49 protein-coding genes (1 of these 49 running past the window's edge) are annotated in these 57,671 nt (G+C 66.2%); 20 read left to right on the top strand and 29 right to left on the bottom strand.

What is annotated here, in order from left to right:
* Positions 1-2: 2 nt before the first annotated feature.
* Positions 3-2,621, bottom strand: a complete 2,619-nt coding sequence (locus Q1V78_RS03905; protein WP_300611830.1) for an ATP-dependent Clp protease ATP-binding subunit — start codon at positions 2,619-2,621, stop codon at positions 3-5.
* 398 nt (positions 2,622-3,019) lie between these two features.
* Here Q1V78_RS03905 and Q1V78_RS03910 point away from each other — a divergent pair, with 398 nt between their 5' ends.
* On the top strand, positions 3,020-4,795 hold the full coding sequence (locus tag Q1V78_RS03910) for an AMP-binding protein (RefSeq protein WP_300611832.1): 1,776 nt from the start codon (positions 3,020-3,022) through the stop codon (positions 4,793-4,795).
* A gap of 107 nt (positions 4,796-4,902) precedes the next feature.
* Here Q1V78_RS03910 and Q1V78_RS03915 read toward each other — a convergent pair whose 3' ends face one another.
* From Q1V78_RS03915 to dacB, 19 genes are all read right to left on the bottom strand, one after another.
* Entirely contained in the window at positions 4,903-6,510 is a 1,608-nt protein-coding gene (locus Q1V78_RS03915) for an inorganic phosphate transporter (protein ID WP_300611835.1), read from the bottom strand.
* 237 nt (positions 6,511-6,747) lie between these two features.
* Entirely contained in the window at positions 6,748-7,953 is a 1,206-nt protein-coding gene (locus Q1V78_RS03920; RefSeq protein ID WP_012360923.1) for an acyl-CoA dehydrogenase family protein, read from the bottom strand.
* Positions 7,954-8,018: 65 nt separating this feature from the next.
* On the bottom strand, positions 8,019-9,419 hold the full coding sequence (locus Q1V78_RS03925) for an acyl-CoA dehydrogenase family protein (RefSeq protein WP_300611843.1): 1,401 nt from the start codon (positions 9,417-9,419) through the stop codon (positions 8,019-8,021).
* 191 nt (positions 9,420-9,610) lie between these two features.
* Entirely contained in the window at positions 9,611-11,158 is a 1,548-nt protein-coding gene (lysS, locus tag Q1V78_RS03930) for a lysine--tRNA ligase (protein WP_300611989.1), read from the bottom strand.
* A 185-nt stretch (positions 11,159-11,343) separates the two neighbouring features.
* Positions 11,344-12,555: a globin domain-containing protein gene (locus Q1V78_RS03935; protein WP_300611845.1), complete on the bottom strand. Its 1,212-nt coding sequence runs from the start codon at positions 12,553-12,555 to the stop codon at positions 11,344-11,346.
* A 39-nt stretch (positions 12,556-12,594) separates the two neighbouring features.
* Positions 12,595-13,089 carry an Rrf2 family transcriptional regulator gene (locus Q1V78_RS03940; RefSeq protein ID WP_300611847.1) on the bottom strand — a complete coding sequence of 165 codons (495 nt, stop codon included), beginning with the start codon at positions 13,087-13,089 and terminating at the stop codon, positions 12,595-12,597.
* Positions 13,090-13,232: 143 nt separating this feature from the next.
* A complete protein-coding gene (gene panD, locus Q1V78_RS03945) occupies positions 13,233-13,652 on the bottom strand; it encodes an aspartate 1-decarboxylase (RefSeq protein ID WP_300611849.1) in 420 nt (139 codons plus the stop codon).
* A 19-nt stretch (positions 13,653-13,671) separates the two neighbouring features.
* Positions 13,672-14,586 (bottom strand): pantoate--beta-alanine ligase, encoded by a 915-nt coding sequence (gene panC, locus Q1V78_RS03950; protein WP_300611991.1) that lies wholly within the window; start codon positions 14,584-14,586, stop codon positions 13,672-13,674.
* An 83-nt stretch (positions 14,587-14,669) separates the two neighbouring features.
* Complete coding sequence (locus Q1V78_RS03955) at positions 14,670-15,617, bottom strand: DUF2520 domain-containing protein (RefSeq protein ID WP_300611851.1); 948 nt, start codon at positions 15,615-15,617, stop codon at positions 14,670-14,672.
* A 48-nt stretch (positions 15,618-15,665) separates the two neighbouring features.
* On the bottom strand, positions 15,666-16,847 hold the full coding sequence (locus Q1V78_RS03960) for a DUF6779 domain-containing protein (protein WP_300611854.1): 1,182 nt from the start codon (positions 16,845-16,847) through the stop codon (positions 15,666-15,668).
* A 26-nt stretch (positions 16,848-16,873) separates the two neighbouring features.
* Positions 16,874-17,350 (bottom strand): DUF3180 domain-containing protein, encoded by a 477-nt coding sequence (locus Q1V78_RS03965; protein WP_300611856.1) that lies wholly within the window; start codon positions 17,348-17,350, stop codon positions 16,874-16,876.
* Between the two features lie 63 nt (positions 17,351-17,413).
* Complete coding sequence (folK, locus tag Q1V78_RS03970; RefSeq protein WP_300611858.1) at positions 17,414-18,031, bottom strand: 2-amino-4-hydroxy-6-hydroxymethyldihydropteridine diphosphokinase; 618 nt, start codon at positions 18,029-18,031, stop codon at positions 17,414-17,416.
* 4 nt (positions 18,032-18,035) lie between these two features.
* Positions 18,036-18,413, bottom strand: coding sequence for a dihydroneopterin aldolase (gene folB, locus Q1V78_RS03975; RefSeq protein ID WP_300611861.1), 378 nt, complete (start codon positions 18,411-18,413; stop codon positions 18,036-18,038).
* A complete protein-coding gene (gene folP / locus Q1V78_RS03980; RefSeq protein WP_300611864.1) occupies positions 18,406-19,350 on the bottom strand; it encodes a dihydropteroate synthase in 945 nt (314 codons plus the stop codon). The genes folB and folP overlap by 8 nt, the downstream gene beginning before the upstream one ends.
* Before the next feature lie 50 nt (positions 19,351-19,400).
* Complete coding sequence (gene folE / locus Q1V78_RS03985) at positions 19,401-19,985, bottom strand: GTP cyclohydrolase I FolE (protein ID WP_300611867.1); 585 nt, start codon at positions 19,983-19,985, stop codon at positions 19,401-19,403.
* A 20-nt stretch (positions 19,986-20,005) separates the two neighbouring features.
* Positions 20,006-22,435, bottom strand: a complete 2,430-nt coding sequence (gene ftsH, locus Q1V78_RS03990) for an ATP-dependent zinc metalloprotease FtsH (RefSeq protein WP_300611870.1) — start codon at positions 22,433-22,435, stop codon at positions 20,006-20,008.
* Positions 22,436-22,539: 104 nt separating this feature from the next.
* Positions 22,540-23,142, bottom strand: coding sequence for a hypoxanthine phosphoribosyltransferase (gene hpt, locus Q1V78_RS03995; protein ID WP_300611873.1), 603 nt, complete (start codon positions 23,140-23,142; stop codon positions 22,540-22,542).
* The gene (locus Q1V78_RS04000; RefSeq protein ID WP_300611876.1) at positions 23,135-24,478 is read right to left on the bottom strand and encodes a tRNA lysidine(34) synthetase TilS; all 1,344 of its coding nucleotides are present in this window, start codon (positions 24,476-24,478) and stop codon (positions 23,135-23,137) included. Before Q1V78_RS04000 ends, hpt begins: the two co-directional genes overlap by 8 nt.
* 59 nt (positions 24,479-24,537) lie before the next feature.
* Complete coding sequence (dacB, locus tag Q1V78_RS04005; RefSeq protein ID WP_300611879.1) at positions 24,538-25,914, bottom strand: D-alanyl-D-alanine carboxypeptidase/D-alanyl-D-alanine-endopeptidase; 1,377 nt, start codon at positions 25,912-25,914, stop codon at positions 24,538-24,540.
* A gap of 145 nt (positions 25,915-26,059) precedes the next feature.
* On the opposite strand from dacB, the gene Q1V78_RS04010 reads away from it, so the two are divergent.
* The 4 genes from Q1V78_RS04010 (at position 26,060) to Q1V78_RS04025 (ending at position 28,776) form a co-directional block, all read left to right on the top strand.
* Entirely contained in the window at positions 26,060-26,542 is a 483-nt protein-coding gene (locus tag Q1V78_RS04010; protein ID WP_012360941.1) for an inorganic diphosphatase, read from the top strand.
* A gap of 166 nt (positions 26,543-26,708) precedes the next feature.
* Positions 26,709-27,035, top strand: coding sequence for a rhodanese-like domain-containing protein (locus Q1V78_RS04015; protein WP_300611885.1), 327 nt, complete (start codon positions 26,709-26,711; stop codon positions 27,033-27,035).
* A gap of 214 nt (positions 27,036-27,249) precedes the next feature.
* A complete protein-coding gene (locus tag Q1V78_RS04020; RefSeq protein ID WP_300611888.1) occupies positions 27,250-27,471 on the top strand; it encodes a hypothetical protein in 222 nt (73 codons plus the stop codon).
* 276 nt (positions 27,472-27,747) lie between these two features.
* Positions 27,748-28,776: a nitronate monooxygenase gene (locus tag Q1V78_RS04025; RefSeq protein WP_300611891.1), complete on the top strand. Its 1,029-nt coding sequence runs from the start codon at positions 27,748-27,750 to the stop codon at positions 28,774-28,776.
* 108 nt (positions 28,777-28,884) lie between these two features.
* Here the strand turns inward: Q1V78_RS04025 and ppk2 are convergent, their stop codons facing one another.
* Both ppk2 and groL read right to left on the bottom strand, forming a co-directional pair.
* Positions 28,885-29,784: a polyphosphate kinase 2 gene (gene ppk2, locus Q1V78_RS04030; RefSeq protein ID WP_300611894.1), complete on the bottom strand. Its 900-nt coding sequence runs from the start codon at positions 29,782-29,784 to the stop codon at positions 28,885-28,887.
* A 1,159-nt stretch (positions 29,785-30,943) separates the two neighbouring features.
* Positions 30,944-32,587 (bottom strand): chaperonin GroEL, encoded by a 1,644-nt coding sequence (gene groL / locus Q1V78_RS04035; RefSeq protein ID WP_300611897.1) that lies wholly within the window; start codon positions 32,585-32,587, stop codon positions 30,944-30,946.
* Positions 32,588-32,806: 219 nt separating this feature from the next.
* Between groL and Q1V78_RS04040 the strand changes: the two genes are divergently transcribed.
* The 3 genes from Q1V78_RS04040 (at position 32,807) to Q1V78_RS04050 (ending at position 37,104) form a co-directional block, all read left to right on the top strand.
* Positions 32,807-34,219 (top strand): dipeptidase, encoded by a 1,413-nt coding sequence (locus tag Q1V78_RS04040; protein ID WP_300611900.1) that lies wholly within the window; start codon positions 32,807-32,809, stop codon positions 34,217-34,219.
* Between the two features lie 4 nt (positions 34,220-34,223).
* Positions 34,224-36,131 (top strand): carboxylesterase family protein, encoded by a 1,908-nt coding sequence (locus tag Q1V78_RS04045; RefSeq protein WP_300611902.1) that lies wholly within the window; start codon positions 34,224-34,226, stop codon positions 36,129-36,131.
* Positions 36,132-36,504: 373 nt separating this feature from the next.
* A complete protein-coding gene (locus tag Q1V78_RS04050; RefSeq protein ID WP_300611905.1) occupies positions 36,505-37,104 on the top strand; it encodes a hypothetical protein in 600 nt (199 codons plus the stop codon).
* A 237-nt stretch (positions 37,105-37,341) separates the two neighbouring features.
* Here Q1V78_RS04050 and Q1V78_RS04055 read toward each other — a convergent pair whose 3' ends face one another.
* From Q1V78_RS04055 to Q1V78_RS04065, 3 genes are all read right to left on the bottom strand, one after another.
* Positions 37,342-38,526: a glutamate--cysteine ligase gene (locus tag Q1V78_RS04055; RefSeq protein WP_300611908.1), complete on the bottom strand. Its 1,185-nt coding sequence runs from the start codon at positions 38,524-38,526 to the stop codon at positions 37,342-37,344.
* Between the two features lie 128 nt (positions 38,527-38,654).
* Positions 38,655-39,740, bottom strand: coding sequence for a LytR C-terminal domain-containing protein (locus Q1V78_RS04060; protein WP_300611911.1), 1,086 nt, complete (start codon positions 39,738-39,740; stop codon positions 38,655-38,657).
* A 129-nt stretch (positions 39,741-39,869) separates the two neighbouring features.
* Positions 39,870-40,106, bottom strand: a complete 237-nt coding sequence (locus Q1V78_RS04065) for a DUF3263 domain-containing protein (RefSeq protein ID WP_041628622.1) — start codon at positions 40,104-40,106, stop codon at positions 39,870-39,872.
* Positions 40,107-40,163: 57 nt separating this feature from the next.
* On the opposite strand from Q1V78_RS04065, the gene Q1V78_RS04070 reads away from it, so the two are divergent.
* The 5 genes from Q1V78_RS04070 to Q1V78_RS04090 all read left to right on the top strand — a co-directional run bounded on the left by Q1V78_RS04070 (position 40,164) and on the right by Q1V78_RS04090 (position 45,118).
* The gene (locus Q1V78_RS04070; RefSeq protein ID WP_300611918.1) at positions 40,164-40,835 is read left to right on the top strand and encodes a peptide deformylase; all 672 of its coding nucleotides are present in this window, start codon (positions 40,164-40,166) and stop codon (positions 40,833-40,835) included.
* A gap of 18 nt (positions 40,836-40,853) precedes the next feature.
* Positions 40,854-42,020, top strand: a complete 1,167-nt coding sequence (locus Q1V78_RS04075) for a GNAT family N-acetyltransferase (protein WP_300611921.1) — start codon at positions 40,854-40,856, stop codon at positions 42,018-42,020.
* 91 nt (positions 42,021-42,111) lie between these two features.
* Positions 42,112-42,888, top strand: coding sequence for an exodeoxyribonuclease III (locus Q1V78_RS04080; RefSeq protein ID WP_300611924.1), 777 nt, complete (start codon positions 42,112-42,114; stop codon positions 42,886-42,888).
* A 21-nt stretch (positions 42,889-42,909) separates the two neighbouring features.
* Positions 42,910-44,421, top strand: coding sequence for a cardiolipin synthase (gene cls, locus Q1V78_RS04085; protein WP_300611927.1), 1,512 nt, complete (start codon positions 42,910-42,912; stop codon positions 44,419-44,421).
* Between the two features lie 151 nt (positions 44,422-44,572).
* On the top strand, positions 44,573-45,118 hold the full coding sequence (locus Q1V78_RS04090; RefSeq protein WP_300611930.1) for a MarR family winged helix-turn-helix transcriptional regulator: 546 nt from the start codon (positions 44,573-44,575) through the stop codon (positions 45,116-45,118).
* 115 nt (positions 45,119-45,233) lie between these two features.
* Here Q1V78_RS04090 and Q1V78_RS04095 read toward each other — a convergent pair whose 3' ends face one another.
* From Q1V78_RS04095 to Q1V78_RS04105, 3 genes are all read right to left on the bottom strand, one after another.
* Positions 45,234-46,442: a multidrug effflux MFS transporter gene (locus Q1V78_RS04095; RefSeq protein WP_300611933.1), complete on the bottom strand. Its 1,209-nt coding sequence runs from the start codon at positions 46,440-46,442 to the stop codon at positions 45,234-45,236.
* 84 nt (positions 46,443-46,526) lie between these two features.
* Complete coding sequence (locus tag Q1V78_RS04100) at positions 46,527-47,348, bottom strand: ABC transporter permease subunit (protein ID WP_300611936.1); 822 nt, start codon at positions 47,346-47,348, stop codon at positions 46,527-46,529.
* 7 nt (positions 47,349-47,355) lie between these two features.
* On the bottom strand, positions 47,356-48,366 hold the full coding sequence (locus tag Q1V78_RS04105) for an ABC transporter ATP-binding protein (RefSeq protein WP_300611938.1): 1,011 nt from the start codon (positions 48,364-48,366) through the stop codon (positions 47,356-47,358).
* Positions 48,367-48,561: 195 nt separating this feature from the next.
* Between Q1V78_RS04105 and Q1V78_RS04110 the strand changes: the two genes are divergently transcribed.
* The 7 genes from Q1V78_RS04110 to Q1V78_RS09390 all read left to right on the top strand — a co-directional run bounded on the left by Q1V78_RS04110 (position 48,562) and on the right by Q1V78_RS09390 (position 57,262).
* On the top strand, positions 48,562-49,983 hold the full coding sequence (locus Q1V78_RS04110) for a hypothetical protein (RefSeq protein WP_300611942.1): 1,422 nt from the start codon (positions 48,562-48,564) through the stop codon (positions 49,981-49,983).
* Positions 49,983-51,131 (top strand): transporter substrate-binding domain-containing protein, encoded by a 1,149-nt coding sequence (locus Q1V78_RS04115; RefSeq protein ID WP_300611945.1) that lies wholly within the window; start codon positions 49,983-49,985, stop codon positions 51,129-51,131. Before Q1V78_RS04110 ends, Q1V78_RS04115 begins: the two co-directional genes overlap by 1 nt.
* 3 nt (positions 51,132-51,134) lie before the next feature.
* Positions 51,135-53,723, top strand: a complete 2,589-nt coding sequence (locus Q1V78_RS04120) for a serine/threonine protein kinase (RefSeq protein ID WP_300611948.1) — start codon at positions 51,135-51,137, stop codon at positions 53,721-53,723.
* 46 nt (positions 53,724-53,769) lie between these two features.
* Positions 53,770-54,651, top strand: coding sequence for a molybdate ABC transporter substrate-binding protein (modA, locus tag Q1V78_RS04125; RefSeq protein WP_300611951.1), 882 nt, complete (start codon positions 53,770-53,772; stop codon positions 54,649-54,651).
* A complete protein-coding gene (locus tag Q1V78_RS04130) occupies positions 54,648-55,454 on the top strand; it encodes an ABC transporter permease (protein WP_300611954.1) in 807 nt (268 codons plus the stop codon). The genes modA and Q1V78_RS04130 overlap by 4 nt, the downstream gene beginning before the upstream one ends.
* 70 nt (positions 55,455-55,524) lie before the next feature.
* Complete coding sequence (moaC, locus tag Q1V78_RS04135; protein ID WP_300611957.1) at positions 55,525-56,037, top strand: cyclic pyranopterin monophosphate synthase MoaC; 513 nt, start codon at positions 55,525-55,527, stop codon at positions 56,035-56,037.
* A complete protein-coding gene (locus tag Q1V78_RS09390) occupies positions 56,030-57,262 on the top strand; it encodes a molybdenum cofactor biosynthesis protein MoaE (RefSeq protein WP_331551219.1) in 1,233 nt (410 codons plus the stop codon). The genes moaC and Q1V78_RS09390 overlap by 8 nt, the downstream gene beginning before the upstream one ends.
* 185 nt (positions 57,263-57,447) lie before the next feature.
* On the opposite strand, the gene Q1V78_RS04150 is transcribed toward Q1V78_RS09390, so the two are convergent.
* Positions 57,448-57,671, bottom strand: partial view of an acetate kinase gene (locus tag Q1V78_RS04150; protein ID WP_300611960.1) — the 3' end only. Its footprint extends 1,018 nt past the window's final position; only the last 224 of its 1,242 coding nucleotides appear in the window; its start codon lies beyond the right edge, outside the window; it ends in the stop codon at positions 57,448-57,450.

Genomic DNA, 57,671 nt, shown 5'->3' on the forward strand with positions numbered 1-57,671 from the left:
GGTCAGTCGGTGCCGGCGGACTTGGGAACGTCCGTGGGCCCCTCGGAGTCGTCGGGCCCCTCGGCCGGCGCCTCGCCCGATCCCACCTCGGCGGTCTCGAACGGCGGCAGGTCCGGCAGGACGCCGACCTTCTGGCCGAGGAAGGTGAACGTCTGGTTCGGAGCCTCGCCCTCGACGTCGACCAGCACGATCTGGCCCGGTCCGACCTCGCCGTAGAGCATCTTCTCGGCCAGGACGTCCTCGATCTCGCGCTGGACCGTCCGCCGCAGTGGTCGAGCGCCCAGCACCGGGTCGAATCCCCGCTCGGCGAGCAGGTTCTTGGCCGCCTGGGTGAGCTCCAGCGACATGTCGCGGTCCTTCAGCCGGGTCTCGACGAAGGCGATCATGTTGTCGACCATCGCCACGATCTGCTCCGGCGACAGCGGCGGGAACACCACGATCTCATCGACACGGTTGAGGAACTCGGGGCGGAAGTGCTGCTTGAGCTCCTCCGACACCTTGCTCTTCATCCGCTCGTAGGACCCGGCCTTGTCGCCGGTCTGCTGGAAGCCGAGGTTGAGGCCCTTGGAGATGTCGCGGGTGCCGAGGTTGGTGGTCATGATGATGACGGTGTTCTTGAAGTCCACGACCCGGCCCTGGGAGTCGGTCAGGCGACCTTCTTCCAGGATCTGCAACAGCGAGTTGAAGATGTCCGGGTGGGCCTTCTCGACCTCGTCGAACAGGACGACGGAGAACGGCTTGCGGCGGACCTTCTCGGTCAGCTGGCCGCCCTCGTCGTAGCCGACGTATCCCGGAGGGGCACCGAAGAGGCGGGAGGCGGTGAACTTGTCGTGGAACTCACCCATGTCCACCTGGATCAGGGCGTCGTCGTCGCCGAAGAGGAACTCGGCGAGTGCCTTGGACAGCTCCGTCTTACCCACACCGGACGGACCGGCGAAGATGAAGGAGCCGGACGGGCGGTTCGGATCCTTCAGGCCGGCACGGGTGCGGCGGATCGCGCGGGAGACGGCCTTGACGGCGTCGTCCTGGCCAATGATGCGCTTGTGCAGCTCGCCTTCCATGTCCAGCAGTCGGGAGGACTCCTCCTCCGTGAGCTTGAACACCGGGATGCCGGTCCAGTTGGCCAGCACCTCTGCGATCTGCTCCTCGTCGACCTCGGCGACCTCATCGAGCTCGCCTGCGCGCCAGGCCTTTTCCTTCTCGGCACGCTCCTCGGTCAGGGTGCGCTCGTCGTCGCGCAGTGCCGCTGCCTTCTCGAAGTCCTGCTCATCGATCGCGGCCTCCTTCTTGCGGCGGACCTCAGCGATCTTGTCGTCGACCTCCTGGACGGACTTCGGCGCGGTGAGGCGCTTGATGCGCATGCGCGCGCCTGCCTCGTCGAGCAGGTCAACAGCCTTATCCGGCAGGAAGCGGTCGTTGATGTAACGGTCGGCCAGGGTGGCTGCGGAACGCAGGGCACCGTCGGTGATGGACACGCGGTGGTGGGCTTCGTAGCGGTCGCGCAGACCCTTCAGGATCTCGATGGTGTCCGCGACGGACGGCTCCGGCACCTGCACCGGCTGGAAGCGGCGCTCCAGGGCGGCGTCCTTCTCGATGTGCTTGCGGTACTCCTCCAGCGTGGTGGCACCGATGGTCTGCAGCTCGCCGCGGGCCAGCTTCGGCTTCAGGATGGAGGCGGCGTCGATCGCGCCCTCCGCGGCACCGGCACCGACGAGGGTGTGGATCTCGTCGATGAACAGGATGATGTCGCCGCGCTGGTTGATCTCCTTGAGCACCTTCTTAAGGCGCTCCTCGAAGTCACCGCGGTAGCGGGAGCCCGCAACCAGGGAACCCAGGTCCAGGGAGTAGACCTGCTTATCGCGCAGGGTCTCCGGCACCTTGCCGTTGACGATGTCCAGGGCCAGGCCCTCGACGACAGCGGTCTTACCCACGCCCGGCTCGCCGATGAGCACCGGGTTGTTCTTGGTGCGTCGGGAGAGTACCTGCATGATGCGCTCGATCTCGCTCGCGCGGCCGACGACGGGGTCCAGCTTGCCGTCCTTGGCAGCCTGGGTGAGGTTGCGGCCGAACTGGTCCAGGACCAGGGAGTTGGACTTCTGGCCCGCCTTCGCTCCGCCCTGGCCCGATGGGGCGACACCGGCGACGGCCGGCTGGTCCGGGGCCTCCTCGTGCTCGCCGCCGCCCTCGTAGCCGGAGAGCAGCTGGATAACCTGCTGGCGTACGCGGGACAGGTCAGCACCCAGCTTCACCAGCACCTGGGCTGCAACGCCCTCGCCCTCCCGGATGAGGCCGAGCAGGATGTGCTCGGTGCCGATGTACTTGTGGCCGAGCTGCAGTGCCTCGCGCAAGGCCAGCTCCAGCACCTTTTTGGCGCGCGGAGTAAACGGAATGTAACCGCTCGGCGGGTTGCCGCCGGAGCCAATAATCTCCTTGACCTCGGTGCGCACCGCGTCGAGGGAAATCCCCATGGACTCGAGCGCCTTGGCGGCCACTCCCTCACCCTCTTGGATCAACCCCAGGAGGATGTGCTCGGTACCGATGTAATTGTGATTCAGCGCTCGCGCTTCCTCTTGTGCCAAGACGACAACGCGTCGTGCCCGGTCGGTAAACCTTTCGAACATTTATCTCCCTTTTCGCTCGTGCGCTTTGATGCCCCACCATAACTGGGCAAGCGCCTTCCTTAAATCGCATTCCGTGCAACGCCGGGAGCCCCGCGGACTATTCCGGCACCCACATCTGCCCACTCTTCATTAAAAGACCAGTTCACGGCACCTTTTTACCGGCAATAACTCGGATAATTCAGCCTGTACGCCCCTAGCGAACACCCGCCGAAACGCGCTGTTTTCGCCCTCCGGCACGCCCTCCCGAGCCGATATCGCCAAAGCCAAACGTGACCCACATCACTTAGATAGGGTGACTAACATAGCTATTAGGTGAGTAAAGCTACTCACCTATCGCTGCAATACAGGCGCGGGGGAACGCCCGTGCAGACACATCCGATTCGACAGGGGTAATCGAAATGACCGACACGTTCTCGCCCACAGGTCCGACAGGCATCAAGGAAAAGCTCAGCCACACACTCGGCTCGGTGGGCACGCTCGCGCTCGGCACTCTCCCCCTGATGCGTTCCGGCGTGCTGGGGTCGATGACGCCCGTCGCCGCCGCGAAGGCCCTGGGTTCCATGTACCAGTGGGAGTTCCAGCCCGCCTCCCTGCTGGCGATCGGTGCTGCCCGCGACCCGTTCCACACCGCAATCATCGACGACCGCGGCTCCATGACCTACCAGGAACTGCACAACCAGGTGAACCAGCTCGCCAAGGCGCTGTTCCGCATTGGCATCCGGGAGCGCGACCACATCGGCGTGCTGACCCGCAACCACCGTGGCTTCATCATGGCGCTGTGCGCCCACGGTCGCCTGGGCACCGACCTCGTCCTGTTCAACACCGGGGCCTCGGCGGAACAGACCCGCGCGGTCGCTCGCGAGAACAAGCTGGACGTCCTGTTCATCGACGAGGAGTTCATCCCGCTGCTGCCGAAGGACTTCGACGACTGCCCCGTCATCGTGGCCCACGAGTTCGGCGACACCATCGGGCTCACCCGCGAGGCTGAGGAGGCACTGCCCCAAGACTCGAATATCCGCGACGCCCTGGCGATGGAGGACCACGCGACCCGCAGCGAGGACTGGCCGTCGCTGAGCCTGGTGCTGCGCACCACCCCGGCCGAGCAGACCATCCCGTCCCGCCCCCGCCGCGGCCGCACCATCATCCTGACCTCCGGAACCACCGGCACCCCGCGCGGCACCCGCCGCCCGGAGCCGCCGAGCTACCTGCCGGCATCCTCGATCATGAGCCGGATCCCGCTGAAGGCGCGCCGCCCGTTCTACCTGGCAGCACCGATGTTTCACACCTGGGGCTTTGCGAATATTCAGCTCGCGCTCGCGCTGCGCTCGACGATGGTGATGCAGCGCAAGTTCCGCCCGGAGGATGCGGTGCAGCTCATCGAGGCCAACCGCCCGTACGCGATCGCCATCGTGCCGACGATGCTGCGTCGCCTGCTGGAGGCCGTGCCGGAGGGCATGGACCCGGGCACCAAGGTCATCGCCGCCTCCGGCGAGCCGATCCCGCCGCAGATCGTGGAAAAGACCTTCGAGAAGTTCGGCCCCGCGCTCTACAACCTCTACGGCTCCACAGAGGTCAGCTGGGCCACGATCGCCAACCCGGACGACCTGCAGCGCCACCCGAACACCGCGGGCAAGCCGCCGATGGCCACGGTGGTCAAGGTTCTGGACGAGGACTTCCGCGAGTGCCCGGACGGCGAAATTGGCCGCATCTTCGTCGCCAACAACATGATGTTCGAGGGCTACACCCGACCGGGCAAGGACAAGGAGACCCACGAGGGCATGATCGCCACCGGCGACCTGGGGTACTGGGAGGACGGCCTGCTGTTCGTCTCCGGTCGCTCCGATGACATGGTCGTCTCCGGAGGTGAGAACGTCTACCCCACCGACACCGAGCACATCATCGGCACCCTGCCGGAGATCCTCGAGGTCTGCGTCCAGGGCGTTCCGGACGACGAGTTCGGTCAGGCGCTGTGCGCGTGGATCGTCACGAAGGAGGAGCTGAGCGCAGCCGATAAGCAGAAGCTGCAGGAGGAGATCCAGGCGACCGTCTCCAAGCAGCTCGCCCGCTTCGCCGTGCCGCGCCACTTCGTGTACGTGGACTCCCTGCCCCGCAACGCGGTGGGCAAGGTCGTGCGTCGCGAGCTGCCGCAGCCGGAGACCGCAGCCGCTGCTTAAGCCGGTGGGCTGAGCGCGCCTCAGGCGCTCCTCGGCCACCAGCACAGCACAGCGCCCCGGGTGGTGAAACACCCGGGGCGCTGTGCTGTGCTTAGACTTCTCGGCTCTTAGAAGATCCAGCCGATCACGAGGACGCCCACCGCACCGATCAGCGCGGCGGCCGGGATCGTGATGATCCACGCCAGGGCGATCGGCTTCATCAGGCGCCAGTTCGCAGCGCGGTTGACGATACCCACGCCCAGCACCGCACCGATCAGGATGTGCGTGGAGGACACCGGCAGGCCGGAGATGGATGCGGCCATCACCACGCCCGCAGCGGCGAGCTCAGCAGCGAAGCCGGAGGCCGGGTGAATGTGGGTCAGCCCCGTGCCAACCGTCTCGATCACCTTGCGGCCAATGAACCACAGACCGGAGATCAGAGCCACACCGGCGGCAAGCATCAGCGCCATCGGCACCGGAGCGGTCGCGTTAATGGAGTCGGTCTTCAGCACATCGAAGATCGCAGCAAAGGGACCCACCGCATTCGCGATGTCGTTGGAGCCATGGGAGAAGGCGAAGGCGGATGCGGTGAAGACCTGCATCCAGCTGAACATCATGAAGGTTGCGCGGTCCACGGTGTAGCGCCGCAGCCCGGTGGTGAAGGAGCGCAGGGTGAGGAACACCGCGATACCCACGATCGCGACGATCCCGAAGACCATGGCGCTCGTCATGTTCGGCATGATGTTGCTCAGGCTCTTCAGCAGGAGCATGCCGGTGATGATCATCGCGCCGATAGCGGCCAGCGACGGGCCCCAGGTCTCCAGGGCGCGGTGCGCCTCGATCTCCCGCTCGTCCGTCTCGATGACGACGAGCTCGCGGTAGTAGTCGGACTCCAGGTTCTGCGGCTCCGCACGCCCGGTGATGTAGACGGAGGCGTCGCGGGCGATGGTCTGGGTATAAGCCGCGCGCTGCACCTCGTTGAGACGGGAGAAGAGATCCTTGTGGCGCTTCTTGTGCTCGCTGCGGCGCTCCTGCATCTCGCGCATCTTGTGCTCGACCTCATCGTTGTAGCGCAGCACGTGGCGCTTGATGAAGGAGTACAGGAGGAGGGCAACCACGCCGCCCAGCACTGGAGAGAGCACCCAGCTCATCGCGATCTCGCCGATCTTGCCCCACTGGACCATCTCCAGGCCGCCGGTGCCCGTGGCAATGCCCTGAGCCACCGCGGCACCGACGATGCCGCCGATGATGGAGTGGGTGGTGGACACCGGCCAGCCCTTGCGGGTCGCGATCAGCAGCCACAGTGCCGCGCCGAGCAGGGCAGCCATCATGATGTAGGCGAAGTGCTGCGGGTCGAGGTCCACACCGTCCAGGTCGACGATGCCGGAACGGACGGTATCGGTGACGTCACCGCCGGCGATCAGCGCACCGCCGACCTCGAAGACGGCGGCGATAAGCAGTGCCTGCTTGATGGTCAGTGTCTTCGCACCGACCGAGGTACCGAAGGAGTTCGCGACGTCATTACCGCCGATGTTGAACGCCATGAACATGCCGAAGATGATCGTGACGATCAGGATCCCGATGTTCGCGGACTCCGGCATGAGATCCACGGACCACCAGGTCAGTGAGAGTACCGCGATGAGCAACAACCCGCCGAAGATGGTGTGCCACCAGAAGTCGTTTTCTTGTCCTGCTGCGCCCCCGTTAACGGCGGCTTTGGTCTCCGGTTGAGACATTCAGTGCTGACCTAACTCGTAAATCAAACAGTTGCGAATAAGACATTTCACGGGCCCCCAGCTTTGTCAGAGAGATCCCAGGCATTACACATTTTGCCTTGCTCCCGGAGTTTTCTAAAGCCCATAATTTCCACCGGGGGGTGGGCATTAGCCCCGGCACAGAAATAACCCCGCTACCAGCAATCATCCTTGCCGGTAGCGGGGTTATTCAGGGTTCGCGAAAAGCTGAAGTTCCGCTTACTTCAGCTCAGCGGAGCTCAAGCCCAGCTCGCGGCGGGCGACGATGAGCTGCTGAATCTGCTGGGTGCCCTCGAAGATGTCGAGGATCTTGGAGTCGCGGGACCACTTCTCCAGCAGGTCGCGCTCGGAGTAGCCGTAAGCACCGGCCAGCTCCACGGCGCGCAGGGTCAGGTCGGTCGCCATGCGGCCGGCCTTCGCCTTACAGATGGAGGCCTCCTTGGAGTTCGGGTTCTTGTTATCCGCCATCCACGCTGCGCGCATAGTCAGCAGGTAGGCAGCCTCCCAGTCGGACTCGAGGCGGATGTACTCGGACGCCGCAGCGGACTGGTTCCAGGCCGGCGCGTCGTAGTCGATCTTCACGCCAGCGTCGGTGAGGACCTCGCGCAGGCGCTCCAGGGAGGCGCGTGCGACACCGACGGCCATCGCTGCGACCAGCGGGCGGGTGTTGTCGAAGGTGGCCATGACGCCGCCGAAGCCCTTCTTGGTGTCCACCTCTGGGGAGCCAAGCAGGTTGTCCTTCGGGATGCGCACGTTGTCGAGGATGAAGTGCGCGGTGTCGGAGGAGCGGATGCCCAGCTTGTGCTCGAGGCGGACCAGCTCGAAGCCCGGGGTGTCGCGCGGGACGACGAAGGACTTGATGGCTGCGCGGCCTGCGGACTTGTCCACGGAGGCCCAGACGACCACGTGGGTGCAGCGCTCACCAGCGGTGACGAAGATCTTCTCGCCGTTCAGGACGTACTCGTCGCCGTCCAGCTTCGCGGTCGCGGCGACGGCTGCGGAGTCGGAGCCGAACTGCGGCTCGGTGATGGCCATGGCGGCCCAGATTTTGCCGAAGCGCTCGAGCTGTTCGTCGGTTGCGACGGCGGCGACGGCTGCGTTGCCCAGGCCCTGGTACGGGATGGACAGGGTGAGACCGACGTCGCCCCAGCAGGTCTCCATGACGTTCAGGGCGGCGGCCATGTTGCCGCCATTCTTCACGCCGGTGTCCTGCTTCTTATCCCCACGGCTGCTGGTGGCGCCGGCCATGGCCACGCCACCGTCAGCGGCGCCCTCAACGAGGGCGGCCATGGTGTCGAGCTCGACCGGGCGCTCGTGCTCCTTGAGGTCGTACTTGCGGGAGATGGGGCGGAAAATCTGTGCGGCCGCCTGGTGTGCCTGGTTTGCGCCCGCCTTCAGACGCTTGGGAAGTTCCAGATTAAGCATGATCTTTTTCCTCTGCTCTCGGGACTGTGTTGTGCGTAAATGCCAAAAGTCGTTGTTATGGCGGGTTAGATGACGACGACGCCCTCAGCAACGCCGATCGCGCGCATGTCGCGGTACCAGCGCTCAACCGGGTGCTCCTTGGTGTAGCCGTGGCCACCCAGCAGCTGGACGCCGTCCAGGCCCATGACCATGCCCTTGTCCGAGGCGTAGCGGCGGGCAAGGCCGGCCTCGCGGTGGTAGGACAGGCCCTGGTCGAGGCGGGATGCGCCGCGCAGCATGATCAGGCGCAGGCCGTCGAGCTCGATGCGGAGGTTGGCGACCATGAAGGCCACTGCCTGGCGGTGGGAGATCGGCTCGCCGAAGGCCTCACGCTCGTTGACGTACTTCTTGGTGTACTCCAGGATGGCCTCGCCGGTGCCGGAGGCCAGTGCGGCCCAGCCCAGGCGGGAGCGGCGGACGATCTCCGCGTACTGCTCGGTGCGGTCGGTGTCGGAGAGGTTCGCGCCACCCAGGAGGTTGGCGGCCGGGACGCGGACGTCTTTAAGAACCACGCGGCCCAGGGCTGCGGCGCGCAGGCCCATGGACGGGTCGGACTCGACCTCGATGCCCTCGGTGCCGGATTCGACGATGACGAAGGTGTTCACGCCGTCCAGCTCGACGGCGATGACGAAGAGCTCGCACTCTGCGGCGTTCGGGACCATAGTCTTCACGCCGTTAAGGACGACGTCGTCGCCCTCCAGCTTCGCGGTGGTCTGCAGCTTGAAGGCGTCGAACATCGGGCGGGCCTCGGAAACCACGACGGCTGCCGGCGGGACGGACTCGCCGGAGAAGGACGGCAGGTAGGTCTTCTGCTGGGCGTCGTCACCGTAGTTGGTGATGGTGTTGGCCACGCCTGCCGGGGCGAGGATGGAGACGGCCAGGCCCATGTCACCGAAGCCGAGAGCCTCGGCGATGAGGGCGTTGGTGCTGGCGCCGGATGCGCTGGCGATGCCCTCGAACTCCTCCGGGAGGTTCACGAGAGCGATGCCGAGCTCAGCGGCGGTGTCGAGCAGCCCCTCGGTCGGCTTGGACTCGTCGTTGGCCTCCGCAGCGGCCGGACGCAGGCGCTCGATGGCGAACTCGCGCACCGCGTCGAGGATCATCTGCTGGTCCTCGGTCGGGTTCAGGTCGAACGGCGCCTTGCCCGGCTCGAACTGCTGAACGTCGCCCTCGTTCTGCTTCGGGAGGCGGACCGGATCGCCGGAGCCCTTGATGCGCTTGAACTGGCGGTTCATGGCGCCGGCGGTACGGATGCCGCCCTTGGCGGTCTCGTAGGCAGCGCGGTCGACGGCCTTGTTGAGGTTGTACTTTTCTGCGAAGTCGGAACCAGTGAAACGAGACAGCGCCCGCATAACGACACCAATGGCGTCACGCTTGACGTTGTTCAGCCCCGGGGTGGAGTCGTTGAGCTTCTTGGAGTCGCTCATTGTCTGGTAGCCACCTTTCAGTAGAGGTGCCCTACGCATCGCTCGCTGCGATCCGCGGAGCATCACCATGTGCGAATAATGATCTTATTAATCATAACTTGCCATCATGGCGCAGATCATATTTTCCGCAGAATGCTATAAAAAGCCACACACCATGGGCGGTGTGTGGCTTTATGCAGTCGAGAGGAAGTTTACTTCTCTGGCTTCACCAACGGGAAGAGCACGGTCTCGCGGATGCCCAGGCCCGTGAAGGCCATCAGCAGGCGGTCCAGCCCCATGCCGGTACCGGCGGTTGGCGGCATGCCCTGCTCCATTGCCTGCAGGAAGTCCTCGTCGAGAACCATGGCCTCATCGTCGCCGCCCGCGGCCAGGCGAGCCTGGTCTTCGAAGCGCTCGCGCTGGATGACCGGGTCAACCAGCTCAGAGTAGCCGGTCGCCAGCTCGAAGCCGCGCAGGTAGAGGTCCCACTTCTCGGTCACGCCGCGCTCGGTGCGGTGCTGACGCACCAGTGGGGAGGTCTCGACCGGGTAGTTGTAGACGAAGATCGGGCCCCACAGCTGGTCCTCGCACAGGAACTCCCAGATCTCCTCGACGAGCTTGCCGTGGCCCCAGCCGCCGTCCTTCGGAACCTCCAGGCCGATGACCTTCGCGAGCGCCTTGAGCTCCTCGACGGTTGAGTCGACGGTGACCTCCGGCTGATCCGGGAACTTCTCGGCCAGCGCCTTATTCAGGGACGGGTAGACCTCGATGACCGGCCACTCGCCGCCGAGGTCGTACTCGGTGCCGTCGTGCATGGTCAGCTTGGTGGTGCCGAAGACCTCCTCGGCGACCTCCTGGATGACCTCGCGGGTCATCGTCGCAGCGGTGTTGTAGTCCCCATACGCCTGGTAGGTCTCCAGCATCGCGAACTCCGGGCTGTGGGAGCGGTCGATGCCCTCATTGCGGAAGTTACGGTTGATTTCGAAGACGCGGTCCAGACCACCGACGACGGCGCGCTTGAGGTACAGCTCCGGCGCGATGCGCAGGTAGAGGTCGATATCCAGCGCGTTGGAGTGGGTTACGAACGGACGAGCCGCGGCACCGCCGTGCAGGGTCTGCAGCATCGGAGTTTCGAGCTCGTTGAAGCCGCGACGCTCCAGGGCGTGGCGCAGGGCGCGCATCACCTTGATGCGGGTCATGGCGTTCTTGCGGGCTTCCTCGCGCATGATCAGGTCGGTGTAACGGTGACGCACGCGGGCGTCCTCGCTCATCTCCTTGTGCGCGACCGGCAGCGGACGCAGCGCCTTGGCGGCCATGGTCCACTCCTGGGCCATGACAGAAAGCTCGCCGCGGCGGGAGGAGATCACGCGCCCCTTGGCGAAGACGATGTCGCCCAGGTCGACCTCCGCCTTCCAGCGATCCAGGGCTTCCGCGCCAACCTCTGCCTGAGAGAGCATGACCTGCAGCTGGGTGCCGTCGCCGTCCTGCAGGGTGGCGAAGGCCAGCTTGCCGGTATTGCGGACGAACATCACGCGGCCAGCCACGCCGACGACGCTGTCCGTTTCCTCACCGACGTCGAGGAGGGTTGCCCCCTCCGGAAGAGCGGCGAGCTTCTCCGCAGCCTCCGGATCGTCCTCCTTGGGCTTGACCGCCCACTGCTGACGAACCTCCGCCAGCGTGTGAGTCCTGGGAACTTCTACTGGATAAGCCTGACGGCCCTCGTCAAGGATGCGCTCGCGCTTCTCGCGGCGAACGCGCATCTGCTCGGGAATTTCATCATTGCTGGTGGATGGATTCTTTGTAGTCACCCCACCAGACTACTGCATCGTCGGTACACGCCCGTGAGGGGTTCGCGGACGCAGATTGCCCCAGCGATGGCACGGCACGCGGGGCCCGGCCCACCACTGGCCGAACCCCGCTATACCCCTGCAGCCCGAGGCAAGTTTTAGCTGATCAGCCAGTCGTTCGGGCTGAAGAGCTCGAAGCCAACCTTTTCCGGAGCCAGCGTCTGCTCGCTATTGGCGATCTGCTCGCGAATGTTCTGCAGGAAGGACGTCCCGCCGCACAGGTACCACTGGGCGCCGGTCGGCACCACGCCCTCGGCGGCCAGCTCCCCGAGGTTCATGCGCTTGCCATCCTCACGGTAGAAGGTCTTGAAGGTCGCGCCGATCTGCTCGCTGAGGTTCTTCTGCAGCTCGGCCTGCGAGTGCTCCTCGGCGGAGGCGTCCGCGTGCAGGACCACGACCTTGCACTCCTGGCCGTCCTTGGCGGCCAGCGCGGAGAGCATGCCGACCATCGGGGTGGAACCGATGCCCTGGGAGACGAGCACCACCGGAGCGGTCGAGTCGTCCAGGACCAGGTCGCCGGCTGGGAGGGTGGCGTCCACGCTCTCGCCGTCGGCGATGTTGTCCATCAGGTAGGAAGAGACCTCGCCGTCGCGCTGGACGGCGATGCGGAAGGTGCTGCCGTCCTCGTCGATATCGACCAGGGAGTACTGGCGCAGCTGGCGGGCGCCGTCCGGAAGCTTCACACCGATGGAGGTGTACTGGCCCGGGCGGGCGTCCGCGAACTTCTCGGTCATTTCGGCCGGGCGGAGGGTGAACTCGACGGCGTCGGCCGGCAGCTGCTTGCGGGAGACGATCTCTGCGGTGGTGAAGACCTTGCCGTCCTCAACGCCCGCGGAGCGATAGAGGTTGCGCTCGAAGCTAACCAGCACATCGGCCATGAGCCAGTAGACCTCGTCCCAGGCGGCAGCGACCTCGGGGGTGACAACATCCTCGCCTAGCACCTCGACGATGGCGGCGAAGAGGTTGTCATGGACGATGGGGTACTGGTTTTCCACAATCCCCAGGGACACGTGCTTATGACCGATGCGGGAGAGCATATCTACCGGATCCGGGGCGTTGTCGTCCACGAGCATTGCGGCGAAGGTTGCGATGGAGGCGGCCAGCGCCGTCTGCTGCTCCCCAGACTTCTGGTTGCCGCGGTTGAAGGTATCGGCGATCAGCTCCGGGTGGGCGGCGAACATCTTCTCATAGAAGATGGGGGTAATCTTCGTGATATTCGCACCAACGAGCGGGAGAGTCTGCTTGATGATCTCGGCGTTGTCTGGGGTTAAGCGGCCGCGGGCATTGGCTGGGGTCTCGGCGATGAACATTGCGAATCATTCCTCCTCAAGAACCTCCCTGCAGGGAAGTTAAGACGTGGGCTTTGCCTTGAACGTCGGAGCGGCGAGAGGCACAGGCCCGCCGGAAGCTCCGGCAGCGAGGCCCTTCGTCGCGGACACCAGATCGCCGACGGTATCCCCGTCGAGAGTGGCGAAGAACGCCTCCTGCGCGGCGGCGAGCCGGTGACGCAGCGCGCAGTCGTGGCGCGCGAGGGGACACTGCAACGCCCCCTCGCAGTCGACGACTTCCCGGTTGCCTTCGAGTTGACGCAGGAGTGCACCGACGCTCGCGTGCATGCCCTGTTCAGTGATATGCACCCCGCCGTGCCGTCCGCGGATGGATTCGAGCAGCCCTTCGCTGGCCAGCACGTTGACGACCTTCGCGACATGGTTTCGCGAGGCGTTGAGCTGGTCCGCAAGGTCCTGAATTCGTACCGGCGAACGGTCGGCAGCATCCACAGCCTGGGTGGCGCCGAGCAGCATCAGTACGCGGAGCCCCAGGTCAGCGAATGTTGTGAGTTGCATAATTCCAACCTATCCAAAAATCCCGTAAAGATGTATCTGTAATACATCTTTTATGGTGTGCCATTAATCACAGTCACAAATATTGGCAAAGCCCGCCGCGCAACCATGGCGCAGGCGGGCCAAAAAGTAATCCCTCGCAGGGGCTACTCCCCCTCCGGGTGGCGCGGGTCTTTCAGGCCGCTGCCCGCCGGGGCGTGGGCTGGGTCCTCCCCCAGCTCAACCTGCTTATTGTTCTCATCGACGAAGATCACCCGCGGGTGGTAATCCCCGAGCTCGGCATTGTCGAAGATGCCGTAACCGATGATGATCACCAGGTCGCCGGGGCTGATCAGGCGGGAGGCCGCGCCGTTGATACCGATGACCCCGCTGCCCCGCTCGCCGGTGATGGCGTAGGTGGTCAGCCGGTTTCCGTTATCGATATCGACGATGTCGATCTGCTCGCCCTCGAGGATGTCGGCGGCGTCCATCAGGTCTGCGTCGATGGTGCAGGAACCCACGTAGTGCAGGTCGGCCTGGGTGACCGTCGCGCGGTGGATCTTTGACTTCAGCATGGTGCGGAACAAGGGATGAACCTAACTTTTTCTAGCTCTGGGGTGCGGCATCGGGAGCGGCAGGGGCGGCAGCGTCGGGGCCGCCTGCGCCCTGCTCGGGGTCCAAGTTCTTGAACCCTACACCAATCGGCACGCCAACATTATCGATCAGCCGGGTGCTGCCCACGCGCGCGGCGACCAGCAGCCGGGCGTCCCCGGTCTCCGGGGCCTCGCCGAGATCGGCGCCACGAAGAGCAAGATAGTCCACCTCGACGCCCTCGGCGTCGTCGAGAATGGCACGGGCGGTGGACAGCACCGCTTCCGCGCCGTCCTCGGCGACGAAGGAACCGGCCGTCAACGCTGCGGAGAGGGTGAGGGCCAGCTCGCGCTCCTCGTCGGAGAGGTAGACGTTGCGGCTGGACAGCGCCAGTCCGCCGCCCTCGCGGACGATCGGCACGCCGTGGACGCGCAGCTCCAGGTTGAGGTCGTTGACCATCTGCTGGACCAGGACGAGCTGCTGGTAGTCCTTCTCACCGAAGAAGGCGTGGTCGCAGTGGGAGATCTGGAAGAGCTTGTTGACGACCGTGAGCATGCCCGCGAAGTGGGTCGGGCGGTGCTCGCCCTCCAGGATCGCGCCGGCCGGGCCGGGGTGGATCGTGGTGCGGGGGCCGTTTGGGTACATCTCCCGGGCAGAGGGTGCGAAGACGGCGTCCACGCCCGCGGCCTTGAGCTTTTCGACGTCGGCGTCGAGGGTGCGGGGGTAGGCGTCCAGGTCCTCGCCCTCCGCGAACTGCAGCGGGTTGACGAAGATGCTGACCGCGACGAAGGCGCCCGGCATTGCCTTTGCTGCCTTGACCAGGGAAAGGTGGCCTTCGTGGAGCGCGCCCATCGTGGGCACGAGGCACACCGGCTTGCCGGCCTTGCGCATGGCGCGGGTGACCTGGCTGAACTCGTCGATGGTGGTCATCAGAGTTGCCTCGCCGCGGCGGAAGGGCTGGGGGTTTGCCTGCGGGTCGGCCTGGGGGCTGGGCTGATTCTTGGTCATGCGCCTTAGGTTAGTCCACCCGGCAGACCGTGTTCGCTGCGGTAGGCCATGAGCGCTCGCTCGACCTCCGGCGAGCCTGCTGCCTGGGCGGTTCGCTCGGCCATCGGCAGGTAGCGCAGGTGCAGGTTGTGGGAGTTCGGGTCGGCGGATTCGTCGGAGAGCTGGCGCAAGGCCTCCAGGTGGGCGAGGACGGCGGGGGCGTCATCGCGGGAGGCGGGGCCGGTCAGGGCGCCCAGGTGCTCGCGCAGGGTGGCGTCCGCGCCAGCCCGGACGATGGAGTTGAGCAGCAGCCGAGCCTCGCTAGACTCCCCCTCCCCCTCGATGACGGCCGGGCCGTTCGGCTTATCGAGCACCGCGTTGAGCATGGAGTGGGCGTCCGAGATGAGGGTGACCAGGTGGTTCGCGGCGTGCGCCATGGCGGCGTGATAGGCCGGGCGGCGGTCCTCCGCGATGTGGACGGCCACGCCGCCGAGGGACTGGACGAGTAGTTCGCCGACCGCCTGGCCGACCTCGGAGTCGGTGGTGACACCCCAGCCGCAGCCCAGCAGGTTTTCGGTGTCCTGCGGGGTGCCGACAAAGCCCATCGCGGGGTGCAGGGCCAGCGGGAGCGCGCCCTCGTCGGTGATGGGTTGGAGCACCTGGCAGCCGTTGCGCCCGGAGGTGTGCATGACCATCTGGCCGTCGCGGACGGTGTGGGCCACCTCGGCGGCGACCTCCGGCAGTACCGGGTCCGGCACTGCGAGGACCACCAGCTGGGCCATCGCGGCCTCCGCCAGCGAAACGATGGGGATGCCCGGGACGCGCTGGGCTGCGCATGCCCGGGAGCGCTCGGAGTGGGCGTGGATGCCGTGGACGTGGTGCCCGGCCCGGGTGAAGGCCTCGGCAAGGGCAAGCCCGACGGCGCCGGCAGAAATGATCCCCACGCTCAGGCGTGGGGGTTGGCGATCAATCATGCTGAATCTTCAGGTCGCGGTGCAAGATCTTCGGGGTCGCGGTTCGAGCTACTTCTTGTCGTTCTGCTGGAAGCGCTTCATGAGCTCTGCAACCGTCAGGCCCTCGGAGTTCTCGTCCGCGCGGCGGCGGCCGGCGCGGTACTCGTGCGCGCCGCGCTTCTCATCGGCAGCTGGCTTCGCGGCAGCGTCCTCCCGGTGCTGCTCAGCCTGCTTCTGTGCCGATCCGCTGGCCTGTTCGCCAGCGGCCTGGCTCGGCTCGTAGGCGCGGAACGCCGGCTCGGTGCGCGGGGCGGGTTGAGCTGTGCGCTCCTTCTGGGGAGCCTGCGCGGCCTCGCGCTGCTCGTGGTGGCCACGGCCCGCTGCCTTCGGCTCGGCGGCCTCGGAGCCGCGGTTGGCTGCAGCCTGCGCGCCGGAGGCACCCGTCTGCGCGCTGCTGGAGGAGCTGGAGTCCACGACGATCGGGATCTGCGTGGTCTCCTCGGTGTTGTCCCCGGTCCACTTCACGGCGGCGAAGCTGCCAGTGGAGAAGGCAGAGGCGCGGCGGTCGGAGCTCGGCTCGCTGTTGTGGCCGAGCGTCGGGGAACCCGCGGAGGAGGCGGCGCGGGCGGACGCGCCCGGCTGGCTGCTGCGCGCCGCACGCTGCCTAGGCTGCTCAGCCTGCGGCTGCTTCCGCTCAGCCTGCCCGGACGTGCCGGTCTGGTAGCGGCGGTCGGCCGGCTGCGCCCCGCCCCGGTCCAGCTCGATGATCCGCTCGGCGCGGGCGCGCACGGCGGTCTGCTCGTCGTCCAGCTCCTCGCCGGACATCTCCGCGAGCTGCGCCCGCAGGGAGATCAGCTCGTGGCGCAGCTGCTCCAGGTACTCATCGCGCTGGTTGCGCAGCTGGCGGGTGTAGTTCTCCTTCAGCGCCGCCTCGCGCTGCTGGTGGCCCGCGACCTCGCGCTCCATCTCCGCGCGGTGGGCTCGCTCCAGGGTATTCACGCGCTTCTGCTCCGCGCGCAGCGCGCTGGAGTACTTCGAGACCAGCACGATGCCCAGGAAGGCGGCCCACAGTGCGGCGATGACCGCGATCTTCAGCCACAGGTCGGAATCCAGGAACAGCATCAGGATGCTGGCGATCAGCGCCAGCACCACGAGCAGCACCATCAGTACGCGCGGCCCGCTGTTCTGCCCGTCCGTCTGCTCGGCGCCGCCCGCAGCGGCGCTCTGGCTCCAGTTCTCCCGATTGCTCATGCTGGTCACCTTACCTGTTGACGCTGTTATTCACCGGCCACCCCGCCATCTTCCGGTGGCGTGAGGCAGTTCTGTTCCAGCCATTTGCCCGCCACCGCAGCCAGTGCACCACCGAGCATCCCGCCGATCGCGCCCGGGGTGTCCTCCTGCGCGACGACGAGGTGGCCGGCGTTGAATACCAGGAACACGACCGTTCCACCGTAGGCTCCGGCGAAGATCGCACCGATCCATGCGACGGCCTGGCCGAGCACTCCGCTGAACGCGACCGTCATCGGGTTAACCTGGCTACGGTCCAGGCCAATGGCGTTGTCCTGCAATTTCTTGCGCATGATGAAGCCCTGCACCCCGCAGATGATCGCGGCGATCCACAGCACGCTGCCGGTCGCCAGTTCGATGCGCGGGAAGTAGGCGTAGAAGCCGAGTGCGGTCACCCACGCGAACGCGGCTGCGATCACTGCTGCGATCACCAGCGCCGTGGGCGCGACCTGCTTCATCTTCTTCATGTTTTTCAGTCTACCCAGGGCTCGTCGGGTTTCTTGGGCTCGTTGTTCTCGTTTTTTAGGACGTCAACCCCAGCCTCCCCCGGGCATCACCGGACCGTCCAACAGCGCCCCGAGCTGGGCGATCTCCGCGGTGTCCTCCTGGGGTAGCTGGGCCAGCCACTGAACAACCGTGGCGGTTGCGGCCGGGCCGGCCGGGGAGCCGGGAACGCGCGGCAACGTGTCTTCCGGAGCGATTTCTGCCCATGGAACGAGGACGAAGCCCCGGGCGGTGGTGTACGGGTGCGGCAGGATCAATTCCTCGCCCCAGCGCCCCGCGGAGATCACCGGCTCGCCGGTGGCGGCATCGTAGGCGGCCAGCAAGTCCACGTCCACGGTGCGCGGACCCCAGTGCTGGAGGCGCACCCGACCGCCCTCATTCTCGATCTTCTGGCAGGCGTGGAGCAGCTCGAGGGGTTCCAGGTGGGTGGCCACGAGGATCACGGCGTTGCGGAACTCGTCCTGGGTGACCACACCCCACGGCGGGGTGGCGTAGACCTGGGAGTCCGCCAGCAGCTGGGTGCCGGGCAGGTCGAGGACGGCGCGGGCCGCCGCGCGGATCATGGCTTCCGGGCTGCCCTGGTCACCGGGCATGTTGCTGCCCAGGCCGATAGCCACCCGCCAGGGGGCACTGTTGCGCGCCACGGTCTTACCTGCCTCGTTGCTGCTTGAGGTTGCGGCGGGCGACGACCCGCACGTCGCTGAAGTGGTGCGGGATTGGGGCCTGTGGCTTGTGCACGGTGACCTCCGCGGCATGTGCCCCGCCGAGGGCGATGATCCGGTCAGCAATAGTGGCGGCGAGCGTCTCGATCAGATCGAAGCGTTCCTGATCCACCACGGCGACGGCGATGTCTGCCAGGTCCACGTAGGAGATCGTGTCGGCGAGGTCATCCGAGGCCGCGGAGGCGGCGAAGTCCGTCCAGACGACGATGTCTACCTCGAAGTTCTGACCTTCGTCCTTTTCGAAGTCGTGGACTCCGTGGTAGCCGAAGGCCTTCAGGCCCATGAGTTCAATGCGATCAGCCACGGCGCGCTCGCCACCCTTCTGCCACCGCTGGGCCGTCGCCCAGGCGGGAGTAATAAGCCACATCCACCGCAGCCCGGGAAGGGGCCACGTTGTGCACCCGCACCGCCCAGGATCCCGCCTGGGCGGCCAGCGCGGACACCGCCGCGGTGGCGTCATCTGCCGTCTCCGGGGAGCCGGGGGCACCGTCGCTAGCGGGGCGCAGGGCGGTGAGGAAACGCTTACGGCTGGCGCCGATCAGCACGGGGAAGCCCAGCTCATTGAGCTGCCTCATCGCGCCCAGAAGCTGCCAGTTATCCGCCGGGGACTTCGCAAACCCGATGCCTGGGTCCAGGATGATGTTCTCCTCTTTCACACCAGCGGCCAGGGCTGCGTCCACCCGGCGCAGCAGCCATTCGCGGACGGCGGTGACCACATCCGCGCCGGTGCCTGCACTCTGGTCCGCGTAACCTTCCGCGCCTTCGAAGCGGTCGGTTTGCCAGTGCATGAGGCAGATCGGCAGGCCGGTCTCGGCGGCGACGGGGAGCATGTCCTTGTCCGCGAGGCCGCCGGAGACGTCGTTGAGGATGTCTACCCCGGCCTCCGCGGCGGCGAGCGCGGTCGCGGCGCGCATGGTGTCCACGCTCGTGGTGATATCCAGCGCGGAGAGTTCCGCGATCACGGGGGTCACGCGCCCACGTTCGACTTCCGGGTCGACGCGCTGGGCGCCGGGTCGGGTGGATTCGCCGCCGACGTCGATGATGTCCGCGCCCGCGGCGACCATCTGCTGGGCGTGGCGCACGGCGGTGGCCGTGTCGGGGTTGGAGCCGCCGTCGGAGAAGGAGTCTTGCGTGACGTTGAGAACCCCCATCACCTTGGTGCGCGGCGGGGTGGCCGGCTGGTTCGGCTGGGTGCTCTGGGACGGCTGGTCAGGCTGAGCAGACTGTGCAGGCTGCATCATCAAGTCTTTCTAGGGTCGGTTCCCGCGGAATTCGCTCTCGTTGGGGAGTGTTAGTTCCCGCGGATCAGCGCCATGGCTTCGGCGCGGGTGGCGGCGTTGTTCTGGAAGCCGCCCCGCACGGCGGAGGTCACGGTGTTGGCTCCCGGCTTGCGGACCCCGCGCATCGCCATGCACAGGTGCTCGGCCTCGATCACGACGATCACCGCGGAGGCGTCCAGCCGGTCCATCAGCGCGTCGGCGATGGAGGTGGTCAGGCGCTCCTGCACCTGCGGGCGGCGGGCGAAGCCCTCCACGAGGCGGGCCAGCTTGGACAGCCCGGTGACCTTCCCGGCGTGCCCCGGGATGTAGCCGATGTGGGCGTGGCCGAAGAAGGGCACGAGGTGGTGCTCGCAGGTGGAGTAGAACGGGATGTCCTTGACCAGCACGAGCTCCCGGTGGTCCTCGTTGAAGGTGGTGTTGAGCACCTCGGTGGGGTCGGTGCCGAGCCCGGAGAAGACCTCCTCGTAGGCGCGCGCCACGCGGGCCGGGGTGTCGGCCAGGCCTTCGCGGTCGGGGTCCTCCCCCACGGCGATGAGCAGTTCGCGAACGGCGGCTTCGGCGCGTTCGCGGTCGAAGTGCCTCGTCGATTCAGCCATGTCGGTGTTCGCCGCCTTTCTTAGTTCTTCTCTTCATCGCTGGGGTTGTCATCATTCGGCCGGGATTGATGACGTCCACCCGGCTCACCCCAGTCAAAACCGTCGCCGTAGGCGCTGGTCCCTGGGTGCTGGGCGGGGTCGCGGCGGGCGTGGCGCCCGCCGTTGTACGGCTCCGGCGCTGGGCTACCCGGCGTTGGGTTCTGCTGCTCCGGGCTCTCTGGCTCTACCGCATCCGGGCCAGAAACATGCGGTGCCGGCTCACCGGCCGCCGGGGACTCCGACACCTGCTCCCCGGCCTCGGTGACCGGGCGGAGCTGGGTGGTCGGGGCGTCGTCCGAGGCCCACGGGTTATCCGGGCGCTCGTGCTCCGGCAGCTCGAAACCGCGCTGCGGCTCCTGGCGTGCTTCCTGCTCGCGCTCCAGCTTCTTGACCTGCTCCTCCTGCTGCTGCTTGCGCTTTTCGATGCGCGCGCGGCGGGCGGCGGAGAAGTAGTCCTTGCGCTTCGGTGGCTCCTCGCCACGCTCCTTGGCCAGCTCGACCGGGGTCTTCACAGGCTCGCGGTAATCCTTCGGGCGGTCCAGGTCCTGGCCCGGAAAGATCTCGGAGACTTCGCGCGGGGTGATGCCCTCGAAGATGGACTCCAGGTCCGGGCGGCGCAGCGTCTCCTTCTCGAGCAGCTTTTCCGCCAGGGTGTCCAGGTAGTCCCGGTGCTCGCGCAGGACCTCGTAGGCAATGCTCTGGGCCTTGTCCATGAGCATGCGGACGTCCTCGTCCACCAGCGCGGCGACCTTCTCGGAGGGGTGGAACTGGCCACCGCCGCCGCGGCCGACGAACGGGTCGCCCTGCTCCTCACCGAACTTCACGGCACCCACGCGCGGGCTCATGCCGTACTCCACGACCATGGCCTTGGCGATCTTCGTGGCCATCTCGATGTCCGCGCTCGCGCCGGTGGTCGGGTTGCCGAAGACCAGCTCCTCGGCGGCACGCCCACCCATGGCGAAGACGAGGCGAGCGAAGAGCTCGGAGCGGTTGTACATGCCCTTGTCGTCTTCCGCGGCGGTCATAGCGTGCCCGCCGGTGCGGCCGCGGGCCAGGATGGTGACCTTGTAGACCCGCTCGATGTCCTTCATCGCCCAGGCGGCCAGGGTGTGGCCACCCTCGTGGTAGGCGGTGACCTTCTTCTCGTGCTCGGAGATGATCTTCGAGGTGCGGCGCGGCCCACCCACCACGCGGTCGGTGGCCTCTTCCAGGGCATCGCCGGTGATGACGTTGCCGTCCACGCGCGCGGTCAGCAGCGCGGCCTCGTTGAGGACGTTCTCCAGGTCCGCGCCGGACATACCGGCGGTGCGCTTGGCCAGGGAGGCCAAGTCGACGTCCGGCGCCAGCGGCTTGCCCTCCGCGTGGACGCGCAGGATCTGCTCGCGGCCCACCAGGTCCGGGTTGGCGACCGGGATCTGGCGGTCGAAGCGGCCCGGGCGCAGCAGTGCTGGGTCGAGGACGTCCGGGCGGTTCGTCGCGGCCATGAGGATCACGCCCTCGCGGCCGTTGAAGCCATCCATCTCCACGAGCAGCTGGTTCAGGGTCTGCTCGCGCTCATCGTGGCCACCGCCCATGCCGGCGCCACGCTGGCGACCGACGGCGTCGATCTCGTCGACGAAGATGATGCAGGGCGCGTTCTCCTTCGCCTGCTTGAACAGGTCGCGCACGCGGGAGGCACCGACACCGACGAACATTTCCACGAAGTCGGAGCCGGAGATGCTGTAGAACGGCACCCCGGACTCGCCGGCCACGGCGCGGGCCAGCAGCGTCTTACCGGTGCCGGGCGGACCGTAGAGCAGCACGCCGCGCGGGATCTTCGCGCCGAGCTTCTCGTACTTACCTGGGTCGGAGAGGAAGTCCCGGATCTCGTCGAGTTCCTCGACGGCCTCGTCCGCACCGGCGACGTCGTCGAAGCGGGTATCCGGGTTGTCCTTCTGCAGATCCTTGGCGCGGGACTTGCCGAAACCGAACGGGCCCATGCCCCCGCCGCCCTGCATGCGGGTGAGCATGAAGAACAGCAGGCCGAAGATCAGCAGCATCGGCAGGAGCATCATCAGCATGCTGCCAAGGAAGGAATCCTGCGAGACGTGGGTGTCGAACTTCTCCGCCTCGGAGCCCTTCACCGCGTCGAAGATCTGCTGGCTGGCCCGGGCCGGGTACTGGGAGGTGATCTGCTCGATCCCTTCCTTGCCCTCGACCTCGATGGGCTTCTTCAGCTTCAGCTGGACCGTCTGTTCGCGGTCCTTGATCTCGGCTTCCTTGACGTTCTTGGCGTCGAGCTCCTTGATCGCGATGGAGGTATCGACCTTGTCGAAACCACGGTCGCTGTCCGTGAGCACGCCAAAAGCGTAAATAGCGATGAGGGCGGCGGCGACAATCCCCGCGATCCTCAGGACCTTGTTCTTGTCCATATTTCCCATCAGTTAGTTGTGCCCGCGCAGTGTTTTCCCAGCGCTATGGTGTGGCCAGCGCTACTCGCGGACGTCCAGGCGCTGGCTCAAAGTGCGTCAACGCTTTATTCGTACACTTCCGGCTTCAGGGTGCCGACGAATGGCAGGTCGCGGTAGCGTTCGGCGAAGTCCAGGCCATAGCCCACCACGAACTCGTTCGGGATGTCGAATCCGACCTCGATGAGGTCCTCGATCTCGACTTTGACGGCCTCCGGCTTACGGAACAGGGTCACGACGGACAGGGAGCGTGGCTTGCGGTTGGTGAGGTTCTTCATCAGCCAGGACAGGGTCAGGCCGGAGTCGATGATGTCCTCCACGATCAGGACGTCGCGGCCCTCGATGTCGCGGTCCAGGTCCTTCAGGATGCGGACGACGCCGGAGGAGCTGGTGGAGTTGCCGTAGGAGCTGACGGCCATGAACTCCAGCTGGTTCGGGATCTCCAGCTCGCGGGCGAAGTCGGTGATGAAGAAGACGGCACCCTTAAGCACGCAGACGAGGATGAGGTCCTCCGGGATGTCGCGGTAGCGCTCGTCAACGGCGGCAGCGAGTTCGCGGATGCGGGAGTGGAGGGTGTCCTGGTCGATCAGGACTGCTTCGAGGTCGTCACCGTAGGGGTGGGCCGGGATGTCGGTGCTCTTCTTGGTCCAGGTCGAGTTCTGATCAGTCATGTGCTCGTCGATCCTTTGGGTGCTTGTGTGATTCTTCCGCCACGAGGCGCAGGACGCCACCGCGCCGCGCCACCACCAGCCGGGTGCGGTGTTGCCCGGTGGGCGGCGCCTCCGCTGGTGGCGGGCTCGGCGGGTGGGCGTGGCCTCTGCCTAAAGCCTCATAACCGTTCATTGTATGCCACGGGACGGATACGCCGCCTTGCCCGGCCCAATCCGTGACGAGGGCGTCGATGCGGCTCAAGTGGGAGTAGGTCAACGGCCCGGTTTTTCCGGTGAGCCAGTGGCGGATCACCCGCCGGCGGAGGGCGGCGGGTAGCTCGGCGAGCGGGGCGCAGGGCAGCTCGGCGGTGGCGTGCGCATGGTCCCCGGCCTGTTCATGGCCCTCGGTGTGCTCGTGGTTGCCGGCTTCGGCGGCGAGCTGGACGTATTCGGCGTGGGCGACGGCCTCCAGGTAGTCGGAATCCTCGCGCAGCAGCCGGGCGGTGCGGGTCAGGGAGTCAGCCACGCCGGGGCCGAGGATGTCCTCCAGCAGGGGAAGCAGCTCCTGGCGGACCCGCGAGCGGCGAAAGCGGGGGCTGGCATTATGCGGGTCAGACCAGAAACTCAGCCCGGCACGGTGGCACGTGGCCTCGGTGTCTTCGCGAGTGCTGGCCAGCAGGGGGCGGCCGAGCCAGGCGGCGCCCGCTGCGATGGCCGGGTGATCGTTGCCGCTCAGGTGCTGGTTGCCCGCTGACTGCTGGCTACCCGGACGTTGGCGGGTTGCCGCGGCGCGGGAAGCACTGACGGATTCCTCAACGCCCTGCGCGGGATTCGCTGGCGGGCACGGGTAGTTCGTGGCGGTGGGCTGCCCAGCCGCCGTCGTAATGGGTCGCAGCCCGGCCAGCGTCCCCGCCCCGGAGCCGCGTGCCAGGCCAAGCAGCAGCCCTTCCGCATCATCGGAGGCGGTGTGTGCCACCAGCAGAGGCCGGCCCGCCGCCGCGGCCCCGAGCGCCCGGTAGCGGGCCTCGCGGGCGGCGGCCTCGTCCGCACCCGGGCCACCGGGCACGTCGATGGTGAGCACCTGGGCCGGGATGCCCATCTCCTCACAAATCTGGGCCGCGGTGGCGGCGACCCCGGCGGAGCCTTCCTGCAGCTGATGATCCACCACCAGGGCGCGGAAGCTCGCCCCCGGCAGGTCCTTCTTGGCGATCCCGGCGGCGCTATAGGCCAGCGCAAGCGAATCCGCGCCCCCGGAGACCCCCAGGTAGACCGGCCCCTCGGCCAGCTGCGCGGCCTGCCCCGGGTGCGTTAACCGCAGCCCAGCGAGCCAGGCGCGGAAGTCCGCTGCGGTGCTCACGGTATTCCTCCTCCCCGGTGCTTGGCCCCGGGTACCCGGCGCGGCCGGGGCCGATAGAACTAGAGCCGGTACACGGCGGCGGCCAGCCGGTCGAGGGCTTCGCGCCCGTCGCCGACGTCGGCGGGAGTGTTGGACAGGAAAGCGAAACTCAACGGGCGGCCGGACTTCGTGACCACCGTGCCGGCCAGGGCGTTGACCCCGTCGAGGGTGCCGGTTTTCGCGCGCACCCACCCGGCGGCGTCCTCGGCCCCACTGCCCGCGAGGTAACGGTTGCGCAGCGTGCCCTCCGCACCGGCGACCGGGAGGTCCTGCTGCAGGACGTGCAGCTTCTTGCTGCCCAGCGCGGAGTTCAGATTGCGGGCGCTCAGGCGGTTGTCTTCGCTCATGCCGGAGGTGTCGTGCAGCACCGCTCCTTCGGTGTCCACGCCGTGATCCTTCAGCACCTTGAGCACGCCTTCGGTCGCGCCTTTGAAGGTACCCGGCAGGTCCTGGCTGATCGCCACCTCGCGGCCGATGGCCTCGGCGAGCATGTTGTCCGAGTGCAGCATCATGTCCCGCAGGCGGGTGCTCAGCGGCGCGGAGAGCACCTGGCCCAGCGACTCCTCGGCGGTTGGGTGGGCCGGCCCCACAGGATCATCCGAGACATCCAACTTGAGCTTCTTAGTCTTCAGCTTCTCCCCCAGCCCCATGTCCTCGGCGAGCGCCTGGGCCACGTCCCGGGCTGGGGTGTTGCTGCGGGCGGAGTAGTTCTCGGTGGGGATGATGCGGCCGGCGTCGATCATCACGGAGTCCAGGAAGGTCACGTTGCCCATCCCGATCTCCACGAGGTCCCAGCTATTGTGGAAGGTGGATTTCTCCCGCATGGAGTTATCCACCGTGATCTTGCTGATCTTCTTCAGCTCCTCGGCCGGCAGGGCGCGGCGCACCTGGTCCGCCAGCTCGCTGATCGCCGGTGCATCCGTGAAGAAGCCGGAGCCGGGCTTGCGGGAAAGCGTAATGTCCCCCTCCCCGACGAGGATCAGCTCGCCCGGGCCACCCTTGACCACGGAGGTCGGCAGCCGGTCCTGCGACCCCTTCGCCAGCAGGGCCGCGGCAGTGGTGTACACCTTCGTCGAGGAGGCCGGCACCAGGTGCTTGCCCTCGTTGTTGGCGTAGAGCACCTCACCGGTTTCCAGGTCGGTGATCTCCGCGGACAGGCGCCCCAGCTGCCGGTCCTTCGCCGCCTTCTTCACCTCGGTCAAGTCCACCGGGGCGGCAGGCGGGCTGGCCTCAACCATTACTGGTTCGTCAGGACGGGGAAGCGCTGCGGGGGCGACGTCATAATGGGGGCGCTGGGAAAGAACCACCGCGCCAGCGATAATGGCGGCGGCGACCACGAGGAACGCCACCACCGCGAGGAGCCAGCGGCGGAAAGAGGATTTCTTCTCAGCTTCCAAAATTTAAATCCTGACAATGTGTGGGCGGCAGGGGCGGGCGAGTTAGTAGGTTCCACCTTATCCTGCGACTAGGATGGGGCCTGCATGTACGTCAGGCGCCACGAGGCGCTTTAAACAGACACCGATTTTAAGGATGGCGCGAGTTATGGCTCAGAGCATCGAAGTCACCATCGAGATCCCGAAGGGTTCCCGCAACAAGTACGAGATCGACGAGGAGACCGGCAAGGTTCACCTGGACCGCTACCTCTTCACCCCGATGGCGTACCCGGCTGACTACGGCTTCATCGACAACACCCTCGGCGAGGACGGCGACCCGCTGGACGCGCTGGTCATCCTGCCGGAGCCGCTGTTCCCAGGCGTGGTTGTCAAGGCCCGCCCGGTTGGTGTCTTCAAGATGACCGACGAGGCCGGTGGCGACGACAAGCTGCTCTGCGTGCTAGACGACCCGCGCTTCGACCAGTACCAGGACGTGGACGACATCTCCCAGTTCACGAAGGACGAGATCGAGCACTTCTTCGTGCACTACAAGGACCTCGAGCCGGGCAAGGAGGCCCGCGGCGAGGGCTGGGGCACCGCTGCTGACGCGGAGAAGATCCTGGCCGACGCCATCGAGCGCGCCAAGAAATAAGAGCTCAGAGGTCATGCCGCGAGCTGCGGCGGCTTTCTGAGTTATTGCGCCCGCTCCCCTGCTGTGGGGCGGGCGCTTTTGCATGCGCGGGGGCTCATGCCCCTTGCACGTACGGGCTGCCCCACCGCCGTGGGGTAGACGGGGCGCGGCTAGTAGCATGACGGGCATGAGTGACTTTGAATCCATGAGAGCAGAAGACGTCCCGGAGGGTGTCCAGTTGGTGGACGTCCGCGAGGCCAATGAGTTCGCGGAATGGCACGCCAAGGGCGCGGAGCACCTCCCGCTGTCCGAGCTGCAGCTGCGCTACGGTGAGCTGGACCTGGACCAGGACCTGTACATCATTTGCCTGTCTGGTGGCCGCTCGGCGAAGGCCTGCCAGTGGCTGGAGCTCAACGGAATTGACGCGATCAACGTGTCCAATGGTTCCATCGGCTGGCGCGATGCCGGCCGCACGATCATCGTCAACGGCGAGGAGACCACGAACCCGGCCTAAACGCTGAGATCGCTTGCACTCCCCCATTACTCCCGCTGCGGGTGGTTTTCAGCCACCGGCGGCGGGAGTGTCGTTATCCAAAATTCACTTTAGATTTCCCGCCAAAAGCTTTCTGCGCTGCTGGCGAGGCTAACGTCGAAGGGTCAAGGCCCTGAGCGACAGAGCTAAAGGTTGCATCTCCATAAAGAAACATGCGTTCATCACTGTCCTCGCGGTGGTTGCCGCCGCCTTCATCTACCTTCTTGTCGCACCGCCAGCGGAGTTCTCAGCGCTGGATAGCGGCACCAGGCTCACTATCCTGATCGTCCTATTCATGGTCGCGGAGTTCCCAATCACCATCCTGTTGATCGAAAAGTTCTTGCGGGGCAGCCGCGAAGAAGCCTCGAAACAACAGCAGACCCCGAGCTCGGATCACCTCCCTCGCCCGACGCTCTAGGCCTCCAGCCTTCGCAAAAGCTCCCCGCACGCGCGGTTTTGCAGAGTTTATGGTCGCCAAACACCCAAAATCCGACCACAAACTCTGCAAAAGCCACAACCTGGTCCGACCTTCACTACATTCTGAGCGCCCGCCCCCAACCACCACTCTTCGCGGGCCCGCCCCATCACAGAGCCCGCCCCGTCACGGAAGAACCCGTGGTGGGGATGTTTGCTGCCGCTACCGCGCTAACGTGGATAGCGAACCTTAGCCGCTAACCCGCTGGAGAGAGCATTCATGACTGAGTTCCTCACCCTGCAACGCCCCATCGTCTTGGCCCCCATGGCCGGAGGCCCCTCCGCCCCGGAGCTCGTTGCCGCCGTATCCAATGCCGGCGGGCTCGGAATGATGGCCGCGGGCTACCTCTCCCCCGATGCTTTCCGCGAACGCCTTGCAGCCATAGAGAAACTCACTACCCAACCCTTCGGGGTCAATATCTTCTCCCCACCGCCCCACTCGACCCTCTCCGCCCCGGAGCTGCGTAGTTGGCAGCGTTATCGCGAACAGGTGGGCACTTACTCGGCTGTGCCGGCTTCTTTTCCAGACGCCCCTTACAACTCCGATGATCACTATGAGGAGAAGGTGCAGATCGCGCTCACCTCTGCTGCCAAGGTGGTGTCTTTTACCTTCGGCTACCCGACCCAGGAGGTCGTGGATGCCCTGCACAGCAAGCAGAAGCTGGTGGTGCTCAACGCCACCACCCCGGAGGAGATCGAGCATCTGGCAGCAACGGAATGCGACGCCATCGTGCTCCAAGGCAAGGAGGCCGGTGGCCACCGGGGCACGGTGCTCTCCACCCCGGAGGAGGGCTGCGCGTACTCGCTCGCCGAGCTGCTGGCACATGCGAAGGAGGCCACCGTTAAGCCGGTGATCGCCGCCGGTGGCATCGCGACCAAGCAGGACGTGGCGGAGGTGCTGGAGCACGGCGCGGTCGCCGCCCAGGTGGGTACCCGCTTCCTCCTGGCCGCGGAGGCGGGAACGAAGAAGACGCACCAGCAAGCGCTGCAGACACTCAAGGGGCGCCCCACCGTGATCACCACAGCGTTCACGGGCAAGCCAGCGCGTGCGATCCGCAACAGTTTTACCGACCGCTTCCAGTCGCTGGCCCCGAGCCTGTACCCGGAGCTGCACTACCTGACCTCCGGCCTGCGCGGCGAGGCGGATAAGGCCGGCAACCGGGAGTATCTGAACCTATGGGCCGGGGAGAACTATCACCTCACCCGACCAGGACCTGCCGCGGCCATCGTCGCGGAACTGGCGCCGTAGAAGGCAGGAAAAAGGAGGTCCCAGGTAAGGCCCTCCTTTGTGCTTAGCCCGGGATTCCACCCCGGGTGCGGCTCCGCCCCGCGGGTTCCTCGGGGCCGGTCACGCGTGTTAGTCGCCGATCTGGTCGCGGCCGCGCTTGACCAGCAGCGGATCCGGCTGGCCCACGACCTCGTGGTCCTTGTCGGTGTATTCGAACTTGCTAAGCACATAACGCATAGCGTTGATGCGGGCGCGCTTCTTGTCATTGGACTTAATGGTGATCCATGGGGACTCGTTGGTATCCGTGTAGCGGAAGGTTTCCTCCTTCGCGCGGGTGTAATCATCCCAGCGGTCCAGGGATGCCAGGTCCATTGGGGAAAGCTTCCACTGGCGGACCGGGTCCACCTGGCGGATCGCGAAGCGGGTGCGCTGCTCCCTCTGGGTCACGGAGAACCACAGCTTGGTCAGGGAGATGCCCGAGCCCATGATCATGTTCTCGAGCATCGGCACTTCGCGCATGAACTCGGCGTGCTGCGCGTGGGTGCAGAAGCCCATGACGCGCTCCACCCCGGAGCGATTATACCAGGAGCGGTCGAAGAAGACGATCTCGCCGCCAGCCGGGAAGTGCTGGATGTAGCGCTGGAAGTACCAGCTGGTGGACTCCCGCTCGGTCGGCTTCTCCAGGGCGACGGTGCGGGCACCACGGGGGTTGAGGTGCTCGTTGAAGCGCTTGATGGAGCCGCCCTTACCGGCGGCGTCGCGGCCCTCGAAGAGGATGATGTGTTTCTGGCCGGTGTCCTTGGTCCAGTTCTGCCACTTCAGCAGCTCGATCTGGAGAGCGCGCTTGATGTGCTCATACTCATCACGGCTCATGCGCTCTTCGTAGGGATAGTCCTCGCGCCAGGTGTCGACGCGCTCGCCGTCTGGGGTGATCAGTACCGGGTCGTCTTCATCGGAGTCATCCACCATGTACCCCTCGGTGGACGCGAGGTCGACGAAGTGCATGTCTTCTTCGTTGGTATTGCTCATGCTGTGCACCTGTTTTTCGGCCTAGTGAGTAAAACTTCTACGCCTTCTATTCTACTGCTTAACAGACCCGGGGGCGGGCCCCACCTCCCCTTAACAGCCGCCAGAAATCGCAGCTCGGCGCAGGCCATGCGACTCGCCTGAAGCACGGTGGTGAGCGCAGCAAGGCTCTAGGCAAAGCAAAATCCCGCCACCGTGACGGTGGCGGGGTTTGGTCGCTCTGGGCGAGGCTTAAATTAGAAGCCCAGTGCCTGGAGGAAGTTCGGCAGCAGGCCGATCAGGCTGGACAGAGCGCTGACCCAGTCAGCAACGTTGGCCATGGTCTCAAAGAAAGTGGCTGCGTTCTCCATTATGAAAACTCCTAGAGTGTAGGTCCCCTCGCCCCTTGGCGAGTGGTGAAACTATTTTTAGAGGACCCCGCCTGGCGGGGCATTAACTATCGCTCGAATCTAGCGATACGAGAGCTTAGTTAGCTCTCAATAGGGCTTAGCTCTCCTCGGGGTTAGCCAGCTCGAAGATCGGCTTCAGGACCTTCCAGATGTTGCTCCAGAAGGTGGCGAAGTCGTCCAGAACGGTGGTGATCATGTCGACGTTCATGTGAACTCCTCGAAAAGTGTGACAGCCCCGCCACTTTCACGGGACCTACAGTGGATCAACGCTGAGTGCGTTACGGTCACCGATTATGGCACAGGGAATACTTATGTCAAGAGAGGATAACAACCTTCTGCCAATATGTGAAAAGGGTCACATTCATAGGCATTCGCAGTTTGCCGAGTCGATCATAACCGCTGGTTAACCTGCAATTAACCTAAGGAAATCCCTCCCAGTTAAGGCCCGGGCCATGCAGATGAAAAGTAATTCCAATAAAAATTTAGGTTAAGCTTTCAACTTTCCTGAGTTTTCCTGAGCGCGGATGCTCGACACACCACGCGCTCAGCGAAGCACCTCTCGAACCAACGCAACGCGCCTCAGAACACCGCGCAGGGCGGCTCAGTCCCGCAATGCGAGGATCCTCCCGCCCGAGCTCCTCCCCCTGGAACGCGTAAAGGCCTGCTGCCGGAAATCACCAGGATTCCCAGCAGGAGGCCCTTATTACCGCTCACCCCCGGCGACGAGGGGCGCAAGAAGCCCCAACAAAGCCCTAGGGATTCAGAAGCGGGGCTTAGAAGCCGCCCATGCCGCCCATGGCGTCAGCGTCCGGCATAGCTGGAGCATCCGGCTCCGGCTTATCCGCAACCACAGCCTCGGTGGTCAGGAACAGACCAGCGATGGAGGCAGCGTTCTGCAGTGCAGAGCGCGTCACCTTCACCGGGTCGGAGATGCCAGCAGCCAGCAGGTCCACGTACTCGCCGGTGGCGGCGTTCAGGCCCTCGCCGGCAGGCAGGTTGTTGACCTTATCCTCAACAACGCCCGGCTCCAGGCCAGCGTTGCGTGCGATCTGCTTCAGCGGGCCAGCCAGGGCCGCGCGCACGATCTGCACGCCGGTTGCCTCGTCGCCCTCCAGGCCCAGGTTATCCTCCAGGACGTGTGCGGCCTGCACCAGCGCAGCGCCACCGCCGGCAACAATACCCTCCTCGGCAGCAGCCTTCGCGTTACGCACGGCATCCTCGATACGATGCTTACGCTCCTTCAGCTCCACCTCGGTGGCAGCACCGACCTGCAGGACGGCCACACCGCCGGAGAGCTTAGCCAGGCGCTCCTGCAGCTTCTCGCGGTCGTAGTCGGAGTCAGCGTTCTCGATCTCCTGGCGGATCTGCTTGATGCGACCCTCCAGCTGCTCCTTGGAGCCAGCACCATCGACGATGGTGGTGTCATCCTTGGTGACAACAACCTTGCGGGCGGTGCCCAGCAGCGGCAGGTCGGCGGTCTCCAGGCTCAGGCCGACCTCCTCGGCGATGACCTGGCCGCCGGTCAGGATCGCGATGTCCTGCAGCTGAGCCTTACGGCGGTCACCGAAGCCCGGAGCCTTGACAGCAACGGACTTGAAGGTGCCGCGGATCTTGTTCACAACGAGGGTGGACAGTGCCTCGCCCTCGATGTCCTCAGCCACGATCAGCAGCGGCTTGCCGGACTGCATGACCTTCTCCAGCAGCGGCAGCAGGTCCTTGACGTTGGAAATCTTGGAGCTAACCAGCAGGATGTACGGATCCTCCAGGACAGCCTCGCCGCGCTCGATGTCGGTAGCGAAGTAGCCGGAGATGTAACCCTTATCGAAGCGCATGCCCTCCGTGACGGAGAGGTTCACGCCGAAAGCGTTGGACTCCTCGACGGTGATCACGCCGTCCTTGTTCAGCTGACCATCGCCGACCTTGTACATAGCCTCGGCGATCAGCTTGCCGATCTCCTCATCCGCAGCGGAGATGCCAGCGGTGGAAGCGATCTGCTCCTGGGTCTCAATCTCCTTGGCGTTCGCCAGCAGGTGCTCGGTCACCTTCGCGACACCAGCCTGGATGCCGCGCTTGATGCCCATCGGGTTGGAGCCGGCAGCCACGTTTCGCAGGCCCTCGCGGACCAGGGACTGAGCCAGAACGGTAGCGGTGGTCGTGCCGTCACCGGCGACGTCGTCGGTCTTCTTCGCGACCTCCTTGACCAGTTCCGCACCGATCTTCTCGTACGGATCCTCCAGCTCGATTTCGCGAGCGATGGTCACACCGTCGTTGGTGATCGTCGGTGCGCCCCACTTGCGCTCGAGGACAACGTTGCGCCCCTTCGGACCCAGGGTGACCTTGACGGCGTCAGCCAGGGTGTTCAGGCCTGTCTCAAGACCGCGGCGGGCCTCTTCGTCGAATGCAATCATCTTCGCCATTAGGCTTCAGATCCTCCGTTAGAGTTTGTGCGACACATGCGGGTCGAATCCAGCGCCCGCGACGGCACGGACGGGAGAGTGCCGCTCCACCCGTCCTCACTGAACTCGATCGTTCGTTCATCTGGCACTCGACAAGTGCAAGTGCTAACACCGTTTTTAGCACTCACACCCCTTGAGTGCAATATTCGCAACTTTGGGAAAAGCGTTACCCTGGACCCCATGACAATTAACGCAATTCCTACCCCGAACGAGGCCCGCGCAGCCCTCGAGGCACAACTGCCCTTTATTAAGGACGCGCTGACCGAACTCATCGCTTTCCAGTCCATCCACTCCGTCCCTGAGCTCCAGGAGCACAACGACGGCGCCGCGGACTGGGTGGTCGGCCAGTTCCGCGAGGTCGGGGTTCCCGTCGAGGCCTACCCGACCTCCGACGGATCGAAGTCCGTCATCGGCCTTCGCCAGCCGGAGGACGGCTGCCCCACCGTCCTGCTGTACAGCCACTTCGACGTCCAGCCCGCCGGCAACGTCGACGCCTGGAGCTCCGACCCATGGACGCTGACCGAGCGCGACGGCCGCTGGTACGGCCGCGGCACCGCGGACTGCAAGGGCTCCGTGAGCATGCACCTGGGCACCCTGCGTGCCCTCAACGAGCTCGCCGAGCAGTACCCGGTGCTGAACAAGGTCGGCATCCGGGTTGTCGTGGAGGGATCCGAGGAGCGCGGCGGCTACGGCCTGGAGAACCTGCTGGCCGAGCGCCCGGAGCTCTTCGCCGCGGACGTGTTCCTCATCGCGGACTCCGGCAACGACTCCGTGGGCGTGCCAAGCCTCTGCACCGCCCTGCGTGGCTCCGCGGCGGTCACTGTCCGCCTGCAGACCCTGGAACAGCCGCTGCACTCCGGCCAGTTCGGCGGTGCCGCCCCGGATGCGACCGTGGAGCTGATCAAGCTGCTCAGCACCCTGCACGACGAGAAGGGCCTGGTCGCCGTCGAAGGCCTGGCGCCGAGCACCACCTGGGAGGGCGTGGGCCCGGACGAGGCCACCTTCCGCCGCGACGCCGGCGTGCTGGACGGCGTGGACGTCTACGGCGCCGATCAGGGCCTGAAGCCCAACGACCTGACCGTCGCCCGCCCGGCGATCACCGTCACCGCAATCGACGCCCTGCCGGTCAAGGACGCGGTCAACGCCGTGCCGGCCGAGTCCGCGGCCGTGGTGAGCCTGCGCGTGCCGCCGGGAATGGACCCGAAGGAGTGCCAGGACCTGCTGGTCGCCCACCTGGAGAAGCACGCCCCGAACGCGAAGATGAGCATCGAGCGCGAGTCCCTGGCCGAGCCCTTCAGCGCTGACCTGACCGGTCCGGCCCTGCAGCGCCTGGCTGGCGCACTGGGTGACTCCTACGCCGCGGCCGCTGGCAAGGATCACATGAATATTGCGGAGGTCGCCTCCGGCGGCTCCATCCCGCTGACCAATAAGCTGCTTGCTACCCACCCGGGCGCGGAGCTGGCACTCTACGGCCTGGCCGAGCCGCAGGCCCGCATCCACTCCGCCGATGAATCCGTGGACCCAACCGAGATTAAGTCCGTCGGTGCCGCGCAGCTGCTCTTCCTGGCCCGCACGGCCGCTGAGGTGAACTAGCGCGATGGCGGAATCCGTAGCAGGCGGGGCGAAGAGGGAGCCCGCGAACACGGTCGGTGCAGGAAAGATGGGCGGCCCTGAAAAGAAGGAAAGTATCGGACAGGCGGGCGTGAGCCAGCGCCCCAGGCCCGGTGACTTCTGGACCGTCCAGACCACCACCGGCCGCATCAAGGGTCACGCGGAAACCGGCGCCGCGGCATTCCGTGGCATCCCCTATGCCCAGCCGCCCATCGGGCCCCACCGCTTCCGCCGGGCCGAACCCATCGATCCCTGGGAGGGAACCTTCGAGGCCCGGGCGGACGGCGAGTACTGCTACCAGTTCCGCAACAAGGCCACCGGCTGGATCGGCTCCGAGGACTGCCTGTGGCTGAGCGTCGTCGTGCCGCGCGGCACGTCGCGGGGCAACAACACGACGAACGCGGACAGCGCCACGGAGGCGGACACCGTTACGGGCGCGGAACCTGCCACGGACGCGGGCAACGCAACAGCCCCTATTAATAAGGAGCACGCGATCGACGCCACTGCGCGCCGACCCATCGCGGTGCACCTTCACGGCGGCAGCAACGTCCACGGCTCTGCGGCCGATCCGCAACGCTCCGGCGAGCACTTCGCCCAGGCCACGGACTCCATCTACGTGGGCGTGAACTATCGGCTCGGAATGTTCGGTCAGCTCTTCTTCGGAGAGGACTTCGACGACGAGCGCATCGACACCAACGCCGGGCTCTCCGACATCATCGAGGCCCTGAAGTGGATCCAGGCCAACGCCCGCGCCTTCGGCGGCGACCCGGAGCGCATCACCATCTTCGGCGAGTCCTCGGGCGGGGCGATGGTCACCGCGCTGATGACAAGCCCGGCCCTGGAGGGCGTGATCGCCGGCGCGATCGCCCAATCCCCCGCGGGAGCCATGGTGCACACCCCGGAGAATGCCAAGTACTGGCGCGAGCAGGCCGTGGCGGAGCTCGCCCGGATCCGCGGGCTCGTCGAGAAGGACGAGGCTAAGACCAAACAAAAGGGCAAGGGCGCGGAAAAGGCAGAGGCCAAGTCCACAGGCGCGAGCGCCGACCCCTCCCCCGCAACCGGCGGCCTCAGCATCGATGACCTCTTCGGCGCCACCGCCACCGAGCTGGGCGAGATCACCGAGGCCCTCGTGGCCCACAACCTCCGCTACGCACCGGGGGTCTCCGGCCCCTTCGCCCCCATCGTCGACGGCGACGTGCTGCCCAAGCACCCGCTGGCCAAGGGCGCGCAGCGCGACCTGCCGCTGCTCGTGGGATATAACCGCGACGAGTACCGGCTCATGCGCTGGGAGTCGCTGCGCACCAAGCACCAGTGGTCGCGCACCGTCGCGCTCGCCGAGCACGTGAGCACGGACGTGGAGGAACTCCTCCAGCACTACAAGGGTTTCCAGCGCCGCTCCGCCGTCGGTGAGTTCACCGGGCACGCGATCTTCGTGGCCCCGGCCTACCTCCTGGCCGAGCAGCACCCGACGGGCAAGGTGTGGTTCTACCGGCTGGATATGACCACCCCCTCCCTGGAGCTCAGCGGCATGGGTGCGACCCACGCCCTCGACCTGCCGTTGCTGTTCCGCCGGGTGGACACCAGCCGAGGCAAGCTCGCCCTCGCGCTCGGCGGGGCGAAGCAGATGAACCGCACCAGCGAGGCCATGCTGGGGCGCTGGCGGAAGTTCCTCCACGACCTCGACCCGGGCTTCGAGCGTTACCGGGGTGATGCAGGCACCACGGGAGCCGCCACACAGAGCGCTACCGAGACGAACTCCACGCAAGAGGCCGACCCAGCCCGGCACATCCAGGTCTTCGACGGCAAGCGCTTCGATAGTGGCGAGGAGAACCAGCTCCTGGAACCCTCCCCACGATGGAAGGCCTGGGAGAAGCTGCATATCCCGCAGAGCTGAGCGTCAGGCGTGAGGCTGGTGACGTCCTAAATAAGAGGAAGGACGGGGAACAGTGAATGCGGTCCGTGGGAACACACCCCGGGCTGCGTCTCACGTTATGAGACGCTATATCCCACCTACTGCACCCCCATTTGGGCCTAAAAGCTGTTGAACAACTCGCGGGGGTGAAAAGAAAGGGATATATTCATGCCCATGATCACAATTCCTCTTAAGCGAGTACCCAACCCGGGTGGAGGCGCGGACTGACCCCTCCACCACCGGGGTAACAAGCGCACACGCTTAAGAGTCGGTCCACGAACCGAACAACCGGCGCACAGGCACAGGCACAACTGCCAAGCGCCACCAGGACCGACCACAACGAGGAAGAGTGACCATGGGCACCACACTGATTCGCTTTGCAAAGCCGGAGACCAGCAGCCGAGAGCACAAGAGCTACACCACCACCCCAGCGCTGCGCTCCAACTCCATCACCTTCAACGCGCAAACTCAGACGCGCATCCAGAAGCGCCGCCAGCGCACCCGCACCTTCGCCGAGGACCCATTCCGCTCCCGTTTCGGGCAGCGACTGCCCAAGGCGATGCGCGGCGAGGCCCGCGGCATGGACTGGAAGACCTTCCGGCGCTCCTACTCCCCCAACGACATCCAGGTGGAGCAGCTGCGCTCCCAGCGGAAGTCCGCGGGCAAGCGCCTGTACGAGATCAGCATCCGCGGCCTGCGCGCTGACCAACAGGGCACCCGGGTGTCCATCACCGCGATGGGCGCATCCTCCGCGATGTCCGAGATCCTGGCTGATCACGACCTGGCCGTGGAGATCCTGATGTTCCACCAGTACGAAATTTTCGAAGCCACCGCGACCTTCATCTTCGCCACTCATAACGGGAAGCGGACCTGGGCCGTGGGCTTCGGTGCGGACCGCGATACCTCGATCGCCAACGCACTGTGCTCCGCCGCAGCACTGCTGCACCGCCGCTAGGAAGCAGCGAAACCAACAAGGCCACGCGACGGCCGCACAACTCCAAAAACCCAGCGCCTCACCAGTGATTTCAGCGCCCGCGGTTGCCACTTTCGATGGCAGCCACGGGCGCTGTGCTGTGTGCGCTGGATCCGGGGCTGTGCGATGCGGGGCGCGGAGCCGGGTGCATGGCATGAGCGAGCGCCCGTGGCGGAGCAATAGCTCGGTGCCCCGGCGGCAGCTAATGGCAGCTGCGAACTAGTCCCGGGCGGTCTCCTGCAGCGTGCGGGCCGTCAGCTCCACCGCCGCGCGCCACGCCCGCGGCTGGGTGAAGCCCTCCTCAGCGCCCGCATCCCCTCGGGTGCGCACCCCCGGCTCCAGCGCGGCACCGGCCGCGCGAGCTGCCGCGCGCTGGCGGGCATAATCCCCGCCCGTCTCGATCAGGCGCAGCACGTCCTGCAGCTCAGCCTTGCAGCCCAACTCCTCAGCCAGCGGGGAGAGCTCCTCCACCCACCGGCGCAGCTCGTCGGTGACCATCCGCTCCGTGGTCTCCCGATCGATGATGATCTCCGCATCCAGGCCATAGCGGGCGGCGCGCCACTTATTCTCCGCCACGTGCCACTGCTGCAGGCTCGGCAGCTCTTCGCCCGCGTCGTACATCCGCTCGAAGTACACGACCAGGCAGTGCAGGTACGCGCTGATGGCCGCGACCTCCCAGATCGCCATCGTGGAATCCGCAAAGCGAACCTCGATGGTGCCGTACTTGGACGGGCGGACGTCGAAATGCATGGAACCGGTGTGGTTAATCACGCCGGAAAAGTCCTGATCGCGGTTGAACTCCTCCCACTCATCCCAGGAGGTGAATTGATAAGGGATGCCCGCGGTCGGCAGCTGCTGATAGAGCAGGGTGCGGTTCGAGGCATAGCCAGTATCCAGCCCCTCCCACGCCGGGGAGGAGGCCGACATCGCCAGCACGTGTGGGTAGTGCGTCATCACCGCGTTGATGATCGGCCAGACCTTCTCCTTCGAGCCCACGCCCACGTGCACGTGGATGCCCCAGATGATCATCTGCCGGCCCCAGTACTGGGTGCGCTTGATGATCTCCCGGTAGCTTCCCTTGTCGCTCATCTCCTGGTCGCCCCAGTTGGTGAACGGGTGCGTGCCCGCGGAGAAGAGCTCCACGCCGATGCGCTCCGCGCAGTCCAGCAGCTGCAGCAACTGCTCGCGCAGGTCCTCTACGGCGGCAGGGATACCCTCGTGCACCCCCGTGACCATCTCCACGGTGTTGGCCATAAACTCGCGGGTCACGCGGTGGCCCGGGTAGACCTCGTCCATGACGGCGAGCAGCTCGCCAGCCCGGGGCACCAGGTCCAGGGTCTCCGGGTCGATGAGGGCAACCTCCCACTCGAGTCCAACGGTGGGTTCAGATCCGGGAAAGTCCATCGGCCCAATCATCCCTTCGCTCGGCACAGCACGGCGGTCAGGGCCGGCGGCGCTGCGTGGTGCGACTATCGCGTGAAGCCGGGGTAAGGAACCCCGGCGCGTTCTATCCCCCTATCCTTGCAGATCACCTAGCGAGGCATGTCATCCACCGTGACAACAATCACGGCGCCCGGTGGCGGGCCGTCCAGAAGCTGGACGTCGCGGAGGGAATCGTCGATCTCCCGGTTGCGCTCGCGGGTCTCGAGGCCGTGTTCCTTGGCGATCTGCTCGGCGGCGGCCTTCGCCTTCGCGTCCCCGGCCGGGTAGAGCACGACGGATTCGCGGAAGACGTACGCGGAATCCGGCAGGTTACCGATCGACTTCGCGTCCCACTTCTCGCCGCGCAGGCCGTCGGCGGTGCGCCCGGCCAGGCCCTCGATCGGGGAGTTGTTCAGGACGGTGACGTGGGTGGCCTCGCGGTCCTTGTCGCTCAGTTCCCCTGGGTTCTCGGCGTTCTCGGCGTCCTCGGCGGCCTTCCTCTCGGCCTCTGCCTTCTTTTCTGCCTCGGCCTTTGCGTCGCTGGCGGCCTTCTCGCGGGCTGCCTGACGCTCGGCGTTTTCCTTCTCCTTGGCCAGGCGCGCCTGCTCGGCGGGGCTCAGGTTGCTGGTGTCCTCGCCCTCCTGGCCGGCCTGGACGTTGCCGTCCTCGGAGTCGTTGCCGTTGACGAAGCTGACCGCGCCCCAGGCGATCAGTGCGATGGCGATGGCGATGAGCACCATCGCCAGGCCGCGCAGGGGCAGCCCCTGGCCGGAGCGGGCCTCCGCGCCAACCTGGCCGCCCGGTTCGCCGGCAGCGGCACCGGCTGCCCCGGCACCGGCTGCGCCAGCTACCGCGGCCCCGCCGATGCGTCGGCGGCCCGCCTCGTGGTGGCGCTGGGCTGCGGCGGCAGACTCGTCGTCGTAATCCTCGTACTCTGCGTACTCGTCGTAGTCACCGTGCTCGCCGTAGTCACCGTCGTGGTGGCCCGCGTAGCCAGCGGCAGAGTCCTCGTGCTCGCCGTAGCTACCTTCGTAGCCATCGTCGTAGCCGTCGGCGTCGTAGTCGGAGTATTCCGCGTCCTCGAACTCGGCGTCGACCGGGTCCTCGTGGGCGCCGTGCTGCGGCTCCAGGTTGAGGGGGCGGTCGTCGTCGAAGTTCTCGTCGAGGGAATGGCGTGGTCGATTCGAATCAGTCACGACACAAATCTTAACTACAGTCACACCCGCCACGGCAGCGGCGCGCCGAGAAGCCCACGCTTTCCGGGAGCCTCACTCCCCTGCATCGCCGTGCCCGCACGTCAGCCACCGGCCGCGCCACCCCAGAGCTCACTCCTCCCGGCGGCGCAGCAGAGTGCGCACCAGAACCGGATCGAAGTCCAGGGCCTCCGGCTTCTCGATCAGCCGATTCAACTGCTGGAAGTAGCGCACCGGCTTGACCCCGAAACGATCCTGGATCGCCTCCCCCTTCGCCCCCGGGTGCCGCCACCACTGCCGCTCGAATTCCAGCATGGCGCGCTCCCGCTCACTCAGAGCAGAGTTTTCGGGATTCACGGAGGCTGGCATGCCCATAAAGCTAGTGCACTTCGGCCCTTAAGCGCCACGCACCCTAAAATGGTCGCCATGACTGTTCTGCCCATCGTCATCGCTGGCGATCCCGTCCTGCACAACCCCACCAACAAGGTCGGGGAACCAGACCTCGACGCCAACGGCGTCCCCACCGAGGAATTCAAGAAGTTCATCGCGGACATGCACGAAACCATGGACCGCGCCCACGGCGTTGGCCTGGCAGGCAACCAGGTGGGGGCGCCTAAGCGGCTCTTCGTCTACCACTGCCCAGATATCGACGGACCCAACGGCGAGCCCCGCACCGAAGAAGAAATCGCCGCCCAGGGTGGCCCGATGCGCCGCGGCACCGTCATCAACCCGGTGCTGGAAACCAGCGAAATCCCGGAAACCATGCCTGATGAATACGAGGACGAGGAAGGCTGCCTCTCCGTCCCCGGCTACTCCTTCCCCACCGGCCGCGCCGATTGGGCGCGCGTGACCGGCATCGACGAGAACGGCGAGCCCGTGACCGTCGAAGGCTACGGCTTTTTTGCCCGCTGCCTGCAGCACGAGGTCGGCCACCTGGACGGCTTCCTCTACACCGACACCCTCATCGGCCGGAACAAGCGCGCCGCGAAGAAGGCTTTCAAGGCCGAGGGCTGGAACGTCGAGGGCAACCGGACCTGGCTGCCGGGGGTCGATAAGGACCCCTTCGGGCACGACGACGTCGGTTCGGCCGAAGCTTAAGGATTAGCTAGCCGCGCCATGAAGGATCACTCCGCACAACACCCAGGAACACACGCCGCAGCTGACAACGCGACCACGCCCCACGAGGTGGATACCGACCTCGTCGCCGCGGCCGCCGGCGCCCGGCGCGTCCCCGGCCTGGACTTCCCACTTTCCCGCCGCACCGACCCGGTATCGGTACGCCAGGGCGTGCGGGTCGTGGTGCGCCGGGTGACGGGCCGGCTCGCCGAATCCGGTCGGCCGGAGGTCAGCGACGTCATCGGCACGCTGCTCAGCGTGGATCCGCTGGTCGTCCGCCCCACACCCCGGAAGCGGGAGCCCGGGGCAGCCACACAGGAACCGGTGGCAATCGCGGCGGGCAGCGTCGTCGTCCTAAAAACCTTGAGCACCAAGCCGGTTCGCAACAGCGACATCCGGGCGGTCGAGCAAGCCATCGCGCAAGCCTTCCCCGGCACCGAGAACGCCTGGGTTGAAGGCTGGCTGTGCCGCGCGGGCGACGGGATAACCGAGCGCTCCAACACCGCCGTGCCGCTGGGCCCCAATGCCGCGCTGCAGCCGGTGCCGGTGGAGGGGATCAAGGCCTTCTATGCCCAGCACGGGCTGCCCGCAGCGCTCATGGTGCCGGACCAGATCGGGCGGACCGCGGAGAACCTGGAGGGCACGCGTGGGCCGGAGATCCTCGTGATGACGCGGGAGCTGGACGACCTCGGCGAGGCCCCGGCGCTCAGCGGCGACGCGGGCCTGGTGCACCCCAACTTCGCGGGCCAGCCCCTGGAGATCGAGGTGCTGGACCAGCCCACCGAGGAGTGGCTCTCCCGCTACCACTTCCGTGGCCAGCCACTGCCCGAACACGCACTGGAGCTGCTGCGCAAGCGCATTGACGGCACGCTGGGCTTCGCTCAGGTCCGCATTGGTGGGACCCTAGCCGCGATCACCCGTGCGACGATCACCAGCACCGAGGGCGGGCGCTCCTTCCTGGGCTACTCCGCGGTGGAGGTTTTGCCGGAGTTCCGGCGCCACGGGCTGGCCACCCACCTGGGGCGGGCACTGTTGCACTGGGGCGCGCAGCACGGTGCTGCGGAGGCCTACCTGGAGGTCATCGAGAGCAACACCGCCGGGCGCGGGCTGTACCACGACCTGGGATTCTCCGAGCACCACCGGCACCGCAGCCTGCAACTGGACTAAAGCGGGGCGCGCTGGGCGGACGGCGGCCGCAGAACCAAGAGAACGCCCCGCCGTGCAGGGCGTGTCCGCAGGCTTCAGTAGGCTGTCATCTATGCGCATCGCCACCTGGAACATCAACTCCGTCCGCACCCGCGAAGACCGGGTCCGAGCCTTCCTGGAACGCTCCGGCGTGGACGTGCTGTGCCTGCAGGAAACCAAGTGCACGGATAAGCAGTTCCCGGACTTCAGCGACACCGGCTACGAGCAGGCCCACCACGGCCTGCACTCCTTCAACGGGGTCGCCATCCTCTCCCGGGTGGGTCTGGAGGACGTGCAGACCGAGTTCGGTCAGCCCGGCTTCGATAAGGACCTCAACGCGCCGCAGCACCAGGAGGCCCGCGCCATCGGTGCGGTCTGCAACGGCGTACGGGTATGGAGCCTGTACGTGCCGAATGGCCGGGAAATCCGCGACCCGCACTACAGCTACAAGCTGGCCTGGCTGGATGCGCTGGCAGCTTACGCAAAAACCACCGGGGAGGACGGCACCGCGGAAAAGCTGGTGCTGACCGGCGACTTCAACATCGCACCCCGCGACGAGGATGTCTGGGACCGCAGCTGGTTCGAGGGCAAAACCCACGTCACCCCGAACGAGCGCAAGCGGCTCACCGCGCTGGAGGACGCCGGCCTGATCCAGGCCACGGAGCTCATCGCCGACCAGTACACCTACTGGGACTACCAGGCCATGCGCTTCCAGAAGAACGAAGGCATCCGCATCGACCTGCAGTACGCCCGCGGGCTGAAGCCCGAGGGCGGGCGCGTGGACCGCGACGAACGCAAGGGCAAGGGCGCGTCCGACCACGCCCCCGTCATCATCGACTACACCGTCTAAACAGCCAAGAGGAACAAGCAGATGTGGTGGCTAGAGCCCGTCGACATGGCGGTGGGAGTAGTGGACCAACTGGAGTGGTACCACTTCCTCATCGTCGGGCTGGACTACGTCCTGAAGTTCGTGGCCCTGGGGTGGGTGCCGCAGAAGCGCCGCCCCTCCTCGGCCATGGCCTGGCTGCTGGCCATCTTCCTCATCCCCTTCATCGGCATCCTGCTGTTCATCATGATCGGCTCGCCGGTGGTCAACCGGCGCCGCCACAAGATCCAGGTGCAGGCCAACGCGCTGATCCGCGACATGTCCAGCGGGGAACCGGACGTCCCCAAAGGCCTGGAGGTCACCGAAGAGCAGCTCTCCATGGTGCAGCTCAACCGCGAACTCACCGCGATGCCCGCGGTGGGCGGAACCCTGCAGAAGCTGTACTCCGACTACGCGGAATCCATCCGCGAGATCGCTAACGCCATCGACGAGGCCCAGCACTACGTCAACGTCGAGATCTACATCATGGCCTGGGATGAAACCACCGACCCCTTCTTCCAGGCGCTGGCCCGAGCCGCCGACCGGGGCGTGGAAGTGCGCCTCATGTACGACCACGTGGGCTCCATGAAGTACCCGGAATCTCACCTGCTCGGCCGCAAGCTCGACCGGCTGGGCATCGAGTGGTACGCCATGCTGCCGCTGAAGCCTTGGCGCTGGAAGTTCCGCCGTCCCGACCTGCGCAACCACCGCAAGCTCGTCATCATCGACGGGGAACGAGCCTTCATGGGCTCGCAGAACATGATCGACGCCAGCTACCTCAACTCCGGCAACCTCAAGCTCGGCCGGCAGTGGGTGGACATCATGGGCGAGTTCACCGGGCCGATCGTGTCGATCATCAACTCCGTCTTCGCCGTGGACTGGTACACCGAATCCGGGGAAACGCTGGACCTCATCGACCCCTCCGTCCACGCGGAGCAGCTCGCCACCGCCAAGAAGGACACCGGCGCCGAGCTCATGCAGCTCGTCCCCTCCGGGCCGGGCTTTACCACTGAACCGAATCTGCGACTCTTCGTCTCGATGGCTCACCACGCCAAGGAGAGCCTGCAGATCGTCAGCCCCTACTTCATCCCCGAGGAGTCCCTCCTGGAGGCCGTCACGACCGCGGCCTACCGCGGGGTGAAGGTGTCGCTGTACGTCTCCGAGGAATCCGACCAGATGATGGTCGGGCACGCGCAGGCCTCCTACTACGGGGAGCTCATGGAATCCGGCGTGGAGATCTACCAGTACCCTGCCCCCGCCGTGCTGCACACCAAGTGCGCCATCGCCGACGGCGAGGTGGCCGTTATGGGCAGCTCCAACATGGACATGCGCTCCTTCGGGCTGAACTACGAGATCACCCTCATGACCTTCGAGGGCGCGGTCATGGACAGCCTCCAGGAGATCATCGACGCCTACCGCGAAGCCTCCCTGCAGCTCGATCTGAAGGAGTGGAAGAACCGCCCGTGGTACAAGCAGTACCTCGATAACGTCTTCCGCCTGACCAGCGCGCTGCAGTAGCGCGGCGCAGGGCAATTACTTTTCTCCCGCAAAATGGTACGGAGAAACCCCGCCCGCGCCTACACTAGCTAGCTACATAAAGAAAAGTTTCAACCCACCGAACTGCCCCCTGACGCACGCAGCTCACGAGGACTAAGAGCGAGGAACAGTAATGAGTAGCACAGCGGCCTCCCCCCAGCGCCCCAAGCCCAACGTCAGCGGGCACAAGGCGAAGGAAGTCCTCCCGGACGTCGACGTCTCCGAAATCGCATCCAGCGTTTTTGACTTCCTCTCCGCCACGCGCCGCCTCATGAGCCGCCCGAGCGCGGATATGAACATCTCCCAGTCCGAGATCGAGGTGCTGCAGTTCATCTCCCAGCACCCGGGCTGCGGTGTCTCCGAGATCGCCCGGCTGCGCTTCCTGCGCGCCTCCAACGTCTCCGCCACCGTCCGCCGCCTCATCAACGACGGCCTCGTGGACCGGCAGGCCAATGACTACGACCGCCGCGCCCAGGATCTCTACCTCACCGACAAGGGGGTGGCCATCATGAACGACATCACCGACCAGTGGGCAATGTTCATCGCCCAGGCCACCTCCCGGATGGAGCGCTCCGACGTCCGCAAGCTACGCGACGGTGTGCCCGCCCTGCGTGGACTATCGGATGCCGCGGAGGCGATCATCGATAACCTCCAGCGCGAGCGCGAACGCGTGATCTAGCCGCTGGGGCTGTCCCGGGGTCCACTTAAGGGCCATCCCGGGGCCACCGGAGAGCCACCCCGGAGCCCTGGCGTCAGTGCTGTGACATGACGGTTGCGGCGTGACGGCTGTGGCGCTATTCCGCGTGCGGGGCGAACTTCGCGGCCAGCAGCGTGCCCGCGATAGCCACCGCCACCGAGGCCACCATGCACAGCCCCAGGGCCAGCATCCGGTCGGACCCCAGGCCCACCAGCGGGCTCATCACCCCGGCCACCACGAACTGCCCCGCGCCCAGGACCGCCGATCCAGCGCCCGCGCGATCCGCCGCCAAGCCTTGGGCCAGCGCGGTGGAGTTGGACATGTTCAGCCCCACCCCGAAGGTGGCGACGAAAACCGACGCTGCGAGGACGTACATCGCGGCGTCGCCGTCCCTGGGAAGGAACAGGGCGCACAACAGCACCGCCACTGCCCCGAGCGCGATCAAGCACACCGCCACGCGCTGCAGTCGCCGCGCGCCGATGCGCCCCACCAGGCGGATATTCAAAGAGTTCGCGCTCAGCAGCGCGACCGCGTTGAGCGCAAACATCGCGGAGAAGCCCACCGAGCTCAGCCCGAAGACCTCCTGGTAGACGAAGGAGGAACCGGCGATGAATGCGAACATCGTGCCGAAGCCAAACGCGAAAGCCATCGCATAGCCCACGAACGCGGGGCGGCGGAACAGCCCCAACATGTTCCGGTACATCCGCACCGGCCCACCACCATGGCGCCGCTCCACCGGCAGCGTTTCCGGTTGGCGCCAAGCCACCAGGATCTGGGCCAGGGCGACCAGCGCCAGCGTGAAGAAGATCGCCCGCCAGCCCGCAGCCTCGTTGATGACCCCGCCCAGCAGTGGCGCAAGGATCGGGGCCACACCGATGATCAGCATCATGACCGACAGCGCCTGGGCGGCGGCCGAGCCGCACAGCTTATCGGCGATCATCGCGCGGGTCAGCACCACGCCGGTGCCGCCGGCAACACCCTGGAAGAAGCGGGCGGCGATCAACACTGCGGCCGTGGGGGCAATCGCGCACACCACGGAGGCAACCAGCCCCAGCGCCATCCCGAAGCACACCAGCCCCCGGCGGCCCCGGCCATCCGAGAGCGGCCCAATCAGCAGCTGCCCCATGGCCATGCCCACCATGTAGGCGGTGATGGAGAGCTGCACCACGGCAGGGCTCGCCCCCAGATCCTGACCGATCAGCGGCAGGGCGGGCAGGTACATGTCCGTACCCAGCGGCCCACCCGCAGAGAGCAGCGCGAAGCCCGCCAAGGTCAGCACACCGAGCTGCTGCTTCTTCGAATCCATTTTTACTTTTTCCACTCCACAACGAAGCGCCACGGTGCTCACGGGCACCGCGGCGCTGGGCGCAACAAGAACTAGCGGGGATTTTTAAGCGTCGCGCTTTTTCAGGGCGATCAGACCGGCGATGAAGAAGATCACACAGAATGCTGCGAAATAGAGGATGGAGCCGACCTGACCCCACGGGGCGTCCGGGGTGTCCATCATCATCGTCGCCATGTCGACGTTATTGAAGGGCATGTATGGCGGCAGCCAGTCGCGAATCTTCGGAACCAGTGGCACGACCGCCCCCTCAACAACCAGCTTCCACAGCAGCAGGGCGGCGATGCTGGCCGCGGTCGAGCGGAGCAGGTAGCCCACGCCCGTGGAAATCACGACGGAGAGCAGTGCGTACAGCACCAGGCGACCGATCGCGGTCCATAGGTTCTCTGCGCCGAAGCCCGCGGAGTCCAGGATCGTGTCGTTACCGGTGATGATGCGGGAGGCGGCGAACTTGCTGGTCCACACGGACAGCACCGCGCTGATGAAGGTCAGCACCATGGCCAGCACGCCATAGACCAGCACCTTCACAAACGGCACCGGGAAGCGCTTCGGCGTGGCCAGCAGCGTATTCTTCGCGGTGCCATTGGCGTACTCGTTGGTCACGTTGAGCACGGCCTGGATGATGATGATCATCATGCCGAAGACGAGCATGCCGCCCAGCGCACCCGTTGCGTCCAGGGCGTTCTTCGCGTCGACGACGCCGGCAACATCCGCCGGTCCGTCACCTTCCGTGGCCGATTGATAGATCAGGCCGGCGCCAACACCATTCAGTGCGGCGAAGCCCACGGAGAAGAAGAGGATCAGCCCAGAGGTCCACCACACCGCCTTGGTCGTGGAGAGCTTGAGCCATTCAGACTTAATCAGGTTCATGGGTTCTTTACTCCCCCTTCTCGATGCGGTTGTCTGCGCCGTCGACCGAAATACCCGGCTCGGCGGTGGATGGGGCGGCGGGAATGCCCGGGGCGCCCAGTCCGGCCTTGGCCTGGTACTCGACGGAATGCCCGGTCTGCTGCATGAAGGCCTCCTCCAGAGAAGCGGACTTCTGGCTCAGCTCGTTCAGGCGCAGCCCGTAGGTGTAGGCCAGGCCGCCCACCCAGTCGGTGTCGTGGTCCGGGACGACGAGGATGTCGCGGCCCTCGACATCCTTACTGCGCTCGAAGTTCGCAGACTCCTCACGCAGCGCGTTTTCCAGCTCGGTGAGGTGCTCGGAACGCACGATCGTGGTGGTCTCGGAGGAGCTCTTAATGAACTCATGGACGGACTGATCCGCCACCAGCTTGCCCTTACCGATCACAATCAGGTGATCCGCGGTTTGCGCCATCTCGGAGAGAAGGTGGGAGCTGATCAGCACCGTGCGCCCCTCGCGGGCGAGCTGGCGGACGAAGTCACGCACCCAGCGGATGCCCTCCGGGTCGAGGCCGTTGACCGGCTCGTCCAGGATCAGGACCTCCGGGTCGCCCAGGAGGGCTGCGGCGAGCCCCAGGCGCTGCCCCATGCCGAGGGAGAACTTGCCTGCTTTGCGGCCGGCGACGTTGGACAGGCCAACGATATCCAGCACCTCGTCCACCCGCTTGCGGGAGAAGCCATTCGCCGCGGCGATCCAGCGCAAGTGGTTGACCGCGGAGCGGTTGGGGTGAACCCACTTCGCATCCAGTAGGGTGCCGACCTTAGTCAGGGGGCGGTCGAAGTCCGCGTAACGCTTACCGTCGATCAGTGCGGAACCGCTGGTCGGAGTGTCCAGCCCGACGATCATTCGCATTGTCGTGGACTTTCCGGCGCCGTTGGGACCGAGGAACCCGGTGACAATCCCGGGTTTGACCTCAAAATCCAAGTTGTCGACAACGGTGGTGCCACCGTATGCCTTGGACAGCGATTTCACTTTGATCATGGGCACCAGTTTGCCATAGAAAGCAGACATTCCGACAGATCAGCACCCTTGCCTTTCCGCTGCACACCCCTGAATCCCCCGCAATTCCCCCTGCACAATCCCCGCACAGCGCGGCTTCACTTGCTCGCGGAGCCCCACGCAACGTTTGTGACGGGAGTGGCAAAAGTGAAATGTGTCCTGCGTTATAATCAGGCCATGTCTGCGCCGCTCTATGCCGATGCCGATCGGTGGATGGATCGTGACGACTCGCCCACCGGCGGTCGCACGGTCCGCGGCCTCATTGCCCCAGCCATGGCGCTGCCCAAGCGCTTCCTCAACTTCATCTCCACCACGCCAGGGATCCTGACGATCATTTCCTTCCTACTCGTCGCCGCGATCCTCGCCGCCGGTGGCGCGATGGCGCTGAGCTCCACCTGGCGGCAGAACGACCTCAACACCCTGGTCAGCCGCACCGAACCGCTCTCCAACGCGGCCCAGGAACTCTTCAACTCCCTCTCCGTCGCGGACTCCGCCGCGACCACGGAGTTCCTCGAAACCAAGGAGCAGAGCTCCACCCAGTCGCAGAGCTACGACCGGCACATCGCCAACGCCAGCCAGGAAATCATCAAGGCCTCCGCGGGCATCGACAACGTCGACTCCCGTGAGATGGAGCTCGTCCTCCAGCTGCAGACGGATCTGCCCCGCTACGTCGAGCTCGTCTCCGAAGCGAGCGCGAACGACCGCTTCCGCAACCCCGTCGGTGCGTCCTACCTGACCCAGGCTTCCCACCTGATGCAACAGACGATGCTGCCCGCCGCCGAAGAGCTCTACACCATCACCTCCAAGCAGGTCAGCGAGCAGCAACGCCACGTGATCTCGCCGATGTGGTTCCCGCTTTCTGGGCTCATCGCCGCAGTCGTGCTGCTGATCATCGCGCAGCTGTGGCTCTCGGCCAACACCAACCGCGTATTCAACATCGGCCACCTGATCGCCACGACGCTCATGGTCATCGCCCTGCTCGTGGCGTCCATCAGCGCGGGCTGGACCTGGAAGGCCGGAACCAACTGGATCCAGTCCTCCATGGGGCCACTCGAAACGCTCACCCAGCAGCGCATCGCCGCCCAGCAGGCCCGCACCGGCGAAGCGCTGGGCCTGGTGCAGCGCAGCTACGGCGACGACAACCAGGAGGAGTTCTCCAAAACCATCGCCCGGATCGACAACGAGCTCGAGTCCATCCGCGACTCCGTGGTCTCCCCATACCGCATCGTCCTGGCCCGCGAGCACCTCCAGAAATGGGACGCCGCCCACGCCGTCATGGTCTACGAACTGCAGCACGGCAACTTCAAGGCCGCCTCCGCCGCCGCCCTGGGCTCCCCCTCCGACGACGACCAGCAGGCCGTCGTCGCGAACTCCAACCGCTCCCCCAAGGACGTCCAGCTCGACCTACGCACCAGCTACACACTCTTCGACGAGGAGCTGCAGGAGCTGATCAGCGAGTCCCGCGAGCAGCTGCGCGACGTGCTCACCGCAGGGCAGTCGGCCGCGCAACGCACCGCGACGATCGTGGCCATCATGACCGCCGTCGCCGCGATCGCCACGCTCGCGGGCACCAGGCCGAGGGTGAGGGAGTACCTGTGATGATCAACGCCAACCGCCGCGGCACCCGCGCAGGACACTCCCGCCTGCCCCGGGGCACGGCCGCGCTCCTCGGCACGGCGACACTGCTCACCGGCTGTGCCACCACCACGACCAGCCCGTCCTGGCCGATCGTGGCCCGCGAGCCCGACGCCGACCTGCCCGCGCAGGCGCGCGTCTACGACACCGCAGACCTCGAGCCCGTCCACACCGAACACGCGGAACCCCTCGGCTCCCTCGCCCCCACCGCAGCCAGCGTGACGGAGAACGTGCCGAATATCTCCAAGCGCGGGCGCCTCATCGTGGGCGTGGCACAGTCCCTCTACCGGCTGGGATACCGGGACCCGGAGAGCTCCGACCTGATCGGCTTCGAAGTCGACCTCGCCCGCGAAATTGCCCGCGATATCTTCGGCGACCCCGACAAGGTGGAATTCCGCTACGTGGAATCCCGACACCGCGAGGATGCCCTCCGCACCGGCGACGTGGACCTCGTGCTACGCACCATGACCACCACACGGAAACGCCAGAAGGCGCTGGAATTCTCCATCCCCTACCTCCACATCGAGGAGCGCCTGCTGGCTCTGAAGGGCTCCGGCATCGAATCTGTCGCCGACCTCAAAAACAAAACCGTCTGCGCCTCCCAGGACTTCCCTCCCGGCATGGTGGCACACCACCTCCACCCCAAGCGCATCCTGCAGACCCGCACGTGGACCGATTGCCTCATGGCCATGCAGCAGGGGCACGTGGACGCCATCTACTCCGACGACGCGATCCTCTCCGGGCTCGCCGCCCAGGACCCGGACACCCATCTCGTCGGGGCCTCCCTGGGCGAGGGCTACTACGGCGTGGCCATGGCACCTCCCGGCAAGGTCGTGGGGCCCGGCGCGGAGTCCCTCGACGAGGACGACGAGCACGTGAGCTGGCAGAGCGAGGGGCTCACCCGACAGGTCAACCGCACCCTCGAGCGGCTGCGCGACAGCGGCGAACTGGACCGGATGTATAAGCACTGGCTCGAGCAGTACCTGGGGCCCGCGCGAGAGCTGCCCGCCCCCTACCGCACGCCAGAGGAATCCGCCACCCTGACCAAGGAACGCGAAGAATACAACAGGGAGCAAGTCCCCGGCATCGAGGAAGAGAAGGGAGGCGAGTAGAAGATGAGAGAGAAGGACGCACCGGAACAGAACGTCCAGGAACAGGACCGCAACGTGGAACCGGATGCCGGACCACCGACCGAGGCAGTGAACCGCACTGAACCGGACGCAGCGACCGGGCCTGACGTCGTTACCGGCGGCACCGCGGAGCACCCGGAACCGGACGTGACCACCGGCCCGGCGACCGAACCCGGCGCCGCGAGGAAGGACGAAGCCGACGGCGACGGTGGCACCGAGGCTGTCGTCTTCGACCCCTTCGCCGACGACGATGACGAGGAAGAATTCGACCTCGCGGACCTCGACGACCTCTCCGACCTCATCGAACCCGGCAGCACCTCCCAGGGACGCAGCCAGGCTGACGTCCCCACCTCCGCCACCGAGGTCGGCAGCAGTACCAGCGGGGCGACCACCGACCCCGTCAAAGTCGACTCCGGGGAACGCTCCCGCCGGGAGGCACTCTCCACCTTCCGCGAACTGCGTGGCGCGGCGCGCGAGGGCAAGAACGTCGCCGACGGCATGGTCCACCTGCCGTTCATCACACCCACCGTCCCCGAAGAGGCGATCATTGACCCCAGCGACGCGATCGCCAAGGGCATCGAGCCACCCACCTTGGAGGCCGGGGACCTCATCGCAGGACAATACGAAATCCTGGGCCCCATCGCCCACGGCGGCCTGGGATGGATCTACATCGCGACCGACCACTACGTCGCGAACCGCTACGTCGTCCTCAAGGGACTGATGGCGACCGAGAACGAGCACGAACGCGCCGTCGCCGACTCCGAACGCGCCTTCCTCGCGGACATCACCCACCCCGGCATCGTGAAGATTTTCAACTTCATCGACGACCCCCGCTCCCCCGGCGGATTCATCGTCATGGAGTTCGTGGGCGGGCCCTCCCTGCGCGAACGGCGCCGCGAATCCCCCAACAACACGCTGCCGGTAGACATCGCCATCGGCTACATGCTGGAGGTCCTGCCCGCCCTGGACTACCTGCACTCCCGCGGGGTGGTCTACAACGACCTCAAGCCCGACAACATCATCATCACTGAGGACCAGGTCAAGCTCATCGACCTGGGTGCGGTCAGCGGCATCGGAGCATACGGGCACATCTTCGGCACCAAGGGCTTCCAGGCGCCCGAGATCGCCAGCACCGGGCCGACCGTGGCCAGTGATATTTACACGGTGGGGCGGACGTTGGCCTCGCTGGTCGTGAACCTGCCCATCACCGATGGCGCCTACGACCCCGAGCTGCCCACCCCGGAGGAGGAACCGCTGTTCCAGCGGTATATGTCCCTCTACCGGCTGCTGCTGCGGGCCACCGACTCGGACCCGAATAAGCGCTTCAGCTCCGCGGTCACGCTCGCGAACCAGATGGTCGGCGTGCTGCGCGAGGTGCTGGCGATCCGGGATCGGGTGCAGCACGCGCACCTGGATACGCGCTTCACCGCGCAGCGCTCCACCTACGGCACGAAGCACGTGCTTTTCCGCACCGACCAGCTCATCGACGGCATCCCGCGGTCCGTGCAAATCGCGGCCTCGGAGGTCATCGCGGCACTCCCGCTGCCGCTGACCGACCCGAGCGATCCCGGCGCGTCATTACTCTCTGCCGTCCGTTACACGGAGCCCGGGGAAGTGCTGGACACGCTGGAGTCCGCGGCCAAGCAGCCGCAGATGTCTAGCTCCGTGGAAATCCCGCTGACGATGGTGCGGGCGCGGCTGGACATGGGGCAGGCCCAGGAGGCGCAGGACAAGCTCGACGAGATGCAGGACTGGCTGGGCGGAGACTGGCGCTTCCGGTGGCTCTCCGGTGTCGCAGCACTCCTGCGCAGCGACTTCGTGACCGCGCAGTACCACTTCAACGAGGTGCTGCACCTGCTGCCCGGCGAGCCGGCGCCGAAACTGGCGCTCGCGGCGACGAACGAGCTGCTCATGCAGCAGCAGGGCGTCAACACCACCAAGCTGCTGGACGATGAGACCGCCCAGCTGGGTGCCATGCTCTCCTACGCCTACCGCACGCCGATCACCGAGGATGTGAAGGTGCCACCCGCGCGGCACTTGTCGCAGGAGCCCGCCACACTGCGGATGCAGACGATGCGACTATACGGGCTGGTGTGGGCGACGAACCCGACGACTGTCTCCTCTGCCTTCGGGCTTGCGCGGCAGCTGACCGCTGAAGGCCTGGGGAACGCCGCGGTGGGCGTGCTGGACCGGGTGCCGCTGGCTTCGCGCCACCACCGGTTGGCGCGGCTGACCAGCATTCTCATGCTGATCAGCGACCGGAGTAGGCTCTCGGAGTCCCGGATCCGGCGCGCGGCGCGGCGGTTGGAGATCATGCCGACGAACGAGCCACGGATGCAGCAGGTCCGCCTCGCGGTGATGCTGGCAGGACTGAACTGGATTTACATCAATAAGAAAAAGGGCAACGACGTGAGCAGCGAAAGCCCGCTCTTCGACGTGCCATTCACGGAGCGTGGGCTGCGGCTGGGGCTGGAGCAGGGGCTGCGGATGCTGGCGCGGCAGGCGCAGTTCGATCTGCACCGCTTCCGCCTGGTGGATATGGCGAATATGATCCGCCCGCGCACGTGGTTCTGATGCGCTTAGCGCGCTCCCCTCAAGGGGCTCGCCTAGGATCAGATCCATGATCATCCGCCCCGCGCACCGCAGCACCGGGCACGGCCTCGCACGCGGCACCGCGCGCCCCACCGCTGCCGGCAGCACCCGGCGCCACAAGAAGCGCTTTGTCGCCGCACTCGCCGCAGCACTCGCGGGCGTGCTTGCGCTCGCCGCTTGCTTTGCGGAGGACGCTTCGAACGGGCCCCTGCGCGTCTTCGCCGCCGCCTCCCTGAGCGTTGCCGGTGATGACCTGGTGGAGGCCTACGCCGCCGAGCACGACGGCCAGCAGATCGAATGGAACTTCGCTGGCTCCTCCGCCCTCGTCCGCCAGATCGAGCAGGGCTCCCAGGCCGATGCGTTCATTTCCGCTGATGAGAAGAACATGGACAAGGCCCTGAAGCTGCCGGAGTTCAGCAACGTCACGGACCGCGGGGAGCCGCGAATCGTCGCCACCAACCAGCTCGTCCTGGCCGTCGCGGAAAACCTTAAGACCGAGATCAACTCTCTCGAGGACCTGGCCAAGGGCGCCCGCGTCGCCATCTGCGCCCCGGAAGTCCCGTGCGGCACGCTTGCCCACGAAGCGCTCGAGAAGGCCGGCAGCGCACCTATTAAGCTGCAGAACCCCTCCGAGGAGGCCAACGTCTCGAACGTCGCCACCAAGGTCGCCACCGGCCAGGTGGATGCGGGATTCATCTACGCCTCCGACGCCGCCGCCATCCAACGCCAGGGCACAAAGATCATCACCCTGCCGATCGCACACGTCGCCCCGAATAAGTACCCCGCTGCCAGCACGGATGCTGGCGCCGATAATGCCAAGGCCGCCGAGTTCGTCCGCTGGCTCGCCACCCCGACCGCCCAGCGCATCCTCGCTGACCACGGCTTCGGGCCTGGAGTGACCCAAGAGTGAGCAACCGCGCCTTCCCCCTCTGGACGCTCGCGCTAGCAATCCCGGCCTTCGCGCTCATCGCGGGCCCGATGCTGGGGCTGCTGCTGAACATTCCGTGGCCGAAGGCGCTGCAACTCGTCACCGCCCCGGATGTGTTGACCTCGCTGGGGCTCTCCCTGTCCACGGCCGCGGTCGCCACCGCGCTCTCGGGGCTGTTCGGCGTCCCCCTGGCACTGTGGCTTGCCCGCCTTCAGCGCCGCCGCCCGGGGCTGTCGCAGCTCATCCAGCTCGCGGTCTATGCTCCGCTGGTGCTCTCCCCCGTGGTCAGTGGCCTGGCGCTGGTGTTTTTCTGGGGACGTCCCGGCCTGCTTGGGCCCCTGCTGGAACGCGCGGGGTGGTCGGTTGCCTACACGACGCTGGGGGTCGTCGTGGTGCAGGTTTTCGTCGCCCTCCCCTTCGTCGTCGCGACCGCGGTGACGGCACTGCGTTCGGTTCCGGATTCCGTTCAGGACGCCGCCGCCGTCGACGGGGCGAGCAGGTCCGAGGTCTTGCGGTTGGTCATTCTGCCGATCGCGTGGCCGGGGATCGCGGTGGGGCTGGTCCTGGCCTTCGCCCGCTCGCTGGGTGAGTACGGGGCGACGCTGACCTTTGCCGGCAACGTCGCCGGCCAGACCCGCACCTTGCCGCTGCTCATCGAGCTGGGCTTGAGCTCCAACGATATGGACCGCGCACTGGGCGCCTGCCTGGTACTGCTGGCAGTATACGTCCTGGTCGTGGGCGGTATCGCCGGGCTGCGTCTGGTGCAGCGGAGCCGTCACAGCTAAGGCGTGTCCGCTCCGAAAGTTAAGCTGTGTAGCGAAAGCTAGTTATTGGCCCCCAAGGAGCGTGGAGAATATGTCCGACCCGCAGCCGCAGCTGACACATGTGCGCGATGATGGCTCCGCCCACATGGTGGACGTCACCACCAAGTCCGAGACCACCCGCACCGCGACGGCGGAGGGCTTCCTGCGGACCCGGGAGGACGTCCTCGCCATGATCTTCCAGGATGGGGACGTCGACCAGGCCGGCCTGCCGAAGGGGGATGCGCTGCCGGTGGCGCGCGTCGCCGGGATCATGGGTGCGAAGAAGACCCCGGAGATCATTCCGCTGTGCCACCCGCTGCCGTTGGGCAAGATCACCATCGACTTCGAGAAGGTCACCGAGCCTGAACCCGCGGTGCGGATTATCGCGACGGTGAAGACCCGCGGTGTCACCGGCGTGGAGATGGAGGCGCTCACCGCGGTGAGCAGCGCGGCTCTGACGGTGTACGACATGATCAAGGCCGTGGATAAGCACGCCGGGATCACGGGCCTGCGGGTGTTGGCGAAGGCCGGTGGCAAGTCCGGGGATTGGAGCGTCAATGACTAGCGCGGGCTCGGCACAGGACCTGCGCTCGAGGAATGCGGGGCGCACGGGCCTGGTGATCGTCGCCTCCACGCGGGCGGCCGCGGGCGAGTACGAGGACCGCTCCGGCGTGCTGGCCGTGGAGTGGCTGCGGGAGCGCGACATCGAGACCCCGGATGCGCTGATCGTCGCGGACGCGGACGTCCCCGCGGTCCTGGAACAGCTCTTCACCGGAAACGGCGGCGCTGCTGCTGGTGGCGGGGCCGCGATCCCGGCGTTCGACGCGCTGCCCGACGTGGTGCTCACCTCCGGTGGCACTGGGGTCTCCCCCAGCGACGTCACCGTGGATGCGGTGGAGCGCTTCCTCACCCGCCCGCTGCCGGGCATCGCCGCTGAATTCTTCCGCGTCGGTGCCGCAAAGGTGCCGACGGCGGTGCTCTCCCGCTGCGTCGCCGGGGTCGTCGACAGCCCACGTGCAGCGCACGCCGAGGGTAGCTCCCCGGGGCCGTCCTCTGCCGGACTGCGGGAGCCAGGCGCCAGCACCGAGCGGGCCTTCGTGATGACCCTGCCCGGCTCCCGCGGCGGGGTGCGCGACGGCCTGGAGGTGCTGGATGGCGTGCTCGAGCATCTGCTGGACCAGCTCGCGGGTGGCGGCGACCACGAGGCCCAGGCCACGCAAGGCCCAGCGCCAGAAGCCTCGCCACCTGCGCCCACCCACGTTCCTGAGCCGGGTGCTGCCGAACAGAACCACACGCTGCACGGGAGCGGCTGCTGCCACGGGCCAGCCGTCCCCGACCCGCCGCACGTCGCGAAGCAAACGGGCGTGGTCGTCCACACCCGGATCACCGAGGAGCCGCTGGAGGCGCTGCTCAGCTCGGCGAAGGACGTCACCACCACCCGGGCGATGGGCGCGGTCAGCACCTTCGAGGGCGTGGTGCGCGACCACGATGGTGGCGAGCTCGTCGACACGCTGACCTATAGCTGCCACCCCAGCGCGGCGCACGTGCTGCGGGAGGTCGTGGAAGAGGTCGTAGCCGCCCACCCCGACGTCCGAGCCTGGGTTGCGCACCGCACCGGCCCGCTGGAGATCGGCGACCTGGCGTTCCTCGTGATCGTCGCCGCCGCGCACCGCGGCCCGGCCTTCGCCGCCACCGCGGAGCTGGCCGACCAGGTGAAGGCGCGGGTGCCGATCTGGAAGGAGCAAAAACTCCGCAGCGGGGCCACCACCTGGGTCGGCCTCGATAGCTAAAACCCCTCGCGCCCTCCGCACCCCTCTTCCCCTCTCCCCTTTTTCCGCTCTCGCGCGCTCCCCTCCCCCGTTTTGCAGAGTTTGAGGTCGCAAAACACCCAAAAAGTGACACTCAACTCTGCAAAACAAAGGAAGAAGCTGGTGGCCCGCAAGCCACCAGCTACCACCTCACTGTTCGGCGAGGCCTACTGCTCGGCCAGCTCCATCGCGTACTGCGCGATAGCCAGCTCCTCGTTCGTCGGGACCACGAAGACCTTGATCTTCGAGTCATCCGTGGAGATCACACGCGGGCCCTCCACGCCCTCCTTGTTGAGGTTGCGATCATCGTCGATCTTGATGCCGAAACCCTCCAGATCAGCCATCGCGTCCTTGCGCACGAACGCGGCGTTCTCGCCGACACCTGCGGTGA

This window comes from Corynebacterium sp. (genome assembly GCF_030152825.1).
GTDB lineage: Bacteria > Actinomycetota > Actinomycetes > Mycobacteriales > Mycobacteriaceae > Corynebacterium.

Excerpts from the sequence above, each read along its gene's own strand:
- Q1V78_RS03905 (WP_300611830.1), bottom strand. The coding sequence starts at position 2,621 with ATGTTCGAAAGGTTTACCGACCGGGCACGACGCGTTGTCGTCTTGGCA.
- Q1V78_RS03910 (WP_300611832.1), top strand. The coding sequence starts at position 3,020 with ATGACCGACACGTTCTCGCCCACAGGTCCGACAGGCATCAAGGAAAAG.
- Q1V78_RS03915 (WP_300611835.1), bottom strand. The coding sequence starts at position 6,510 with ATGTCTCAACCGGAGACCAAAGCCGCCGTTAACGGGGGCGCAGCAGGA.
- Q1V78_RS03920 (WP_012360923.1), bottom strand. The coding sequence starts at position 7,953 with ATGCTTAATCTGGAACTTCCCAAGCGTCTGAAGGCGGGCGCAAACCAG.
- Q1V78_RS03925 (WP_300611843.1), bottom strand. The coding sequence starts at position 9,419 with ATGAGCGACTCCAAGAAGCTCAACGACTCCACCCCGGGGCTGAACAAC.
- lysS (WP_300611989.1), bottom strand. The coding sequence starts at position 11,158 with ATGCGCGTTCGCCGCGAGAAGCGCGAGCGCATCCTTGACGAGGGCCGT.
- Q1V78_RS03935 (WP_300611845.1), bottom strand. The coding sequence starts at position 12,555 with ATGTTCATCGCCGAGACCCCAGCCAATGCCCGCGGCCGCTTAACCCCA.
- Q1V78_RS03940 (WP_300611847.1), bottom strand. The coding sequence starts at position 13,089 with ATGCAACTCACAACATTCGCTGACCTGGGGCTCCGCGTACTGATGCTG.
- panC (WP_300611991.1), bottom strand. The coding sequence starts at position 14,586 with ATGACCACCATCGACGAGTTCAGCCAGGTCACCCGCGCCATGCGCAAG.
- Q1V78_RS03955 (WP_300611851.1), bottom strand. The coding sequence starts at position 15,617 with ATGATTGATCGCCAACCCCCACGCCTGAGCGTGGGGATCATTTCTGCC.
- Q1V78_RS03960 (WP_300611854.1), bottom strand. The coding sequence starts at position 16,847 with ATGAGCAATCGGGAGAACTGGAGCCAGAGCGCCGCTGCGGGCGGCGCC.
- Q1V78_RS03965 (WP_300611856.1), bottom strand. The coding sequence starts at position 17,350 with ATGAAGAAGATGAAGCAGGTCGCGCCCACGGCGCTGGTGATCGCAGCA.
- folP (WP_300611864.1), bottom strand. The coding sequence starts at position 19,350 with ATGATGCAGCCTGCACAGTCTGCTCAGCCTGACCAGCCGTCCCAGAGC.
- folE (WP_300611867.1), bottom strand. The coding sequence starts at position 19,985 with ATGGCTGAATCGACGAGGCACTTCGACCGCGAACGCGCCGAAGCCGCC.
- ftsH (WP_300611870.1), bottom strand. The coding sequence starts at position 22,435 with ATGGACAAGAACAAGGTCCTGAGGATCGCGGGGATTGTCGCCGCCGCC.
- hpt (WP_300611873.1), bottom strand. The coding sequence starts at position 23,142 with ATGACTGATCAGAACTCGACCTGGACCAAGAAGAGCACCGACATCCCG.
- Q1V78_RS04010 (WP_012360941.1), top strand. The coding sequence starts at position 26,060 with ATGGCTCAGAGCATCGAAGTCACCATCGAGATCCCGAAGGGTTCCCGC.
- Q1V78_RS04015 (WP_300611885.1), top strand. The coding sequence starts at position 26,709 with ATGAGTGACTTTGAATCCATGAGAGCAGAAGACGTCCCGGAGGGTGTC.
- Q1V78_RS04025 (WP_300611891.1), top strand. The coding sequence starts at position 27,748 with ATGACTGAGTTCCTCACCCTGCAACGCCCCATCGTCTTGGCCCCCATG.
- ppk2 (WP_300611894.1), bottom strand. The coding sequence starts at position 29,784 with ATGAGCAATACCAACGAAGAAGACATGCACTTCGTCGACCTCGCGTCC.
- groL (WP_300611897.1), bottom strand. The coding sequence starts at position 32,587 with ATGGCGAAGATGATTGCATTCGACGAAGAGGCCCGCCGCGGTCTTGAG.
- Q1V78_RS04040 (WP_300611900.1), top strand. The coding sequence starts at position 32,807 with ATGACAATTAACGCAATTCCTACCCCGAACGAGGCCCGCGCAGCCCTC.
- Q1V78_RS04045 (WP_300611902.1), top strand. The coding sequence starts at position 34,224 with ATGGCGGAATCCGTAGCAGGCGGGGCGAAGAGGGAGCCCGCGAACACG.
- Q1V78_RS04050 (WP_300611905.1), top strand. The coding sequence starts at position 36,505 with ATGGGCACCACACTGATTCGCTTTGCAAAGCCGGAGACCAGCAGCCGA.
- Q1V78_RS04055 (WP_300611908.1), bottom strand. The coding sequence starts at position 38,526 with ATGGACTTTCCCGGATCTGAACCCACCGTTGGACTCGAGTGGGAGGTT.
- Q1V78_RS04065 (WP_041628622.1), bottom strand. The coding sequence starts at position 40,106 with ATGCCAGCCTCCGTGAATCCCGAAAACTCTGCTCTGAGTGAGCGGGAG.
- Q1V78_RS04070 (WP_300611918.1), top strand. The coding sequence starts at position 40,164 with ATGACTGTTCTGCCCATCGTCATCGCTGGCGATCCCGTCCTGCACAAC.
- Q1V78_RS04075 (WP_300611921.1), top strand. The coding sequence starts at position 40,854 with ATGAAGGATCACTCCGCACAACACCCAGGAACACACGCCGCAGCTGAC.
- Q1V78_RS04080 (WP_300611924.1), top strand. The coding sequence starts at position 42,112 with ATGCGCATCGCCACCTGGAACATCAACTCCGTCCGCACCCGCGAAGAC.
- cls (WP_300611927.1), top strand. The coding sequence starts at position 42,910 with ATGTGGTGGCTAGAGCCCGTCGACATGGCGGTGGGAGTAGTGGACCAA.
- Q1V78_RS04090 (WP_300611930.1), top strand. The coding sequence starts at position 44,573 with ATGAGTAGCACAGCGGCCTCCCCCCAGCGCCCCAAGCCCAACGTCAGC.
- Q1V78_RS04095 (WP_300611933.1), bottom strand. The coding sequence starts at position 46,442 with ATGGATTCGAAGAAGCAGCAGCTCGGTGTGCTGACCTTGGCGGGCTTC.
- Q1V78_RS04100 (WP_300611936.1), bottom strand. The coding sequence starts at position 47,348 with ATGAACCTGATTAAGTCTGAATGGCTCAAGCTCTCCACGACCAAGGCG.
- Q1V78_RS04105 (WP_300611938.1), bottom strand. The coding sequence starts at position 48,366 with ATGATCAAAGTGAAATCGCTGTCCAAGGCATACGGTGGCACCACCGTT.
- Q1V78_RS04110 (WP_300611942.1), top strand. The coding sequence starts at position 48,562 with ATGTCTGCGCCGCTCTATGCCGATGCCGATCGGTGGATGGATCGTGAC.
- Q1V78_RS04115 (WP_300611945.1), top strand. The coding sequence starts at position 49,983 with ATGATCAACGCCAACCGCCGCGGCACCCGCGCAGGACACTCCCGCCTG.
- Q1V78_RS04120 (WP_300611948.1), top strand. The coding sequence starts at position 51,135 with ATGAGAGAGAAGGACGCACCGGAACAGAACGTCCAGGAACAGGACCGC.
- modA (WP_300611951.1), top strand. The coding sequence starts at position 53,770 with ATGATCATCCGCCCCGCGCACCGCAGCACCGGGCACGGCCTCGCACGC.
- moaC (WP_300611957.1), top strand. The coding sequence starts at position 55,525 with ATGTCCGACCCGCAGCCGCAGCTGACACATGTGCGCGATGATGGCTCC.
- Q1V78_RS09390 (WP_331551219.1), top strand. The coding sequence starts at position 56,030 with ATGACTAGCGCGGGCTCGGCACAGGACCTGCGCTCGAGGAATGCGGGG.